At 72.9% G+C, this 57,231-nt stretch carries 52 protein-coding genes, 1 tRNA gene and 1 riboswitch (1 of these 54 only partly in view); of the genes, 22 read left to right on the plus strand and 31 right to left on the minus strand.

Going from position 1 to position 57,231, the window contains the following annotated elements; all coding sequences use genetic code 11:
• Positions 1–54: 54 nt before the first annotated feature.
• The 3 genes from ACFYZF_RS27955 to ACFYZF_RS27965 form a co-directional block, all read right to left on the minus strand.
• Positions 55–336: a hypothetical protein gene (locus tag ACFYZF_RS27955; protein WP_387025733.1), complete on the minus strand. Its 282-nt coding sequence runs from the start codon at positions 334–336 to the stop codon at positions 55–57.
• A gap of 970 nt (positions 337–1,306) precedes the next feature.
• A complete protein-coding gene (locus ACFYZF_RS27960; protein ID WP_387025735.1) occupies positions 1,307–2,704 on the minus strand; it encodes a hypothetical protein in 1,398 nt (465 codons plus the stop codon).
• Positions 2,705–3,304: 600 nt separating this feature from the next.
• Positions 3,305–3,892 (minus strand): PASTA domain-containing protein, encoded by a 588-nt coding sequence (locus ACFYZF_RS27965; protein ID WP_387025737.1) that lies wholly within the window; start codon positions 3,890–3,892, stop codon positions 3,305–3,307.
• 904 nt (positions 3,893–4,796) lie between these two features.
• Here ACFYZF_RS27965 and ACFYZF_RS27970 point away from each other — a divergent pair.
• Positions 4,797–5,357, plus strand: a complete 561-nt coding sequence (locus ACFYZF_RS27970; RefSeq protein ID WP_387025739.1) for a hypothetical protein — start codon at positions 4,797–4,799, stop codon at positions 5,355–5,357.
• A 456-nt stretch (positions 5,358–5,813) separates the two neighbouring features.
• Here the strand turns inward: ACFYZF_RS27970 and ACFYZF_RS27975 are convergent.
• From ACFYZF_RS27975 to ACFYZF_RS28005, 7 genes are all read right to left on the minus strand, one after another.
• Positions 5,814–5,885: transfer RNA gene (locus tag ACFYZF_RS27975), tRNA-Val, on the minus strand.
• An 82-nt stretch (positions 5,886–5,967) separates the two neighbouring features.
• On the minus strand, positions 5,968–6,435 hold the full coding sequence (locus tag ACFYZF_RS27980) for a peroxiredoxin (RefSeq protein WP_387025741.1): 468 nt from the start codon (positions 6,433–6,435) through the stop codon (positions 5,968–5,970).
• Positions 6,436–6,553: 118 nt separating this feature from the next.
• Positions 6,554–6,991: a DUF3052 domain-containing protein gene (locus ACFYZF_RS27985; RefSeq protein ID WP_387025743.1), complete on the minus strand. Its 438-nt coding sequence runs from the start codon at positions 6,989–6,991 to the stop codon at positions 6,554–6,556.
• Positions 6,992–7,103: 112 nt separating this feature from the next.
• Positions 7,104–9,608 carry a transketolase C-terminal domain-containing protein gene (locus ACFYZF_RS27990; RefSeq protein ID WP_387025821.1) on the minus strand — a complete coding sequence of 835 codons (2,505 nt, stop codon included), beginning with the start codon at positions 9,606–9,608 and terminating at the stop codon, positions 7,104–7,106.
• A 186-nt stretch (positions 9,609–9,794) separates the two neighbouring features.
• On the minus strand, positions 9,795–10,277 hold the full coding sequence (locus ACFYZF_RS27995; protein WP_387025745.1) for a MarR family winged helix-turn-helix transcriptional regulator: 483 nt from the start codon (positions 10,275–10,277) through the stop codon (positions 9,795–9,797).
• Between the two features lie 85 nt (positions 10,278–10,362).
• Positions 10,363–10,767: a secondary thiamine-phosphate synthase enzyme YjbQ gene (locus ACFYZF_RS28000; protein ID WP_387025746.1), complete on the minus strand. Its 405-nt coding sequence runs from the start codon at positions 10,765–10,767 to the stop codon at positions 10,363–10,365.
• A 55-nt stretch (positions 10,768–10,822) separates the two neighbouring features.
• Entirely contained in the window at positions 10,823–11,056 is a 234-nt protein-coding gene (locus ACFYZF_RS28005; protein ID WP_387025748.1) for a hypothetical protein, read from the minus strand.
• Between the two features lie 246 nt (positions 11,057–11,302).
• Here ACFYZF_RS28005 and aceE point away from each other — a divergent pair, with 246 nt between their 5' ends.
• On the plus strand, positions 11,303–14,041 hold the full coding sequence (gene aceE / locus ACFYZF_RS28010) for a pyruvate dehydrogenase (acetyl-transferring), homodimeric type (protein WP_387025749.1): 2,739 nt from the start codon (positions 11,303–11,305) through the stop codon (positions 14,039–14,041).
• 139 nt (positions 14,042–14,180) lie between these two features.
• Here aceE and ACFYZF_RS28015 read toward each other — a convergent pair whose 3' ends face one another.
• On the minus strand, positions 14,181–14,627 hold the full coding sequence (locus ACFYZF_RS28015; protein WP_387025751.1) for an SRPBCC family protein: 447 nt from the start codon (positions 14,625–14,627) through the stop codon (positions 14,181–14,183).
• A 255-nt stretch (positions 14,628–14,882) separates the two neighbouring features.
• Here ACFYZF_RS28015 and ACFYZF_RS28020 point away from each other — a divergent pair, with 255 nt between their 5' ends.
• The 3 genes from ACFYZF_RS28020 to gltX all read left to right on the plus strand — a co-directional run bounded on the left by ACFYZF_RS28020 (position 14,883) and on the right by gltX (position 18,999).
• Entirely contained in the window at positions 14,883–16,241 is a 1,359-nt protein-coding gene (locus ACFYZF_RS28020) for a GH1 family beta-glucosidase (RefSeq protein WP_387025752.1), read from the plus strand.
• A gap of 4 nt (positions 16,242–16,245) precedes the next feature.
• The gene (locus ACFYZF_RS28025) at positions 16,246–17,523 is read left to right on the plus strand and encodes an MFS transporter (RefSeq protein WP_387025754.1); all 1,278 of its coding nucleotides are present in this window, start codon (positions 16,246–16,248) and stop codon (positions 17,521–17,523) included.
• A 66-nt stretch (positions 17,524–17,589) separates the two neighbouring features.
• Positions 17,590–18,999, plus strand: coding sequence for a glutamate--tRNA ligase (gltX, locus tag ACFYZF_RS28030; RefSeq protein ID WP_387025756.1), 1,410 nt, complete (start codon positions 17,590–17,592; stop codon positions 18,997–18,999).
• 146 nt (positions 19,000–19,145) lie between these two features.
• On the opposite strand, the gene ACFYZF_RS28035 is transcribed toward gltX, so the two are convergent.
• Positions 19,146–19,709, minus strand: coding sequence for a copper resistance CopC family protein (locus tag ACFYZF_RS28035; protein ID WP_387025758.1), 564 nt, complete (start codon positions 19,707–19,709; stop codon positions 19,146–19,148).
• 277 nt (positions 19,710–19,986) lie between these two features.
• Between ACFYZF_RS28035 and ACFYZF_RS28040 the strand changes: the two genes are divergently transcribed.
• Positions 19,987–20,679: a hypothetical protein gene (locus ACFYZF_RS28040; RefSeq protein ID WP_387025760.1), complete on the plus strand. Its 693-nt coding sequence runs from the start codon at positions 19,987–19,989 to the stop codon at positions 20,677–20,679.
• A 56-nt stretch (positions 20,680–20,735) separates the two neighbouring features.
• Here ACFYZF_RS28040 and ACFYZF_RS28045 read toward each other — a convergent pair whose 3' ends face one another.
• The 3 genes from ACFYZF_RS28045 to ACFYZF_RS28055 form a co-directional block, all read right to left on the minus strand.
• The gene (locus tag ACFYZF_RS28045; RefSeq protein WP_387025761.1) at positions 20,736–21,662 is read right to left on the minus strand and encodes an NADP-dependent oxidoreductase; all 927 of its coding nucleotides are present in this window, start codon (positions 21,660–21,662) and stop codon (positions 20,736–20,738) included.
• Positions 21,663–21,756: 94 nt separating this feature from the next.
• Positions 21,757–22,086: a hypothetical protein gene (locus ACFYZF_RS28050; RefSeq protein WP_387025763.1), complete on the minus strand. Its 330-nt coding sequence runs from the start codon at positions 22,084–22,086 to the stop codon at positions 21,757–21,759.
• A gap of 103 nt (positions 22,087–22,189) precedes the next feature.
• Positions 22,190–22,729 carry a hypothetical protein gene (locus ACFYZF_RS28055; protein ID WP_387025764.1) on the minus strand — a complete coding sequence of 180 codons (540 nt, stop codon included), beginning with the start codon at positions 22,727–22,729 and terminating at the stop codon, positions 22,190–22,192.
• A 261-nt stretch (positions 22,730–22,990) separates the two neighbouring features.
• On the opposite strand from ACFYZF_RS28055, the gene ACFYZF_RS28060 reads away from it, so the two are divergent.
• The 7 genes from ACFYZF_RS28060 to fabF all read left to right on the plus strand — a co-directional run bounded on the left by ACFYZF_RS28060 (position 22,991) and on the right by fabF (position 30,024).
• Positions 22,991–24,175, plus strand: a complete 1,185-nt coding sequence (locus ACFYZF_RS28060) for a sensor histidine kinase (protein ID WP_387025766.1) — start codon at positions 22,991–22,993, stop codon at positions 24,173–24,175.
• Between the two features lie 128 nt (positions 24,176–24,303).
• Positions 24,304–24,963 carry a response regulator gene (locus ACFYZF_RS28065; protein ID WP_387025823.1) on the plus strand — a complete coding sequence of 220 codons (660 nt, stop codon included), beginning with the start codon at positions 24,304–24,306 and terminating at the stop codon, positions 24,961–24,963.
• Positions 24,964–25,021: 58 nt separating this feature from the next.
• Complete coding sequence (locus tag ACFYZF_RS28070; RefSeq protein WP_387025768.1) at positions 25,022–26,251, plus strand: PucR family transcriptional regulator; 1,230 nt, start codon at positions 25,022–25,024, stop codon at positions 26,249–26,251.
• Between the two features lie 107 nt (positions 26,252–26,358).
• Positions 26,359–27,528 (plus strand): acyltransferase domain-containing protein, encoded by a 1,170-nt coding sequence (locus ACFYZF_RS28075; protein WP_387025769.1) that lies wholly within the window; start codon positions 26,359–26,361, stop codon positions 27,526–27,528.
• Positions 27,528–28,472 (plus strand): beta-ketoacyl-ACP synthase III, encoded by a 945-nt coding sequence (locus ACFYZF_RS28080; protein WP_387025771.1) that lies wholly within the window; start codon positions 27,528–27,530, stop codon positions 28,470–28,472. The genes ACFYZF_RS28075 and ACFYZF_RS28080 overlap by 1 nt, the downstream gene beginning before the upstream one ends.
• A gap of 83 nt (positions 28,473–28,555) precedes the next feature.
• Entirely contained in the window at positions 28,556–28,795 is a 240-nt protein-coding gene (locus tag ACFYZF_RS28085) for an acyl carrier protein (protein ID WP_117673394.1), read from the plus strand.
• 2 nt (positions 28,796–28,797) lie between these two features.
• Entirely contained in the window at positions 28,798–30,024 is a 1,227-nt protein-coding gene (gene fabF, locus ACFYZF_RS28090; protein ID WP_387025774.1) for a beta-ketoacyl-ACP synthase II, read from the plus strand.
• Positions 30,025–30,285: 261 nt separating this feature from the next.
• Here the strand turns inward: fabF and ACFYZF_RS28095 are convergent, their stop codons facing one another.
• From ACFYZF_RS28095 to ACFYZF_RS28110, 4 genes are all read right to left on the minus strand, one after another.
• Complete coding sequence (locus ACFYZF_RS28095) at positions 30,286–30,504, minus strand: hypothetical protein (RefSeq protein WP_387025776.1); 219 nt, start codon at positions 30,502–30,504, stop codon at positions 30,286–30,288.
• A 265-nt stretch (positions 30,505–30,769) separates the two neighbouring features.
• Positions 30,770–31,210 carry a VOC family protein gene (locus ACFYZF_RS28100; protein WP_387025778.1) on the minus strand — a complete coding sequence of 147 codons (441 nt, stop codon included), beginning with the start codon at positions 31,208–31,210 and terminating at the stop codon, positions 30,770–30,772.
• A gap of 157 nt (positions 31,211–31,367) precedes the next feature.
• Positions 31,368–31,562, minus strand: coding sequence for a DUF397 domain-containing protein (locus tag ACFYZF_RS28105; protein ID WP_387025780.1), 195 nt, complete (start codon positions 31,560–31,562; stop codon positions 31,368–31,370).
• Positions 31,559–32,338: a helix-turn-helix transcriptional regulator gene (locus ACFYZF_RS28110; protein WP_387025781.1), complete on the minus strand. Its 780-nt coding sequence runs from the start codon at positions 32,336–32,338 to the stop codon at positions 31,559–31,561. The genes ACFYZF_RS28105 and ACFYZF_RS28110 overlap by 4 nt, the downstream gene beginning before the upstream one ends.
• Positions 32,339–33,051: 713 nt before the next feature.
• On the opposite strand from ACFYZF_RS28110, the gene ACFYZF_RS28115 reads away from it, so the two are divergent.
• Entirely contained in the window at positions 33,052–33,348 is a 297-nt protein-coding gene (locus tag ACFYZF_RS28115) for a hypothetical protein (protein WP_387025783.1), read from the plus strand.
• Between the two features lie 81 nt (positions 33,349–33,429).
• Here the strand turns inward: ACFYZF_RS28115 and ACFYZF_RS28120 are convergent, their stop codons facing one another.
• From ACFYZF_RS28120 to ACFYZF_RS28155, 8 genes are all read right to left on the minus strand, one after another.
• Positions 33,430–34,359, minus strand: a complete 930-nt coding sequence (locus tag ACFYZF_RS28120) for an ROK family protein (protein ID WP_328822608.1) — start codon at positions 34,357–34,359, stop codon at positions 33,430–33,432.
• Between the two features lie 37 nt (positions 34,360–34,396).
• On the minus strand, positions 34,397–35,854 hold the full coding sequence (locus tag ACFYZF_RS28125; protein ID WP_387025785.1) for an argininosuccinate lyase: 1,458 nt from the start codon (positions 35,852–35,854) through the stop codon (positions 34,397–34,399).
• Between the two features lie 65 nt (positions 35,855–35,919).
• Complete coding sequence (locus tag ACFYZF_RS28130; RefSeq protein WP_387025788.1) at positions 35,920–36,873, minus strand: amidohydrolase family protein; 954 nt, start codon at positions 36,871–36,873, stop codon at positions 35,920–35,922.
• Positions 36,870–37,934 (minus strand): creatininase family protein, encoded by a 1,065-nt coding sequence (locus ACFYZF_RS28135; RefSeq protein ID WP_387025790.1) that lies wholly within the window; start codon positions 37,932–37,934, stop codon positions 36,870–36,872. Before ACFYZF_RS28135 ends, ACFYZF_RS28130 begins: the two co-directional genes overlap by 4 nt.
• Entirely contained in the window at positions 37,931–39,724 is a 1,794-nt protein-coding gene (locus ACFYZF_RS28140) for an ABC transporter permease (RefSeq protein WP_387025792.1), read from the minus strand. The genes ACFYZF_RS28135 and ACFYZF_RS28140 overlap by 4 nt, the downstream gene beginning before the upstream one ends.
• Complete coding sequence (locus ACFYZF_RS28145; protein ID WP_387025794.1) at positions 39,721–40,794, minus strand: ABC transporter ATP-binding protein; 1,074 nt, start codon at positions 40,792–40,794, stop codon at positions 39,721–39,723. Before ACFYZF_RS28145 ends, ACFYZF_RS28140 begins: the two co-directional genes overlap by 4 nt.
• Before the next feature lie 180 nt (positions 40,795–40,974).
• Positions 40,975–42,036 carry an extracellular solute-binding protein gene (locus ACFYZF_RS28150; RefSeq protein WP_387025796.1) on the minus strand — a complete coding sequence of 354 codons (1,062 nt, stop codon included), beginning with the start codon at positions 42,034–42,036 and terminating at the stop codon, positions 40,975–40,977.
• Positions 42,037–42,073: 37 nt separating this feature from the next.
• On the minus strand, positions 42,074–43,237 hold the full coding sequence (locus tag ACFYZF_RS28155; protein ID WP_387025797.1) for an ROK family protein: 1,164 nt from the start codon (positions 43,235–43,237) through the stop codon (positions 42,074–42,076).
• 412 nt (positions 43,238–43,649) lie between these two features.
• On the opposite strand from ACFYZF_RS28155, the gene ACFYZF_RS28160 reads away from it, so the two are divergent.
• Positions 43,650–46,334 (plus strand): sugar-binding protein, encoded by a 2,685-nt coding sequence (locus tag ACFYZF_RS28160; protein ID WP_387025799.1) that lies wholly within the window; start codon positions 43,650–43,652, stop codon positions 46,332–46,334.
• 150 nt (positions 46,335–46,484) lie between these two features.
• Here ACFYZF_RS28160 and ACFYZF_RS28165 read toward each other — a convergent pair whose 3' ends face one another.
• Positions 46,485–48,221, minus strand: a complete 1,737-nt coding sequence (locus ACFYZF_RS28165; RefSeq protein ID WP_387025801.1) for a glycoside hydrolase family 3 protein — start codon at positions 48,219–48,221, stop codon at positions 46,485–46,487.
• Positions 48,222–48,325: 104 nt separating this feature from the next.
• A complete protein-coding gene (locus ACFYZF_RS28170) occupies positions 48,326–48,817 on the minus strand; it encodes a DUF3145 domain-containing protein (protein ID WP_387025803.1) in 492 nt (163 codons plus the stop codon).
• Positions 48,818–49,206: 389 nt separating this feature from the next.
• Here ACFYZF_RS28170 and ACFYZF_RS28175 point away from each other — a divergent pair, with 389 nt between their 5' ends.
• The 5 genes from ACFYZF_RS28175 to ACFYZF_RS28195 all read left to right on the plus strand — a co-directional run bounded on the left by ACFYZF_RS28175 (position 49,207) and on the right by ACFYZF_RS28195 (position 55,377).
• Positions 49,207–49,536, plus strand: coding sequence for a hypothetical protein (locus ACFYZF_RS28175; RefSeq protein ID WP_387025805.1), 330 nt, complete (start codon positions 49,207–49,209; stop codon positions 49,534–49,536).
• Between the two features lie 245 nt (positions 49,537–49,781).
• A complete protein-coding gene (locus ACFYZF_RS28180) occupies positions 49,782–50,705 on the plus strand; it encodes an alpha/beta fold hydrolase (RefSeq protein ID WP_387025807.1) in 924 nt (307 codons plus the stop codon).
• Positions 50,706–50,872: 167 nt separating this feature from the next.
• Positions 50,873–52,990, plus strand: coding sequence for a HelD family protein (locus ACFYZF_RS28185; RefSeq protein ID WP_387025809.1), 2,118 nt, complete (start codon positions 50,873–50,875; stop codon positions 52,988–52,990).
• A 105-nt stretch (positions 52,991–53,095) separates the two neighbouring features.
• A complete protein-coding gene (locus ACFYZF_RS28190) occupies positions 53,096–54,010 on the plus strand; it encodes a cation diffusion facilitator family transporter (protein ID WP_387025811.1) in 915 nt (304 codons plus the stop codon).
• Between the two features lie 153 nt (positions 54,011–54,163).
• A riboswitch (cyclic di-AMP (ydaO/yuaA leader) is annotated at positions 54,164–54,293 on the plus strand.
• A 4-nt stretch (positions 54,294–54,297) separates the two neighbouring features.
• On the plus strand, positions 54,298–55,377 hold the full coding sequence (locus tag ACFYZF_RS28195) for a coiled-coil domain-containing protein (protein WP_387025813.1): 1,080 nt from the start codon (positions 54,298–54,300) through the stop codon (positions 55,375–55,377).
• 78 nt (positions 55,378–55,455) lie between these two features.
• Here the strand turns inward: ACFYZF_RS28195 and ACFYZF_RS28200 are convergent, their stop codons facing one another.
• Complete coding sequence (locus ACFYZF_RS28200; protein ID WP_387025815.1) at positions 55,456–55,926, minus strand: SRPBCC family protein; 471 nt, start codon at positions 55,924–55,926, stop codon at positions 55,456–55,458.
• 121 nt (positions 55,927–56,047) lie between these two features.
• The gene (locus ACFYZF_RS28205) at positions 56,048–56,416 is read right to left on the minus strand and encodes an STAS domain-containing protein (protein WP_350889171.1); all 369 of its coding nucleotides are present in this window, start codon (positions 56,414–56,416) and stop codon (positions 56,048–56,050) included.
• A 350-nt stretch (positions 56,417–56,766) separates the two neighbouring features.
• Between ACFYZF_RS28205 and ACFYZF_RS28210 the strand changes: the two genes are divergently transcribed.
• Both ACFYZF_RS28210 and ACFYZF_RS28215 read left to right on the plus strand, forming a co-directional pair.
• The gene (locus ACFYZF_RS28210; protein ID WP_387025817.1) at positions 56,767–56,913 is read left to right on the plus strand and encodes a hypothetical protein; all 147 of its coding nucleotides are present in this window, start codon (positions 56,767–56,769) and stop codon (positions 56,911–56,913) included.
• Positions 56,914–57,116: 203 nt separating this feature from the next.
• Positions 57,117–57,231, plus strand: partial view of a hypothetical protein gene (locus ACFYZF_RS28215; RefSeq protein WP_387025819.1) — the 5' end (the start) only. It continues 293 nt past the right edge of the window; 115 of the gene's 408 nt are visible here — the first part of the coding sequence; it begins with the start codon at positions 57,117–57,119; the stop codon falls past the right edge of the window.

Raw genomic sequence — 57,231 nt, forward strand, 5'->3', positions numbered from 1 at the left:
CCGCTGCTGCCCTCGACGCGCCACCGCGATCGTCCAGGCCATCCTCGTCCTACATCACATCCACACCAGCCGAAACCCACGATGAAAAGGGCTCAGTGTGGGTGCTTCCAGCCGGCGGGTACCGGCGTAGCCGCCGATCTCGTTGACCAGCAGCCCGCCCTCCCCACTCTCCAGGTTGTGGGCGTGGACGGTGAAGCTGCCGCCGCCCTTGCGGTGGGTAATGCGGGCGGTAGTGGCCGTACCGCCGACCACGATCACGTCATCGCCGCGGCCGGATGCTTCCCGCTGGCCGCTTTGGTCGCCAACTGGGCGACGCTGCCAACGGTAAACGTCCATTCGCCGTTGGCTTCCACCTCAATCTCGATGGTCAGGGCCCTTTTCTTCCAGGTCTGCGGGGTCCACACGGTCGGCCACAGCTGGTCTCCTTGATATGCGCGCCATGTGCGGCGAGTTCGGCCACCCACTCGTCGGCGTACTCGATGACAGTTCCGACGGGCATGAGGGCGGCCGGGTGGGGCTTCGGCATGGTCACTGACCCTTCGGGTCGGCGACACCGCGAAAGTCACTGGCGGCACGGTCGGTGGTCGGCGGGGTTGGGGTGCGGGCAGCCGACGATGACGACCGTGTGGACGGGGCAGGTGGGGATTCCGGTCTCGCCGCAGGTGGGGCACTTCGATCCGGTGCTGGTTTTGCCGGATCCGGGGCAGTCGGGGCAGCCGAGCGCTTGAAATAGCTCGAAGTCCATGGTCAGCGCTCCCTGGGTGGACGGCTTCGGATCGGGTGTGGCGCCCTCGGCCGCATTCGATGCGGCACCCCTCACGGCGGTTTACGAGGGCTGGACGGTCAGTGGAACGGGGCTGCCGAGCAGGACCAGCGGGCGGTCGACGAACTGCGGAACGTGTTGGATGACGTGTCGGCCGCTGAGCTGCCAGGCAGGGGGAGGGATGGGCGCCGACCATCTGCTACGGGGCGAACGAGGACGTGCGGCGGGTTGAGGTGGGGCGGGTGTTGGAGGTGCGATGTGTGAGTTCTCAACGAAGGTGATCCGGGGCGGCCCGCCGACCAGCAACGGATCAAATTCGGTGAGAAGCGGCAGGGTGTCTTCTTCTCACTGAACCTGATCTTTTTTGTTGCCGGGGGAGGTCAAGCAGGCTCGCCGAGGCCGCGAGTGACCACGCTGCACTGCGGTTTGCCGTCCCGCCGGTCGCCCCGCGTAACTATGACGTGGGATTGTGATGTACCCAGTGGCGGCTGCTCGGATCGTGGCATGATCAACTTAGGCTACTGGCATTGAGCTAGGCGTGTCCTATTTGAGATACCGCTCCACTTCGGCGATCCACTCCGGCATGCCATTGTAGACCGTCCGGTATAAATCGAGAATCTCCTTCTTGGTCATGTGCTCCAATTCGTCCTTAGGGATCTTCCTAGCCAGCGCGGTAGAAATCGGCGAATGCTGACCTGCTGTCAGAATGATCGACGGGGCCTTTTGGACGTCGTGCCCAAGATGCTTGAGAACGGACTGTTCAATGATGTGGTGGGCCTGGTACGCGCCGCCGTGGCCTCTGGTGAATACCGAGAAAGACTCGAATGGCCCGATGATGCCGCGCTTGTTCATTTCGGCTGCGATGATCGGCATGCCCTTGTCGAATTTCTTCGCGAGGGACTCGGCCGCCTCGACGGACAATGTGCGGCTGACTCGCTGTCCGGATCGTATCGCCTGAATGAAACCCTTTCCTTCCGCGTTGGGCGAAATCGCTTTCCTGGCGACAGCCCTGGCGACGTTCTTCATTTTCAGTATGGCGCCTAGCGTCACCTTGCCGCCAGAGGCCGCTCCCTTCTTCAGTGCGCCTTTGACAAGCAGTTTCGCGCCGACGCCAGCGGCGCCCTTGCCGACGCCGGACGGTGTCGGAACGTAGTCCAGGGGACCGAGCCCTTCGGATTCGACGCCGACCGCAGCCCCGGCATCCACGACAAAATTTCCCTCGCGATCGACGAGTCGAGAGATTCCGTCGGCATGAAAAGTCCGGTACCCGATGATTTCTTTTGTTTCAGGGTCCAGCACAACGCCGCTGATGCGGCTACGATTCTCGGGCAGGTCTTCTTCGAAATCGCTGATGCCTTGCGGGCCGGACTCGTCGTCCACGGTGATGCCGCCGTCGCCGGCGCGCGCCGCCTCGCCCGGGAGTCGGACACTGGCGGGTGGCGCGATTATCGGATCCATCTCCAAATCCGTGTTCACGAGCGCGGCACTCGTGCCGACGTTCGGTCCCCACAGAAAGTTGACAATGTCCGCGATTTGATCCCGGGGAAGTGTCTCGACCCGCTTCTTCTCTCTGAGAAGAAATTCCAGATCCCGCTGCATCTTGGCGCGCACGGTCTGCATGGCGAGCACGAGCCTGGGTCCGCCGACCAACCCGCCGGCCTCCTCATCACTGAGAACCTTCTCTGTGAGCTTGGCCAATCGAGGCAACAGGTCGTACATCGGCAGACCCTGGACCTCCGCGAGCGGGGCGTTGTTCTCCTCCCTGCGCTGCACCACAAACCCGGTGCCCGGTGCCTTTATCGCGCCCGTCAGCAGAGCATCGACGGCACGATTCCCCGCGAGACGCTGCAGTCCGAGCAGGGTCGATGGCGCTGCGGCGGTTCGCTGAGGCAACGTATCCGCCGCGCGCGCTGTTTCGCGACGCTCGCGTGCGCTACCCATTGGAAGAGCAAACCCGTCGGGCGCAGTCGGGCGCAAGCGAACCGTGCGCATCCTGCAGGGCAGAGATCGTTGCCCTGCAGGGCTCATGTCCAGGGACCAAAGGTCCCAGACCTCCGGAACTTGGGTGAAGCCCGCGCGGCCGGGCGGACATCAACCACCACAGCCGAACCCGCAGCGCCACCAGACCGCCCAAACCCGCCCGCCTCCTCTGCCCGACGCAGGATCTCGTTCTCCTGCTCCAACACCTTGTTCCTGCGACGCAACTCCCGCAGCTCCACAGACTCGGAACTGGTGGCCCGGGACAGACGCCGTCGGCGACGTCGGCGAGCTTCAGGCTGGCTTCGTGGTGGGTGGCAGTGTCGGCGCGACGGTGGTGGGCTTGGCGCTTGCCGGCAGGGCGGTGATACTGGGGTGGGTTGACGCTGGCACCCGCGGCACGGCCTGCGGCAGGTTGCTGTCGCCGCCCACGCCGAGGACGTTGCCGCCGAGGAAGGCGAGCAGTCCGGCTGCGATCAGACCTGCGAGAGCGGTTACGCCGGGCTTCCCTGACGGCGGCGGCCCGGGGTCGGGCGGGTTGTTGGGTGGGTGGGTCCCGCGCCGTCAGCCCTCCTTGGTGCAGGTCACCACGATCAGATCGTCTGGCAACATCTTGCTGCCAGCCTTCGCCGACTGCTTCGTCACCGTCCAGTTGGCCAGCATCAACACCAGCGTGTCGTTCTCATCTTGGCTGCCGTACTGGATGTTCGTGAAGCCGAGCTTGCGGAGCTTGTCGTCGGCGACGGCGGCGTTCATGCCCTTCACGTTCGGCATGACCAGCTTCGCTGGTGCGGGCGGCGCGGCTGGTGCGGTCGGTGCGGGTGCCGTCGTCGTAGCCGGGGCCGGTGTGGTGGGCGCGGCTGTCGTCGGCTCCGGGGTCGGCTCCACAGGCGGCGGGACACGCTCGGCGACCGCCGCCGTAGCCGGGGAGGACTTCGCCTCCGGCTGGGTTTCATCGCCGAAGATCGCAGCGATCCCGGTGATGCCACAGCAGGCGAGGACGAGCGCCCCGGCGACGATGCCGATGATGGCGCCGGTGCCCAACTTCCGCCGGGGCGGTGCTGCGGGCGGCGGGGGGTAAGCGAACTGCTGTGTGGGTGGCGGCTGCCCTTGCCACGCGGTGTGGTCGTTTGGTGGTGGTTGGTAGGTCACCCGGTGGAGTGTGGTCGGTGGCGGCTACCGGCTGTAGTAGCCGATCGGCTTGGCGCGGTGTCAGGTAGGCGACTCCCGCTCGAACGGTTCTACCCCGGCCGCCCGGAGGATCTGCCGCACCATCGCCGACCCGTACCCGGTGAGTTTGGCTATCTCCACCGGCCTGCATCGGGCGTGCCCCGCCTCGACGATCGCGCCCCGCATGGATTCCCGTACCGCATCCAGGGCGGATGCTTCGGCTGCCCGCTTCTCGTCGGCCTTCTTCGCCGCCCGTTCGTCTGCTGCCGATTCGGGGGGTCGGAGCGGCGGTGCGGCCCGGTTCGGTGGTGCTGGCTGCGGTGGCGGTTGCGGTGGGCCGTTTCCGCGCTCCGAGGGCTTCTCGGGAAGGAGTCGGGAGGCGTTGTTTCGATGATCGGTGAACTATGTAAGCGAGTCCTGTCCGACCGATTAAGCTCTTTCGAGTTGCGACCCTCTGCCTGTGTTTCCGCAGGTGAAGGTGATTTTGTGGGCGCGGCAGGTTCGAACCTGCGACCCCTCGCTTGTAAGTTCTCAGAAGCCCCGTACGGCAAAGTCCGCCAGGGTCATGAGCAGCAACGCGCCGCCCGATCGGACCTGGCCGGCACTCCGCGAACGAGGCTGAACGAGACGACGACTGAGACGAGCCGGACGCAGGAGCCGACTGGAGCAGGCCGATCTGTTCGTTCCGAACGGATGATCAGGGTCCACCGCCCAGCCAGCATGCCTCGCTCCACCTCGGCATGAAGCCTCTCCAAGGTTCGGCAGCGTCCGTTGATGTACGTGGCGGTGGCCACCCAGCGAGCGGGACCACACAACTGCACACGTATTGTATGCTGTCGATGCGCACATCCGGCGCGGAACCGCGAACCTATCGGATCGGAGCATTATGAAGCCATACGTTTTACGTGCCGCGCTGACGACGCTGCTGGTGATGGCGGTAGGAGCCGCACCCGCCACTGTCGCGCAGGCCGCCACTGTCGCGAAGCCTGCCCCCACGCAGTCCAACCTCAGCGCAAAGCCTGACCTCGCACGGCCAGCCAGCATTGTCGAGGCTGCTGCCGCGGGCCTCTGGCACTGCAGTCCATTCAACGACATCCACACTTACGCTTGCACCACTATTAAGAACGCTCCCGCAGGGGGTGTTCAGGTACTCGATCGGAATAATAACACGATTTATAGACTCTACAATGGAGACAGCATCACGCTCAAAGTCTGGTTCACGGACACCATCGGACTCTGTGGCGTCAACGGAAACCCGTATGTATGGGCGATCGAATGGGCGAACAATGGCAGGCATGAAGCCTACATTGGGGATTACTACCTTAACACCGGCACGTACTCGAACTGGAGCACCTTTACCGACAGTTGGGGAACCCTCGGTTCACAGGGCGCCGGATCGGGGTCGGGTTACTGCAATACCTTTCCGGTCTGGGCCCGAGTTCGCTGACGATTACTGGACAGTTTTAGCGCGAGTTTCAGTTCGCAGAACGCAATAACGGCGTCGACCGACAATCGCGTACCTACGTAGATGAACCGTGAAGCCTCGGCCTGCCGGAAAATCTGACGGTTCGGGGCTTCACCGCATGCCACGCCGCACCAAGGATGCAACCCCGATTGCGGAGTAAGCAGGAATTCATCCCACGGGACGGCAGGCGACGACAATCGATGACACCAGGACGCTTCTTGCCTGCAAGGGACCACAGTTATTAGCAACAGATTCGTCGAGGGGCAGGGTGACTTACGAATTTTGGGCGAGTTACTTACACACGGAAGCACCTGGCCCCGGAAATCACCGCCGGCATCGCCGAGCAGGTCGCCGGGCTGCTCTGGAACAGGCCGAACTGAGACGACAGCGGGCCGCCGGATGACCGGCGGCCCGCTGTCGTGCTGGTCAGAGTGAGTGTGGGCGCGGCAGGTTTCGAACCTGCGACCCCTCGCTTGTAAGGCGAGTGCTCTCCCACTGAGCTACGCGCCCCGAACGCCCGCGTGGCGGGCCGGAGTCCGGCAAGCCTACCCTGCCGGCCCCGGCCCGACGCGCCGGTGTGCCTGGGGTGGGATCAGGCGGCGACGGCCTCGGCGAGGGCCTTGCGCCAGCCCTGCTGGTCACGCGCCTCGCCCGGCATGTTCATCTCGGCGAACCGGACGACGCCGGCCTTGTCGATCACGAAGGTGCCCCGGTTGGCGATCCCGGCGACGTCGTTGAACACGCCGTACGCCTGGGCCACCGCGCCGTGCGGCCAGAAGTCGGCCAGCAGCGGGAACTGGTAGCCCTCCTTGTCGGCCCAGATCTTGTGGCTGTAGACCGAGTCCACGCTGACGGTGAGCACCTGCACGTCGTCGTTGACGTACTCGTTGAGGTTGTCCCGCACCTCGCAGAGCTCGCCCTGGCAGATGCCGGTGAAGGCGAGCGGGTAGAAGACCAGCAGCACGGTGCGGCTGCCACGGAAGTCCGACAGCCGGACCTCCTGGTTGTTCTGGTCCTTGAGCACGAAGTCCGGCGCGTCTGCGCCAACCTCGATCGGCATGCAAGCTCCTCAGGTCGAGTCAGGGTCATACCAGCCTGCCACCACACCCGGCGGCCGGGGCCGCCGGGTGTGGTGGCGGAGGGCTGCTGCCCGGTCTTGCCCCGGGCGGGGCCCGCTGCTACTTCTTGGCCTTCGCACCACGGCGCAGCACCAGGCGTGCACCGCTCCAGTCCCGGCCGGCGTTGACCGTGGAGGTCTGCTGGAGGCCAGCGGTGGGCGCGGACTCCGCGACCTCGCTCGGCTCGACGTGACCCTCCCGTCCAGCCTTGGGCGTCAGCAGCCACACGACGCCGTTGTCGGCCAGCGGGCCGAGGGCGTCAACGAGGAGCTCGAAGAGATCACCGTCACTGTCGCGGTACCACACCAGCACCGCGTCGACCACCTCATCGGTGTCCTCGTCGACCAACTCTCCACAGCGGTCGGTCAGGGCGTCTCGGAGATCCTGGTCGACGTCTTCGTCGTACCCCATCTCCATGACGACCATCCCCGGCTCGATCCCGAACCGGTCCGCCAGGCTGCGTACCCCGTCGGCGGCCTGACCAGCGGTCGCGCTCACTGTCGCGTGCCTCCTCATCTCGTCCCTGCTCGCGGCATCGTTGCGATGCCGTCAGGCAGAGTCCACACACTCGTGGCTCCCCGCGCAAGTGGCGCACCGGGTGGATCGGAATTTACCGTGCCAGCAGCGTACGGGCACCCTGGGTGATGGCCTCCTCGGACACCAGTACCTGACGCGCTGCCGGACCTAATGGTACAAACGAGTCAATTGCCGCCACCCGCAGCGCCGCTCCGACGTACCCCCCGTCCACCAGCGCCGCGAGCACCCCCTCCCCGACCCCGCCGGACCGGCGCGTCTCGTCCACGACCAGCACCCGGCCGGTCGCGGAGGCCTCCCGGACGATGTCCGCGACCGGCAGCGGCGCGATCCAGCGCAGATCCACCACCCGGGTGCCGACCCCCTCGTCGGCGAGGGCGGCGGCCGCGCGCAACGACATCCGCACGCCGTTACCGAAGGTGATGATGGTGACGTCCTCGGCCGAGCCCACGCCGTAGACCCGGGCCCGCCCGACCGGGGCGTGTCCGGCCGCCCACGCCTCCGGCTCCGGATAGTCGGCCAGCCACTCGCCGTCGCCCTTGGCGTACAGGTCACGGGTGTGGTACAGCGCGATCGGCTCGACGAAGACGCACACGCTGCCGTCCACCGCCGCGCTCGCCAGGCAGGCGCGCAGCATCGGCGCGGCGTCGTCCGGGCGGGCCGGCACGGCGATCACCAGGCCCGGCACGTCGCGGAGCACGGCGAGGGAGTTGTCGTTGTGGAAGTGCCCGCCGAAGCCCTCCTGGTACGCCAGCCCGGCCACCCGGACCACCATCGGGTTACGGAACGCGCCCGAGGAGAAGAACCGCATGGTGGCCGCCTCGCCGCGGAGCTGGTCCTCGGCGTTGTGCAGGTACGCCAGGTACTGGATCTCCGGCACCGGCAGCAGCCCGGCCAGCCCGGCGCCCAGCCCGAGCCCGAGGATCGAGGTCTCGTCGAGCAGCGTGTCGAAGACCCGGGCCGCGCCGAACCGGTCGCGCAGCCCCTTGGTCACCCCGTACACCCCGCCCTTGGCGGCGATGTCCTCGCCGAAGACGACCATCCCGGGGTGGTCGAGCATGCCGTCGGCGAGGGCGGCGTTGATGCTCTGGGCCAGGGTGAGCGGGCCGGCCGACTCGGGCAGCCGACCGCTGAACGCCTCGGCCCGGGCGACCGCGCCGGGCCCGGCGGCCCGAATCGCCGCGTCGGCCACCGCGCGGGCCACCCGGGCTGGCCGCCGGGGCGCGATCTCGGCGACCACCTCGGCCGCGGAGGCGAGTTTCGGCTCGCCGAGCACCTCCTCGGCGATCCGGCGTACCTCCCAGCCGCGCTCGTCGTAGCGGGTCAGCAACTCGTCGGCGGTAGCCACGCCGGCGGAGACCAGCAGCCGCGCGGTGGCCAGCAGCGGGTCCCGCGCCAGGTCCGCGGCCAGGTCCCCGGGGCGGCGGTACGCGGCCTCCGCGTCGGCCCCGGCGTGTCCCATCAGCCGTACGGTGGACAGGTGCAGCACGGCCGGCCGCCGGTGCCGGCGCACCCAGCCGGCCGCCTCCACCGCCGCCTCGTACGCGTGCACCGGGTCGGTCCCGTCGGCGGCGAAGTAGCGGATGCCCGGCTTGGCCCGCAGCGTCGCCTCCACCCAGCCCCTGGGCGAGCGGACGCTGATGCCGAGGCCGTTGTCCTCGCAGACGAAGAGCACCGGGATGCGCAGCCCGGTGTGGTCGTACCAGCCCGCGGTGTTGAACGCGGCGGTGGCGCTGGCGTGGTTGACCGAGGCGTCGCCGAACGAGCAGACCACGATGGCGTCCGGCGGCCAGGGCGAGCGGGGTGGCTGCCCGACGTCGCCGACCGGGGCCGCCCCAACCGGCCGCCCGGCCGGGTCACGCCGGCGCAGCCGCTCCAGGGCCAGGCCCGCGCCGACCGCCCGGGGCAGGTGCGAGGCGATGGTGGAGGTGGTCGGGACGACGGCGAGGTCGGCCCGGCCGAAGACCTTGTGCCGGCCACCGGCGATCGGCTCCCGGGCGGAGGCGACCATGCCGCGCAGCACGTCCCGGGCCGCTTCGGCGTACGCGTCCTCCGGGTCGGTCCCCCCGGCCGGGCCGGCCCCCTCGGCGGCGTCACCCCACGTCACGGCGTCGGCCGGCGGGCCGGCCGGGCCGTTCGGGCTGGTCGGACCGGCCGGGCTGACCACGCCGGCGTCGGGGCCCCCGGCGTCGGCGTCTGCGTCGGCGTCTGCGGCATCCGTGTCGGCGGCGTCGGCGGCGGGGTCTGGGGCAGCGGCGTCGAGGCCTGGGTCGGTGTCTGGGCGGCGAGGGCCGGCGTGGTCGTCCGCGCCACCCTCGTCGGCGTCTCCGGCCGGGTCGGGGAAGGCCGGGTCGGGGAAGGCCGTCCGGCCGGCGGCCAGGGCGGCCCGGAGGCAGTAGAACGCGCCCGAACGGTAGTGCAGCAGAGCGGGGTCACCGGGACGCAGCGCGGCGGCGACCGCCGCGTTGCCCTCGTGGCCGGCCGAACCGATGGTGTAGAAACCCTCGCCGAAGCTGCGCAGCCACCGCCCGGCGAGGTCGAGTTGCCGGCTGGTGACCTGGGCCTCGAAGAGGTCCAGCAGTTGCGTCCCGGTCAGCGCCGTGCCGTCGCGGACGGGCTCGGCCGGGTCACGTCGCCGAGGCGCGGCAGCCAGCCCGGCGAGGGCCTCCCGGAACCGGTCGTCGAGATCTTGCGGGGTGGTCACGTCCGACAGCATTACCGACTCGACGCCCGCTCGCCCACTCAGACACGATTCGCCCGGCGCGGCTCAGTCCTCCGCGCACCGCTGCGGGCAGCCGCCGTCGGAGACCTTCCACACCAGCTCGCGCAGGGTGGCCAGCTCGGCGTCGGTGAGCCCGGAGAGCAGTCGGGAGTCTGACATCACCCGTCCGACGTGGCCGCGCATCCGCCGGCCCGCCTCGGTGACCGCCAGCGTCTTGAGCCGGCGGTCCGTCGGGTCGGCCCGGCGCTCCACGAGCCCCGCCTGCTCCAGCTTGTCGACCAGGGTGGTGACGTTCGACCGGTCGCAGCCGAGCTGCTCGGCCAGGTCTCGGGCCGGCTGCGGGCGGTCCGGGTCGAGCTGGTGCAGCGCGCGGGCAGCTGCCGGGGTGAGCCCCAGCTCGGCCAGCTCGGCGCCCTGATGGTGCCGCACGGCCGCCGCGACGTGCAGGAGCCGGCGCACGGTGTCCCCGGCGAGGCCGGAGCGGTCACCCACGTCGGGCCCGCTGCCGGGAGGAACGGGCTGCGGCATGGGCCTCATCGTACGTCCGGCCTGCCGAGGGGGGACCGTCCCGCCCGGTGTCGGTGCTGGTGGGCGGGCGGGGCCCGCCCGCGGGTCAGCCCGGCAGGAACGAGAGACGGACCTTGCGGGTGGGGTTGTCGCCGTTCGTGTCGACGAGGCAGACGGACTGCCAGGTGCCCAGCGCGAGCCGCCCGTCGACCACCGGCAGGGTCGCGTACGGCGGGACGAAAGCGGGCAGGACGTGGTCGCGCCCGTGCCCCGGCGAGCCGTGCCGGTGCCGCCAGCGGTCGTCGGTGGGCAGCAGGTCGTCCAGCGCCCGCAGCAGGTCGTCGTCGGAGCCCGAGCCGGTCTCGATCACGGCCAGGCCGGCGGTGGCGTGCGGCACGAAGACGTGCAGCAGGCCGTCGCCCTGGCCCGAGACGAACCGTTCCGCCTCGGCGGTGATGTCCCGGACGGTCGGCCGGGCCCCGGTCTGGACGGTGATCACCTCGGTGCGCATACGGCGCATTCTGCCCGAGGCACGGCGTGCCCGCCGGCAGCCGCCGCGACGGCGGTCACCAACTTCCGCCGCCCCCGCTCTCGCCGCCGCCCGGCCAGCCGCCGGAGTCCCCGCCGCGCCGGCGGCCCGCCCGCTCGAACAGCACCAGGCCCGCCGCCAGCAGGGCCAGGCCGAACACCCCGGGCCGGGCCGCGTCGAGTTCCCCACCGGCGAGCCCGATCAGCGCCAGCAGGAGGACGAGCCCACCGACCAGTACGACTGCGCCGGCCAACCCCCGCAGCATCGTCATGCCCCGACGGTAGGGGGCGCGGGCAACCCGCCCGCCGTGCCGGACGGAGCGGTCCGGGTAGGCGCGATCCGGGGCGCGGGCCTGGAGTGTTCCGCCGGCAGCTCGGGCGGAGCGCCCGACCCAAATGTTACCGACGGGTACCTGTGTCCAGCGTCGCGTCTGGGGGAGGCAGACGTGACGATCACCGCCGGGAGGAGGCAGGATGGCATCTAGAGACCTGTCCCACACACAACCGAGGGAACGCCTGTGGCCACGGAACGCAAGCGCCCGGTGATCACCGCCGGTCTGCCGAGCCAGCTTCCGGACATCGACCCCGAAGAGACCGGCGAATGGATCGAGTCGCTCGACGGAGTGATCGACGAGCGCGGAACCAAGCGCGCCCGGTACGTCATGCTGCGGCTGCTGGAGCGCGCGCGCGAGCGTCAGGTCGGGGTGCCGTCGCTGACCACCACCGACTACATCAACACCATCCCGCCGGAACACGAGCCGTGGTTCCCCGGTGACGAGCACATCGAACGGCGGATCCGGGCGTACATCCGGTGGAACGCGGCGATGCTGGTACACCGCGCGCAGCGCCCCGAGATCGGCGTCGGCGGGCACATCTCCACCTTCGCCAGCTCGGCGTCGCTCTACGAGGTGGGCTTCAACCACTTCTTCCGGGGCAAGGACCACCCGGGCGGTGGCGACCACATCTTCTACCAGGGCCATGCCTCCCCCGGCATGTACGCGCGCGCGTACCTGGAGGGGCGGCTGAGCGAGCACCAGCTCGACGGGTTCCGCCAGGAGCTGTCCCACCCGGGCGGCGGGCTGCCGTCGTACCCGCACCCGCGGCTGATGCCGGACTTCTGGGAGTTCCCGACGGTCTCCATGGGTCTCGGCCCGCTGAACGCGATCTACCAGGCCCGCTTCAACCGGTACCTGCACCACCGGGGCATCAAGGACACCTCGCAGCAGCACGTCTGGGCGTTCCTCGGCGACGGCGAGATGGACGAGGTGGAGTCGCTCGGCGCGATCGGCGTGGCCGCCCGCGAGGAGCTGGACAACCTCACCTTCGTGATCAACTGCAACCTCCAGCGGCTCGACGGGCCGGTCCGGGGCAACGGCAAGATCATGCAGGAGCTGGAGGCGTTCTTCCGGGGCGCCGGCTGGAACGTCATCAAGGTCGTCTGGGGCCGCGAGTGGGATCCGCTGCTCGCCGCCGACACCGACGGCGCGCTGGTCAACCTGATGAACACCACGCCCGACGGCGACTACCAGACCTACAAGGCGGAGTCCGGGGCGTACGTGCGGGAGCACTTCTTCGGCCGTGACCAGCGGACCCGCAAGATGGTCGAGGGGTTCACCGACGACGAGATCTGGAACCTCAAGCGGGGCGGTCACGACTATCGCAAGCTCTACGCGGCCTACAAGGCGGCGACGGAGCACACCGGCCAGCCGACGGTGATCCTGGCGAAGACGATCAAGGGCTGGACGCTCGGCTCGCACTTCGAGGGCCGCAACGCCACCCACCAGATGAAGAAGCTGACGCTGGATGACCTGAAGCTCTTCCGCGACCGGCTCTACCTGGACATCTCGGACAAGACGCTGGAGGAGAACCCCTACCTCCCGCCGTACTACCAGCCGGGCGAGAAGTCTGACGAGATCGCGTACCTGAAGGAACGGCGGCAGCAGCTCGGCGGTTACCTGCCGTCGCGGCGGACCGCCGGCAAGGCGCTGGCGATCCCGGGCAGCGAGCGGTTCGCCGACGTCAAGCGCGGCTCCGGCAAGCAGAAGGTGGCCACCACGATGGCCTTCGTCCGCCTGCTCAAGGACATCATGAAGGACAAGGAGTTCGGCAAGCGCTGGGTGCCGATCATCCCGGACGAGGCCCGCACCTTCGGCATGGACTCGCTCTTCCCGACGCAGAAGATCTACTCGCCGCACGGCCAGCGGTACACCTCGGTCGACCGGGAGCTGTTCCTGTCGTACAAGGAGTCGACGACCGGACAGATCCTGCACGAGGGGATCAACGAGGCCGGCTCGGTGGCCTCGTTCACCGCCGCCGGCACCGCCTACGCCACCCACGGCGAGCCGATGATCCCGCTGTACATCTTCTACTCGATGTTCGGCTTCCAGCGCACCGGCGACGGCTTCTGGGCGGCGGCCGACCAGATGGCGCGGGGCTTCGTGCTCGGCGCGACCGCCGGGCGGACCACGCTCAACGGCGAGGGCCTCCAGCACGAGGACGGCCACTCGCTGCTGCTCGCCGCCACCAACCCGGCGGTGGTCGCCTACGACGCGGCGTTCGCGTTCGAGCTGGCGCACATCATGGAGAACGGCCTGCACCGGATGTACGGGGAGCAGCCGGAGAACATCTTCTACTACCTGACCATCTACAACGAGCCGATCCACCAGCCGGCGGAGCCGGCGGACGTGGACGTGGAGGGCCTGCTCAAGGGCATCTACCGCTACTCCCCCGCCCCGCAGATCGACGGCCCCAAGGCCAATATCCTGGCCTCCGGCACGGGCATGCAGTGGGCGCTCAAGGCCCAGCAGTTGCTCGCCCAGGACTGGGGGGTGGCCGCCGACGTGTGGTCGGTGACCTCCTGGGCCGAGCTGCGCCGCGACGCGGTGCAGTGCGAGGAGCACAACCTGCTCAACCCGGGCGCCGAGCAGCGGGTGCCGTACATCCAGCAGAAGCTGGCCGACGCCGACGGGCCGAAGGTCGCGGTCAGCGACTGGATGCGCGCGGTGCCGGACCTGATCGCCCGCTGGGTACCGGGCGACTACACCTCGCTCGGCACGGACGGGTTCGGCATGTCCGACACCCGGCACGCGCTGCGCCGGCACTTCCACGTCGACGCCGAGTCGGTGGCGGTCGCGACGCTGCGGCAGCTCGCGCTGCGCGGCACGGTGCCGGCCACGGTTCCGGCCGAGGCTGCCAAGAAGTACGCGATCGGCGATGTCAACGCGGCGCCGGTCGGCGAGACCGGCGGCGACAGCTAGGCCGGCGAGCAGGGGGCCCGGCGCGGTGAACAACGCGCCGGGCCCTTCGTCTGCCCCATCCCTGGCAGGGTGATGGTCCGGCATCCCTGGCGGGGACGCCGGACCATCTCCATCGCGGGTGACGCCGGGACGGGCCCGGTCAGCCGACGGCGGCCAGATCGGTGAGCCGGGCCAGCGAGTCCTCCAGGTCGGCGCCGACCCGGCGCAACCCGAGCCGGAGCAGGGCGGCCTTGACCGGGCCGGCCGGCCAGCGTACGACGATGAGCCGCACGACGGTCCCGCCCTCCTCCTCGCCTGCGGTGAGCTGGACGTAGATCTCGGTCCGGGCCTCGGCCCGGGCCCCGGCGCCCTTGGCGCGCTCCCGCCAGCCGATCAGGTTCGGCTCCTGGTAGGCGATCACCTCGGCCTCGTGCGCCGACCCGCGCCCGGCCTGGACCAACTGCCGGCGACCGAAGCCCTCCCCCGAGAGCACCTCGGCCGCACGGACTCCCGCCAGCCAGGCCGGCAACTGCTCGGCCCGCTGGACGACTTCCCAGACCGCTTCCACCGGCGCCGCTACGTGCGCACTGCGTTCCACGAGGATCATTTTCGTTCTTTCCCCCACTGAGGACATCCGCGATATTCCGCACTCTATGCATGAAAACGGACTTACTAGGACTTCTTCGGAAAAGACACGCCGAAAACCCTTGCGCGCCGATCGCCGGCCACCTATGGCGCGATCGACGGTCGGGGGCCTAGAGTCCGAACACGTTTCGCGTTTCGCGGGCGTCCCGCGGGTCGCGCTCCCGGCGTCCCTGCGGACCCGCGAGCACCGTCGGTTCTCGACTCGTCTGGAGGGTGCATGACCACCGAGCCGCTGCCCGAGTTCCCGGCCGGATTCCGCTGGGGCGTCGCCACCGCCGCCTACCAGATCGAGGGGGCGACGACGGCCGCCGGACGCGGACCGTCCATCTGGGACACCTTCGCGCACACCCCGGGACTGGTCGCCGACGGCAGCACCGGCGACGTCGCCTGCGACCACTGGCACCGGACCGGCGAGGACGTCGCGCTGATGGCCGGGCTCGGCGTGTCGGCGTACCGGTTCTCGGTCGCCTGGCCCCGGGTCCAGCCCGGCGGCACCGGCCCGGCCAACGCCGCCGGCCTGGACTTCTACGACCGGCTCGTCGACGACCTGACCGCCGCCGGCATCGACCCGGTCGCCACCCTGTACCACTGGGACCTGCCGCAGCCGCTGGAGGACGCGGGCGGCTGGCTGAACCGGGACACCGCCGCCCGGTTCGCGGAGTACGCCGACCTGGTGGCCGCCCGGCTCGGCGACCGGGTCAAGCTGTGGATCACCCTCAACGAGCCGTTCGTGCAGATGAGCCTCGGCTACGGCACCGGCCAGCACGCCCCCGGCCGGACGCTGCTGTTCGACGCGTTCCCGGTGGCCCACCACCAGCTCCTCGGGCACGGCCTGGCCGTCGCCGCGCTGCGCGCCCACACCACGAGCCCGGTGGCCATCACCAACAACTACTCGCCCGTGCGGGTGGCCGGCGACACCGACGCCGACCGGGCCGCCGCCGACGCGTACGACGCGCTGCACAACCGGCTGTTCACCGACCCGCTGCTCGGCCTCGGCTACCCCGACGTCCCCGGGGCCGACACGGGGGCCGTCCGCGACGGCGACCTCGCGGCGATCGCCGCGCCGATCGACGTGCTCGGTGTCAACTACTACAACCCCACCGGGGTGCGGGCCCCCGACGCGGACTCGCCGCTGCCGTTCGAGCTGGTGGAGCTGGCCGGGTACCCGCGCACCGCGTTCGACTGGCCGGTCGTGCCCGACGGGCTGCGCGAGCTGCTCACCGGCCTGCGCGACCGGTACGGCGACCGGCTGCCGCCGGTCCAGGTCACCGAGAGCGGCTGCGCCTACGACGACGCGCCGGACGCCGACGGCCGGGTCCACGACCCGGAGCGGATCACCTACCTGGACGGGCACCTGCGCGCCGTCCGGGCGGCGATCGACGACGGCGTGGACGTGACCGGGTACTTCGTCTGGTCGCTGCTGGACAACTGGGAGTGGGCGGAGGGCTTCACCAAGCGGTTCGGCCTGGTGCACGTCGACTTCGCCACCGGCGCCCGCACGCCCAAGTCGTCGTACGCCTGGTTCCGCGACGCCGTCACCCGGCCGGCGGGCCCCGCGACACCGAGCGCGGAGTAGGGGCGTGACCACCGTCGACCCGCCACCGGCCGCGCTGCCGGCGGCGCTCGCCGAGCCGATCGCGCCGGTGCGGCGGGGCTGGATCGCGCTGATCTTCGCGGCGAACCTCGGGGTGTGGATGGCCTTCTTCACCCCCATCCAGGTGCTGCTGCCCCAGCAGATCGAGCGGATCGCGCCGGGCGACAAGGAGGCCATGTTCGCCGTGGTCACCGGCCTCGGCGCGCTCGCCGCCGTGCTGGCCAACCCGCTCGCCGGGGCGCTGTCGGACCGGACCTGCCTGCGGCTGGGCGGCCGGGAGCTGGGCCGGCGGCACGTCTGGACGGCCGGCGGCGCGGTCCTCGGTGCGCTCGCCCTGCTGCTGCTGGCCCGGCAGAACACGATCGCCGGGGTGGCGGTGGGCTGGGTGGCCGCCCAGGTCTGCTTCAACGCGATGCTGGCCAGCCTCACCGCCGGCATCCCGGACCGGGTGCCGGTGGCGCAGCGCGGTGGCGTCTCCGGCTGGATCGGCATCCCGCAGTCACTCGGCCTGGTGCTCGGCGCGGTGCTGGTGACCGCCCTGGTGACCGGCAACGCCGCCGGGTACGCCGCGGTCGCGCTGGCCGTGCTGCTGCTGTCGCTGCCGTTCGCGCTGCTCACCGCCGACGACCCGCTGCCCCGGGAGCACCGCCCGGTGCTGCGGCTGCGCACGCTGCTCGCCTCGATGTGGATCAGCCCGCGCCGGCACCCCGACTTCGCCTGGGCCTGGATCACCCGGTTCCTGGTCCAGCTCGGCAACGCGCTGGGCACCCTGTACCTGCTGTACTTCCTCACCGACGGGGTGCGCCACCCCGATCCCGAGGGCGGGCTGCTGATCCTGATCCTGCTCTACACCCTCGGGATGATCCTCACCGCCGTGGTCGCCGGCCGGCTGTCCGACCGGTCCGGGCGACGGAAGGTCTTCGTGATCGCCTCGGGCCTGGTGATGGCGGTGGCCGCGACGCTGCTGGCCGTCGCCCCGGTCTGGTCGATGGCCATGGTCGCCGCGCTGCTGCTCGGCGCGGGCTACGGCGTCTACCTGTCCGTCGACGCGGCGCTGATCACCGAGGTGCTGCCGACGGCCACCGACCGGGCCAAGGACCTCGGGGTGATCAACATCGCCAACTCCGCGCCGCAGGTGCTCGGCCCGGCGCTGTCCGCCCCGCTCGTGGTGCACCTGGGCGGCTACCCCACCCTGTACGCGGCCACCGCAGCGGTCACCCTGCTCGGCAGCGTCCTGGTGGTCAAGATCCGCTCGGTGGCCTGACCCGTCCGGAGGGGGTGGCCCGGCCCCCTCGCGGAAGGCGCAGCCGACGGCCGTAGGCTGGGGGACGTGACGGTCCGTGTACGCTTCGCCCCTTCCCCGACCGGTATGTTCCACGTCGGCGGTGCCCGCTCGGCCCTGCAGAACTGGATCTACGCCAAGCAGCAGGGCGGGGTGTTCGTGCTCCGCATCGAGGACACCGACGCGGCCCGCAACAAGCCGGAGTGGACCGAGGGCATCCTCTCGGCGCTGGACTGGATCGGCATCGCCCGGGGCAGCTACGAGGGCCCGCACTTCCAGTCGTCGTACGCCGGGGAGCACCGCGCCGCAGCCCAGCGCCTGTTCGAGGCCGGCCAGGCGTACTACTGCGACTGCACCCGCGACGCCGTGCAGGCCCGCACCGGCTCCCAGTACCAGGGCTACGACGGCTTCTGCCGCGACCGGGGGCTGGAACCGGGCGAGGGGCGGGCGCTGCGCTTCCGGACCCCCGACTCCGGCGAGACCGTGGTGGTCGACCTGATCCGCGGCGAGCCGACCTTCGAGAACAAGCTGATCGAGGACTTCGTCATCGCCCGGGGTGACGGCTCGCCGGTGTTCCTGCTGGCCAACGTCGTCGACGACATGACCATGGGGATCACCCACGTGATCCGGGCCGAGGAGCACCTGCCCAACACCCCGAAGCAGCAGCTTCTCTGGGACGCCCTCGGGGTCACCCCGCCGATCTGGGCGCACGTGCCGGTGGTGGTCAACGAGAAGCGGCAGAAGCTGTCCAAGCGGCGGGACAAGGTCGCCCTGGAGGCGTTCCGGGACGAGGGCTACCTCGCCGACGCGATGCGCAACTACCTGATGCTGCTGGGCTGGGCGCCGTCCGGCGACCGGGAGATCGTGCCCTGGTCGGTGATCGAGGAGGAGTTCCGGCTGGAGGAGGTCAACCCCTCCCCCGCGTTCTTCGACGAGAAGAAGCTGCGCGCGTTCAACGGCGACTACATCCGGGCGCTGCCGGTGGACGAGTTCGTCGCGGCCTGCCAGCCGTGGCTGACCGGCACCGACACCATCGCCCCGCCGCCGTGGCAGCCGGAGGAGTTCGACGCGGACGCGTTCGCCGCGGTCGCCCCCCTGGCCCAGACCCGGATCGCCGTGCTCAGCGAGATCGTGCCGAACGTCGACTTCCTCTTCCTGGCCTTACCGCTGATCGATGAGGCGGCCTGGGCCAAGGCGATGAAGGGGGGTGCGGCCGAACTGCTGGACGCGGCGGTGGTCGCGTTCGAGGCGCTGGAGTCGTGGAACGCCGACTCGCTGAAGGCCACGCTGGAGGCGGTCGGCGCGGAGCGTGGCCTCAAGCTCGGCAAGGCTCAGGCACCGGTCCGGGTCGCGGTCACCGGCCGCACCGTGGGCCTGCCGCTGTTCGAGTCGCTGGAGGTACTCGGCCGCGAGCGCTCCCTCACCCGACTGCGCGCCGCGCGTCTCCGCCTGCCCTGACCTGACAGGTGAAGGGGCCCGCCGGTGATCCGGCGGGCCCTTCGTCGTCAGTGCCCCGGGCCTGCCGGGACAAGGCCCCTTCGTCGTCAGTGCCCTGGGCGTGCCGGGACAAGGCCCCTTCGTCGTCAGCACCCGGGCGCGCCGGCTCAGGGACGGGACGAGCGGCGGCGCAGCAGGAGGCCGGCGGCGAGGGCCGCGAGGACGACGAGCCCGCCGAGCGCCCACAGCCAGCCCGCACCGCCGCCGTCGTCGTCCGGGCGTTCGGCGGCGGCCGGGGCAGCCGCCGGCGGGCTCGTCGTGGCAGGCGGCGACGACGGCGCGGCCGTCGGGGCGGCGCTCACTGTCGGGGGCGACGACGGGGGCTGGGCCGGGGTGCCGGTGGTGAGGGTGAACCGCACCTCGCCCTTGACCGGGTGGCCGTCGCCGGAGGCGACCTGGTACCCGACGACGTAGAGGCCGGCGGCGCCGGGCGCGAACGGGACGCTCACCCGGCTTCCGGAGAAGGTGGGCTCGCCCCCGAGCGCGGCCACATTGTCCGGACCGGTAACTGTGATCTTCGTCGTACCCGGGTCCGGCTTCGCCAGGAAGCGCAGCTCGATCCGGGCCGGCGCGGCGGCCACCCGCGCCCCGTTCTCCGGGTTGCTGCCGGTCAGCGAATTGTGCGCCGATGCCGGCGCCGCCGGGAGCGCCAGCGACACACCGAGCGCCACGCCGACAACCACTACCCAGGTACGCGCCACACGTGGGAACGTGCCCCCCATGAACCCCTCCGGAAAGGTACTATCCGCCCGCTAATCAACGGCTGATGATTAGTCGGCCCAGGATCGCAGATAGTTCCAATTCCCGATCCAGTAGCTGCAACTGATCGACGTTCCGCACAGTCTTAGAGGTGGGCACCCGCCCTGGGGGCAAGGTCACCGCCGTCGACCGACCAACGCGTGACCCGCAGTGAAGCCATCCAAATCGAAACGGGGCGAGGAGGCGGCGATGGTCCGACAGGTGAGGCGGCTGATCGCGTTGGCCGCAGGGGTGCTGCTGGCGGCGGTCCTCACGGGACCGGCCCACGCGGGCGGTCCGGCGCAGACCGCCGGCCCGGTGCGCGTCGCGGTGCCGGCCGCCCCGAAACCGCAGCCGGCCGGCGTGGACATCACCGGCGACCGGCTCCCCGAGCCGTTGCGGCTGCGGGCCGCCACCCACCCCGCCGAGGTGCTCGCAGTCATCGACCAGGTGAGCTGGCTGGGTCGCACCGGCTCGCCCTCCGGCCCGGCCGCGAAGGACCTCGGCCCGAAGTACACGGTCGTGGTGTTCGCCGGGGAGATCGCCACCCAGACGTACGACCTGTATCCGCTGGCCAAGGGCGGCCCCCGGGTGTACCGGCCGGCGAAGCAGCCGGGCCCGTCCACCAAGGCGAAGGCCGGCTGGTTCCTCGGCCGGCTGAACATGTCGGAGAGCCTGCGCACGGCCGGGGTGCCGCTGGAGCGGCAGCTCGACACGGTCGGCGGGGGCGGCGTCGGCGGCGGCGAGCGGGTGAACCCGGACGAGTCGCTGAATCCGGGCCGGGACCTCGACGAGACCCTCGGCGAGTTGCAGCGGCTGCTGCTGCTCAACGTCGGGGTGATGCTGGTGATCACCCTCGGGCTGGCCGGGATCGCGCTGCTGATCCGCCGCCGCACCCGCTGAGCCGCACCCGCCGACCCGCGCTGCCCGACCGCGCTGCCCGACCGCGCGGTCGCGGGTCAGACCTCCAGGACCACCTTGCCCCGGACGTGTCCCTGCTCGACCAGGCGCTGCGCCTCGGCGGCCTGGTCCAGCGGGAACGTCCGTGCCACGTGCACGGTGAGCCGGCCGGCGTCGACCAGCCCGGCCAGGACGCTCAGGTCCGCCGTGGACGGCCTGACGAACAGGTAACTCCCGCCGAGGCGGGTGACGTGTTCGGGGTCGGCGGTGGAGACCAGCCGGGCGGGGCGGGTCAGCAACTCGGCCGAGACGTCCAGCGCCGCCCCACCGAACAGGTCCAGGGCCACGTCCACCCCGTCGGGCGCGACCGCGCGGACCCGGTCGAGCAGCCCGTCGCCGTAACTGACCGGCTCCGCTCCGAGCGACCGGACGAAGTCGTGGTTGGCCTCGCCGGCCGTGCCGATCACCTTGCCGGCGCCGAGCGCCCGGGCGATCTGGACGGCGAGGTGCCCGACCCCGCCGGCCGCGCCGTGCACCAGCACGGTGTCCCCCGCCCCGGTACGGGTGAGCTGGAGCGCCTGGTACGCGGTGAGCCCGGCCAGCGGCAACCCGGCCGCCTCCGCCCAGGACGCGCGGACCGGCTTGTCCGCCACCGTCCGCTCCGGGGCTGGCACCAGCTCCGCGTACGTGCCGTGCTGGAGGTCGTCGCGGCGGACGTACCCGATCACCTCGTCGCCCACGGCGAACCCGGCCACCGCCGGGCCCACCGCGGCCACGACGCCGGCCGCATCCCAGCCGGGCACCAGCGGGAAGTGGGCGGGGATGGCCGCAGCGAGGTGCCCCTCGCGGATCTTCCCGTCGACCGGGTTGACGCCGGCCGCGCGCACCCGCACCAGCACCGTGTCCGGCCCGACCGGCGGGTCGGGCAACTCCCGCACGGCGAGCCGGTCGGCGGGGCCGTACGCGTCGATCGCGATCGCCTTCACCCTGTTCACGCTAGCCGCTGCGCGGTCACCGCGGGGCCGGCCCGGGTGGGCCCGCGCCACGGGGCGGGGCCGGCGGCGGGCCGTCAGGCCGCTGTCAGCACCAGCGGCGCGGTGGGCGCTCCCGGCGGACCGCCCGGTGCCGGGGGCGGACCGGGCCGTGCCGGTGCGCGCCGGCCCAGCCGGGCAGGTCGCTGCAGCAGGCCGCCGCGCGGCCCAGCTCGTCGGCGAGTGGCTCGGGGGTGCGCTGGCGGGGCACCGGCGCGTCGTCCTCGGCCCGCTCGGCGGCCCGGCCGGAGGTCGGCTCGACGGGGTGGACCGGGCCGGTGAGCCGGCGGTGGTGCTCGGCCGCCGGCTGGGGGTCGTGGTGGCCCGGCCGGCGGGTCTCCCCCTGGGCGCAGCCGTACTCGGCCTCCCCGTGCGCCATCCCCGGTCTCCTCATGCTCGCCGTCGCGCCTGGCCGGTCGTGGCCCGCGCGCCCTGTCACCGTACTGGGGCGGACCGACGCGTCGTGCGGCGCGTACCCCACCTCAGCGCTTGGGGCGACGCGGGAAGATCGTCTCCCAGACCGGGAAGGCGACCAGCCAGATCGCGATGGCGAGGGTGAGTTTCTGGATCCAGTTCCACAGCTCACGGGTGCGTTCGGCGTCGTCCACGTAGAGGATCGCGGCACCGAGCAGCGCGCAGGCGACGGCCCAGCCCAGCAGCCCCTTGCCCCATTCCCGCCACTCGTGCCGGGTGCGCGCCCAGCCGTGCCGGGGCGGCCGGACCGGGGGCGGGCCGCCGGCGAACCGGTGGGCGAAGCGCTGGTCGGCCCAGCGGACCATCGACCGCCCGAAGGCCACCGAGAAGCCCAGGTAGGCGGCGGCCAGGCCGTGCGTGACGTCCGCGGTGGCGCCGCGCCGCAGGTCCAGCGCGGTCGCCGCGAGCAGCACCAGGTCCACCAGGGGTACGCAGACCAGCAGCGCCGCGCCGAGGCCCGGTCTACGCAGCGGGTAGCGGGCCACCAGCCCCGCCGCGAGCACCACCCAGAACCCGATCTCGCACCCGATGATGACCGCGACCAGCACGTCGACCTCCCGTTCGTCGGAGTCCAGCGTGCCGCCCGCCGCAGGCCCCGGCGTCGGCGCGGACGGTGAGATCCGGGTCCGCCGAAGGATGGACCCGGTCGGGCGCGCAGGAGCCGCCAGGCGGCCAGGGCGACGCCCGGGCACCTGCGCCTGGCCGCCGTCATGACCCCGGTGTACGGCTGAGCCGTACCTCCTTCGGCGGACCGCGGCCTCGTGCCGTGGGCGGAGCCGGCGCGGCGGCGGGTGTGGTGGGATCGGGCCATGCGACCGCCACCCTGGCTCGGCTCCGGAACCCCCGGCCGGGACCTGGTGCTGGCCGGCGCCGCCCTGACGGGCGGGCTGGCGCTGCTCAGCCTCGGCTCGCACCTGGCGATCACCCCGCGCACCGACGTGCCGACGGCGGCCTTCCTGCCGTCGCTGCTGGCCGTGTCGGTGGCGGTCGGCCTGCGCCGGGTGGCCACCCGCACCGGCCTGGCCCTCGGCACGGCGGCACTGGTCGTCGACGTCGCCCTCGGCACCACCCTCGGCACCGCGCTGATCTACACCCAGGTGCTCTACGACTCCTGTCTGTACGGCCCGCCCCGGCTGTGGCGGTGGCTGTTGCGGGTCGCCGTGGCACTCAGCCTGCTCGCCGCCGGCGCCGGGCCGCTGCTGGCCGGTAACTGGCGTGGGGTGGCGCTCGTCGTGCCGGTGGTGCTGGTCGCGGTCCTGCCGGTGCTGTCGGGGATCAGCGTGCGGCAGTACCGGGACCAGGCCGCGGCCGAGCGGGCCCGGGCCGAGCAGACCGCCCGGCTCGCCGAGCTGGACCAGCGGGAGGCGGTCCGTGCCGAACGGTCCCGGATGGCCCGGGAGCTGCACGACGTGGTGGCCAACCACCTGAGCGCGGTGGCCATCCACGCCACCGCCGCGCTCTCCGTGCCAGGGCTGGACCGGGCGCAGGTGACCTCGGCGCTGCGGGTGATCCGGGAGAGCAGCGTGCAGGGCATGGCGGAGATGCGCCAGCTCGTCGGGCTGCTGCGGGAGCCGACGCCGGGGGCGGCGGACCCGGCCGAGGAGGCGACCCGGGTCCGCCTCGACGAGCTGGACCTGCTGGTGGACCGGATGCGGGCCGCCGGGCTGACGGTGCGGGCCGAGGTGGCCGGTGGGCCGCGTCCGCTGCCGGTGGGGGTGGACCTGGCGGCGTACCGGATCGTGCAGGAGTCGTTGACCAACGCGCTGAAGCACGGCGCGGGCGAGGTGGAGCTGATCGTGACGTACCGACCGGCGGAGGTGGTGGTGACCGTGGCGAACCCGGTCCGAGCAGGCGGCGGAGGGCCGGCCGGGGCGGGTGCCGGCCTGATCGGGATGCGCGAGCGCGCGGTGCTGCTGGGCGGCGAGTTCGCCGCCGGCCCGGCCGACGGGCGCTGGCGGGTGCGGGCGGCGCTGCCCACCGGGGAGCAGGCGTGAGCGGCCCGGACGCGACGGGCCCCGGCCGAGGGGGCGACGCCGTGGGCGGCCCGGACTACCGGGAGGCCGGCGTGAGCGGCGCGGGCGTCGCCGGCCCCGGCCGAGGGGGCGACGGCGCGGACGGTCCGGTGCGGGTGGTCCTCGCCGACGACCAGGCGGCGGTGCGGTCCGGGCTGGCGCTGATCCTGGCCGGCACGCCGGGGATCGCGGTGGTCGGCGAGGCCGCCGACGGGGAGGAGGCGGTGCGGCTCTGCGCCGAGCTACGCCCCGACGTCGCCGTGCTGGACGTGCGGATGCCCCGCCTGGACGGCATCTCCGCCACCCGGGAGATCGTCGCCGGCCGGCTCGCCGACGTGCTGGTGCTGACCACCTTCGACCTCGACGAATACGTGTTCGGCGCGCTGCGGGCCGGGGCGGCCGGCTTCCTGTTGAAGGACACCGACGCGGGCACTCTGGTCGCCGCCATCCGGACGGTGGCCCGGGGCGAGGGATTCATCGCCCCGGCGGTGACCCGGCGGCTGATCAGCGCGTTCGCGGCCACCGCTCCGGGGGCGTCGGCCGCCGTCCGGGAGGCGGTGGCCGGCCTGACCGCCCGGGAGCGGGACGTGCTGGCCTGCCTCGGGCTGGGCCTGTCCAACCAGCAGCTCGCCGACCGGCTGGCGATGGCGGAGAGCACCGCCAAGACCCACGTCAGCCGGATCCTGGCCAAGCTCGACCTGCGCAGCCGCGTCCAGGCCGCGATCCTGGCGCAGGAGCTGGCCCTGCCGGCCCCACCGCCGAGGGGATGAGCGCCCGCGCCACCGGTGCCGCTGACCGGGGCCCCCGGCCTTCTGGAAGGCTGGGGGGGTGAGCGAGCCGGGCGGGATCGAGCTGTCGGCCACGCTGCGCCGGATCGAGCGGGCGGCGGGGGCGCTGGCCACCGCCAGCGTGGCCCGGATGGACGAGACGCTGCCCTGGTTCCGGGCGCTCCCGGCCGACCAGCGCTCCTGGGTGATGCTGGTGGCCCAGGCTGGCGCCCGGTCGCTGGTGCAGTGGCTGCGTGAGGGCGGCGGCTCGGCCGACAGCACCCAGGAGGTCTCCGACGAGGTCTTCGCCACCGCGCCGCAGGCGCTGGCCCGCTCGATCAGCCTCCAGCAGACGGTGGCGCTGGTCAAGGTGACCATCGAGGTGGTGGAGGAGCAGGTCGGGGCCCTGGCCGCCGAGGGCGAGGAGCAGCGGCTGCGGGAGGCGGTGCTGCGGTTCTCCCGGGAGATCGCCTTCGCCGCCGCCCGGGCGTACGCGCGGGCCGCCGAGTCGCGCGGTTCCTGGGACGCGCGGTTGCAGGCCCTGCTGGTGGACGCCCTGCTGCGCGGGGACTCCCCGGACGTGCTGGCCAGCCGCGCCGCCGCGCTGGGCTGGTCGGACGCCCCGCCGGTCGCGGTCGCGGTGGGCCGCTCCCCCGGCGGCGAGGTGGCCGCCGTGCTGCACACCGCGTACCGGCTGGCCCGGCGGATCGGGGTGGAGATGATCGGCGGGGTGCACGGCGACCGGCTGGTGATCGTGTTCGGCGGGGCGGCCGACCCGCTTTCCGCCGCCGGGACGCTGCTGCCCGCGTTCGGTGCCGGCCCGGTGGTGGTGGGGCCGGCGGTGCCGAGCCTGGACGAGGCGACGGACTCGGCCCGCGCCGCGCTGGCCGGGTTCCGGGCGGCCCCGGCCTGGCCCACCGCGCCGCGTCCGGTGCCGGCGGCCGACCTGCTGCCCGAGCGGGCCCTGGCCGGCGACGCCGAGGCCCGCCGTCTGCTGCGCCACGACGTGTACGCGCTACTGGCCCGTGCCAGCGGCGAGCTGTTGGAGACCCTGGACGCGTTCTTCGCCGCCGGCGGGACGCTGGAGAGCGCCGCCCGGGCGCTGTTCGTGCACCCCAACACGGTGCGCTACCGGCTGCGGCGGATCGCCGAGGTGACCGGGTTCTCGCCGCTGGTCCCCCGGGACGCGTTCGCCCTCCAGGTGGCCCTGACCGTGGGCCGGCTCGACCCGGTGGTGCCCCTGCTCGCGAATCAGCCAGTAAGCGTCACCAGCCGGCAAAAGTCCACATAACGACCATCACGGTTACCGATCTTTGTAGGGTTCCTCCAAAGGTTCTAGTGCGGTTTGGTGTCGGTCGGTAGCACCGTGACCGGCGAGTATCCGGAAGAGTCATATCCGTGCTCGCCGTACTCTCACCCGGACAGGGTTCCCAGAAACCCGGCTTCCTGACACCCTGGCTCGACCTGACCGGCGCCGAGGCACGGCTGCGGTGGTGGTCGGCGCTGGCCGGCGTCGACCTGGTCCACCTCGGCACTGCGGCCGACGCCGACGAGATCAAGGACACCGCCCGCACCCAGCCGCTGCTGGTCGCCGCGGCGCTCCTCGCGGCCGAGCACCTGCCGATGCACGACGTCGCACTCACGGTCGGGCACAGCGTCGGCGAGCTGGGCGCGGCGGCGCTCGCCGGGGTCTTCCCCGCCGAGACCGCGATCACCCTCGCCGGGGTGCGCGGCCGGGAGATGGCAGCGGCCTGCGCGCTGGAGCCGACGGGCATGGCCGCGGTGCTGGGCGGGGACACCGAGGAGGTGCTCGCCGCCCTCGACAAGCACGGGCTGGAGCCGGCCAACCGCAACAGCGCCGGGCAGATCGTCGCCGCCGGCTCGCTCGACGGGCTGGACAAGCTCGCCGCCGAGCCGCCCGCGAAGGCCCGGGTCGTCCGGCTGAAGGTGGCCGGCGCGTTCCACACCCCGTACATGGCCCCGGCGGAGGCCGCTCTGGGCGCGGTGGCCGCCGGGATCACCCCGGCCGACCCGGCCCGGATCCTGCTGTCCGACCTCGACGGCGCGGCGGTCAACCACGGCCGGGAGATGGTGCAGCGGCTGGTCCGCCAGGTCACCTCGCCGGTGCGCTGGGACCTGTGCATGCGCACCATCGCCGACCTCGGCGTCACCGGGGTGATCGAGCTGCCGCCGGCCGGCACGCTCGCCGGCCTGGTCAAGCGGGAGCTCAAGGAGTCGGGCCTGCCCGAGATCGTCACCCTGAACACGCCGGACGACCTGCCGGCCGCGCGGGACCTGATCGCCCGGCACGGTACGGCCCCGGGCCGCAGGCCGACCAGGCAGTTCCGGGTCGTCGTGTCCTCCTCGGCGGGCACCTTCGAGCCCGCCGCAGGGCTGGCCGAGGGCCAGTCGCTGCACACCGGTCAGGTGATCGGGCACGTCGCCACCCGGCAGGGCCAGGTCGAGGTGACCGCGCACGACAGCGGCGCACTCACCGAGTGGCTCGCCCACCACGCCGACCCGGTCGCGCCGGGCCAACCGCTCGCCCGAATCGGGGGTCAACACTGATGACCGGCAGCCGGATTCTCGCGCTGGGGCACTACCAGCCGTCCCGGGTCGTCACCAACGACGACCTCGCCCAGTTCGTCGAGACCAACGACGAGTGGATCCGGGACCGGGTCGGCATCGCCAGCCGGCGGATCGCCGGCGACGAGACGGTGGCCGACATGGCGGCGGCAGCCGCCGACAAGGCCCTGGCGAACTCTGGGCTCACCGCCGCCGACATCGACCTCGTCGTGGTGGCCACCTGCACCTCGATCGACCGCAGCCCGAACGTGGCCTGCCGGGTCGCCGCGAAGCTCGGCATCACCGCGCCGGGCGCGTTCGACCTCAACACCGCGTGCTCGGGCTTCGCCTACGCGCTGGGCACCGTCGACCACGCCATCCGGGCCGGGGCGTCGCGGAACGCGATCGTCATCGGGGCGGAGAAGCTGTCCGACTTCACCGACTGGACCGACCGCTCCACCTGCATCATCTTCGCCGACGGAGCCGGCGCCGCGGTGGTCACCGCCACGGCCGAGGGCGAGCCGGCCGGGGTGGGCCCGGTGGTCTGGGGCTCGGTCCCGGACAAGGGCGACGCGGTACGCATCGAGGGCTGGCGGCCGTACGTCAAGCAGGAGGGCCAGACGGTGTTCCGCTGGGCCACCACCGAACTTGCCCCGCTGGCCCTGCGGGCCTGCGAGCGGGCCGGGGTCGCCCCGTCGGAGCTGGCCGCGTTCGTGCCGCACCAGGCCAACACCCGGATCATCGACGGCATCGCCAAGCGGCTCGGCATCCCCAACGCGATCATCGCGAAGGACCTCATCGAGTCGGGCAACACCTCGGCGGCGAGCGTGCCGCTGGCGCTGTCCAAGCTCGTCGAGCGCCGGGAGGTGCCTTCCGGCGCCCCGGTCCTGCTCTTCGGCTTCGGCGGCGGCCTGACCTACGCCGGTCAGGTCGTCCGCTGCCCCTGACGTCCGGTCCCTTCCGGGGCCGTTCGCACGCCGCCGGCACGCGCCGCGCAGCGAGTCCAACCATCGAGAGGAACGCACCAACCATGACCCGTGACGAGATCACCGCCGGCCTCGCCGAGATCCTCGAAGAGGTTGCCGGGGTGAACCCGGACGACGTGGCCGAGGGCAAGTCCTTCACCGACGACCTCGACGTCGACTCGCTCTCCATGGTGGAGGTCGTGGTCGCCGCCGAGGAGAAGTTCGGCGTCAAGATCCCCGACAACGAGGTGCAGAACCTGAAGACCGTAGGCGACGCCGTCAGCTTCATCGAGGCGCAGGCCTGATCATGGCTCGCTCCGACGTCGTCGTCACCGGGCTCGGCGCGACCACCCCGCTGGGCGGGGACGTCGCGTCGACCTGGGACGCCATGCTCGCCGGCCGCTCCGGGGTGGGTCCGCTCACCCAGGAGTGGGCCGCGCAACTTCCGGTCCGGATCGCCGCGCAGCTCGCCGTCGACCCGTCCGAGGTGCTGGACCGGGTCAAGCTGCGCCGGCTCGACCGCTCCGAGGCAATCGCGATCATCGCGGCCAGGCAGGCCTGGGCGGACGCGGGCCTGGCCGACTCCGGGTTGGACCCGGAGCGGCTGGCGGTCAGCGTCGGCTCGGGCATCGGCGGGGCCACCACCCTGCTCGCCCAGGACGACATCCTGGAGGCGTCCGGCCCTCGACGGGTGTCCCCGCACACCATCCCGATGCTGATGCCCAACGGTCCCGCCGCCTGGGTCGGGTTGGAGCTGGGCGCGAAGGCCGGGGTGCACACGGTGGCCAGCGCCTGCGCCACCGGCGCGGAGGCCATCTCGCTCGGTCTGGACATCATCCGCTCCGGCCGGGCCGACGTGGTGATGGCCGGCGGCACCGAGGCGGTCATCCACCCGCTGCCGATCGCCGGGTTCGCCTCGATGCGGGCGATGTCCACCCGCAACGACGAGCCCGAGCGGGCCTCCCGGCCGTGGGACACCGGGCGGGACGGCTTCGTCCTCGGCGAGGGCGCGGGCGTGCTGGTCCTGGAGCGGGCCGAGCACGCCGCCGCCCGGGGCGCCCGGGTGTACGCGCGGCTGGCCGGCTCCGGGATCACCTCCGACGCGTACGACATCGTGCAGCCGCACGCGGAGGGCGAGGGCGCGATCCGGGCGATCGCGAAGGCGGTCGCGGACGCCGGCGTCGCGAAGAGTGACATCGTGCATGTCAACGCGCACGCCACCTCGACGCCGGTCGGGGACATGCTGGAGATCGGGGCGCTGCGCGCGGCGCTCGGCGATCATCCGGTGCTCACCGCCACCAAGTCGATGACCGGCCACCTGCTCGGTGCGGCCGGCGCGTTGGAGTCGATCGCCACCATCCTGGCCATCCGCGACGGTGTCATCCCCCCGACGATCAACCTGGACGACCCGGACGCCGGCCTCGATCTGGACGTGGTCGCCCACAAGGCACGGCACATGGAGATCCCTGCCGCGCTGAACAACGCGTTCGGCTTCGGCGGGCACAACGTGGCTCTCGTCTTCACCCGGCCCTGAGACTCCAGGCCCTGAAGGCGGATCTGTCCGGACGACTCGGCCGGCATCGAGGGCGGGGCACGACCTGACGCGACGATGCCGGCCCCGGCCACCTGTCCCGGCCCCGGCCAGGAGCGGGACGGCGTGGTCTGTGACCGGTTGTGGGAAGGCCCCCTGTTGACGCGATCCGCGCAGCAGGGGGCCTTTCGACGTTCCGGGGCGCAGGCGTGTTCAGGCTCGATCGCCGTTCAGGCTCGGTTCCGGGTCAGGCTCGGTTCCGGGTCAGGGTCGGTTGCGGGGGTGTTGCCGCGCGGCGCGTTCGTTGCCCCGGCGGTAGTTGCCGGTCCACCGGGCCATCACCAGTTGCGGGTCGCCGTCGACCTCGGCGAGGAACTCCGCCGCCCGGCCGCCCCGCAGCGTGCCGGCCACCCGTCCGTGGTGCGTGATCACCACCGCCCCGTCCGCTCGCTGGGCGTACGCGAAACCCTGTGCTTCTCCCATGCCCGGCACGCTCCCACCCAGCGCCCACCCCCCGCACCCGATTTAGCCCGGACGCCGGACAGATCTTGGTAAAAAACGGCCCCTCCGGGGGCCGAAATCCTCCAAGATCTGTCGCGGCGCGGGCGGCGCGGGCGGCGCGGCGCGGGCGGCGCGGCGCGGCGCGGGCGGCGCGGGCGGCGCGGCGCGGGCGGCGCGGGCGGCGCGGGCGGCGCGGGCGGCGCGGGCGGCGCGGGCGGCGCGGGCGGCGCGGCGCGGCGCGGCGCGGCTAGTCGGGGCTTCTCTCGGCGAGGATTCCGGTGCCCTGGCCGAGCTCGATGAGGTAGCCGTCGGGGTCGCGCAGATAGCACCGGATCTCCACGCCGTGATCCTTCGGCTCGGTGAGGAACTGTCCGCCGCGCGAGCGCCACAGCTCGTAGACGGCGTGCACGTCGGTCACCCGGACGTTGAGCGCGCTGTGGAGCAGGTTCGGGTCCGTCGGCGCCTGAGCGAGGACGGTCGGCTTGTCGTCGGTCGGGCCGCCCTCGTCGTTGATCACGAGGTAGCTGTTGTGCAGCCGGAGGATGGCGGGCTGGCGCTCCCGTACCACCGTCGCGCCGAGCACCGTCCGGTAGAACTCACGCGAGCGTTCCACGTCCCGCACGATCAACAGGTGGGTGAGCACCATGCCGTGTTCCGGCTGGAAGTAGTCCGGGGCCTCGTTCGTCACTGCCGCCTCCCTCGGGATGGCCCGTCGGGTACCCGCATGCGGCCACGGCACACCTGCAACGCCTGGTCACGCCCGTCAACGGACAGCTTTGAGGAGCCTCGGCAGGCGGCCAGGACCCGCCGCCTGCCGGTCCAGGCGCCCTACCGGATCAGGCGCCCTACCGGGCCGGGGCGCGGAGACGGGTGACGAAGGTCCGCCAGGCCGAGGGGGCGAAGGTGAGGGTGCCGGCGTCGCGGGCCTTGGAGTCGCGGACCAGCACGACGCCGGGCAGGTTGTCGGCGACCTCGACGCACTCACCACCGTTGGTGTTGCTGCGGGTGGCGGTGCGCCAGCGGGGGTGGTGGGTACTCACAGCTCGTTCACCTGCTTCAGGATCAGGTCTCTGGACTGGTCGCGGGGCAGGGCGACCGCACGCACAGCTTCCCACGCCCGCTCCAGCGCGGAAACCTGCTTCGGGTCGGCGACCACCCGCCCCTCCAACTGGTCCTCCAGGAAGGCCAGGTGCTCGCCGCCGGCCGCCTCGGCGAGGGTGAACGCGCCGGACTGGCCGATGTAGGGGCCCGCGCCGTACGGCACGACGTGCACCAGCACCCGGGTCCGCAGGCCGACCTCGGCGAGGTGCAGGAGCTGCTCCTTCATCACGGTCGGGTCGCCCCGACGCAGCGCCGCCTCGTCGATCACGAACGTGGTCAGCGGCGGCTCGGCGCGGTCGAGCAGCGCCTGGCGTTCCAGCCGGAACGCGACGTGCTCGTCCACCCTGTCGGGCACGAGCAGGCCGCTGGCGAGGGCCGCGCGGGCGTACGCCTCGGTCTGCAACAGCCCCGGGATGATGACCGGCTGGAAGCAGCGCAGCGAGGTGGCCTCCCGCTCCACCTCCGCCCACGGCCGGAACCAGCGGGGCTGGGCGTCCCGGCGGGCCTCGGCGGCCATCCGGCCGATCAGCTCCCCGGTCTCCAGCAGTTCGTCGAGCCGGCGGGCGGTGTCCGGGTGCGGGATGCGCCGCCCCGTCTCGAACATCGCAATCAGCGAGCCGGAGACGTGCACCGCCTCACCGGTCTGGTCCTGGTCAGTTTCCGCTTGCCCCGCGCGTGCTTCATGACCAGGGCGAGATACGCGCTCACTCCTCACTCCTCCTCACCATCGGTGGGTCGACGGTCACGCTGAGCGCCGTGTCCCTGGTGATCCTCCTTTCTAAGAGCGGCCGAGTCCAGGGTGGAAGCACGCGATCCGGCCGGTGGAGGCGACGCCCGGCGACCGGATCCGCGCGGGGCCGCCCCGCTTCCCCCTTGCGGGGCGGCCCCTCCCCCGATTGGCGAGGAGGCGACAGACGTGGGACATCACCGACGCAGCAGGGGACGCGGCCGACCTGGGCGGCACTGCGCCTGCCGGGCCTGCAAACTCATCCGCGCAGACCGGAGCAGCCCCGCGCCAGCACGAGCGGGCCGGGGCGACACGGCCCCGCCGCGCACGGACCGGAGCGACACGGCCCCGCCGCACACGGGCCGGAGCGACGCGGCCCCGCCGCGCACGGACCGGAGCGACGCGGCCCCGCCGGGCACAGACCGGGGCGACACGGCCCCGCCACACACGGACCGGAGCGACACGGCCCCGCCGCACACGGGCCGGGGCGACACGGCCCCGCCGCACACGGACCGGAGCGACGCCGGCCCGCTCCGGACAGAGCGGGCACCCGGCGGCCCGGGGCACCCGGCGCGGGGGCTGGTCCCGGCCGCCGTCGTCCTGGGCTTCGACCCGCTCAGCGGCGGCGTCGCGGGGTGGGGCGGGCCGCCGGCACACCGCCGGGCCGCCGCCGGCCCGCCGACAGTTCCGGCCGTACGCCGATGACCGACACCCGGCCGCACCCGCCGCTGCGCCCGCTGTGGCTGTGCCGGGTGTGCCTGGCCCCGTGGCCCTGCCCACCGGCCCGGGACGCCCTGCTGGTCGCGTACGCCGGGGACCGGGTCGGCCTGTGCCTCTTCCTGGCCTGGCAGATGTTCGACGCCGACGCCGACCTGCGGGCGCTGCACCCGGCCGACCCGCCGCCGCCCACCGAGCTGTTCCGCCGGTTCCTGCGCTGGACACGCCGCCCGACCCCGGGGGCTTCCACCCAACCGGGCCGGGCGGACAGGCCGGGCTGAGCGGACCGGCGGTTCCGGGTGCGGTTGTTGCGGCCCTGGCCACAACAACCGCACCCGGAGGGCACCGCCCCGCGAGCGGGGTCAGCGGGGGGCCGGGACCGCCTCGCGGGCCAGGACGACCGCGCCGAGCAGCGCGGCGTCGTCGGCGAAGCCGGAGAGCACCACGTCCGGCCGGTACGGCAGCACGGCGGCCAGCCGCTCGACCAGCAGGCCGCGGATCAGCTCGCTGCCGGCCACCCCGCCCACCAGCACCACCCGCTGCGGGTCGAGCAGCAGGCAGCAGGTGACCAGGTGGCGGGCCAGCTCGTCGACCCGGGCGGTCAGCGCGTCCCGGGCCGGGCCGGGACGCTCGGCGGCGGCGGCCAGCCCGGCGGCCGTCCCCGGAACCCCGAGTTCGTCGGCGAGCCGGTCCAGCGCCCGGCCGGAGAAGTCGAGCTCCAGCATGGTGCCGGGCCACGGGCCGCCCGCCACGGCGTACCCGATCTCGCCGGCCGCGCCGTGGTGCCCGGCCAGCACCGACCCGCGCACGGTGAGCGCCGCCGCGACCCCGGTGCCGAGGCCGACGACCAGGCCGGGGTCGGCGTCGCGGAGCGCGCCGAAGCGCAGCTCGGCGAGGGCGGCGGCGTTCAGGTCGTTGTCGACCGCCACCGCCGGCACGCCGAACCGGTCGCGGACCGCGTCGGCCAGCCGGAGCCGGTCCCAGCCGGGCACGTTCGGGGCCAGATCTATGCCGTCGGGCCGGACCACCCCGGGCGAGGCGATCCCGGCCGCCGCGACCGGGCCGCCGACCTCCCCCACCAGCTTCGCGGCCAGGTCCAGCGCGCGGTCCAGGGCCTGCGGGGCACCCTGTTCGGCGTGCGTCGGCACGCGCTCGCAGGCCAGCAGCCGGCCCTCGCCGTCGGCCACCCCGACGGCCATCTTGGTGCCGCCGAAGTCGATGCCGAGCAACACGGGCGCGTCACCGGCCACCGGCGCGGGCTGGGCGACCCGCCCGGCCAGCCGCACGCTCACAGTTCAGTCCCCTCGATCGGGTCCGCGACGCCCGCGCTCATCGGGCCGCTCGCTCGGCGGCCACAGCGTCCAGCGCCTCGTCAGCCCGGTCCAGTCGGCCCCGCACGGCGGCCAGCCGGCCGGCCACGGTGTCGAAGGTGCCGCGCAGCACGGTCACCTGGGCCCGGACGGCGTACGCGCCGGGGCCGTCGACCTGGGCCCGGTCGAGCACCAGCTCGGGGCGGACGGCGGCGGCGATCAGGTCGCCGATCGCGTCGTCGTCGAGCCGGTCGGTGATCTGATCGGCCGCCGCCCGGACGCCCTCGGGCGTCCAGGTGTCCGGCGCGCCGCCCCGGACCAGCCGGCCGACCACCGAGTGGGCGGCCCGGAACGGCACCCCGTGCCGGGTCAGCGCGTCCGCGGCGGCCGTGGTGGTGGCCCCGGAGGCGACGATCTCCTCCCGCGACGGCGGCTCCAGCGGCTCGATCTCGGCGAGGAAGCCGCCGAGCAGGGCGAAGAACCGGTCGGTGCGGTCGTTGCTGTCCCACAGCCGCACCTGCACGTCGGTGGTGGCGTTGTTGGAGTCCTCCCACCAGGCCGCGCCCACGTTGTTGAGCACGCTCGCGGCGTCGGCGGCGGTGGCCCCGGCCATCGACACCAGGTGCTCCAGCACCACCGGGTTGCGCTTCTGCGGCATGATGCTGCTGCCCTGGGTGAAGTCGCCCGGGGTGGTCACCCAGCGCCAGGTCAGCCAGTCCATCAGGGTGCGGGCCAGCCGCGCCCCGGTGGCCAGGGCCTGCGCGTTGAGGGTGCCGACCCGGACCAGGTGGTCGGCGCCGGCCACCGCCTCGTACGAGTTGGTGACCAGGCCGCCGAAGCCGAGCAGCTCGGCCACCCGGGCGGGGGCGATGTCCAGGTCGGTGCCGGCGAACGCGCAGGAGCCCAGCGGCGAGGTGTTGATCTGGTCGATCAGGTCGGCGTACGCGACGGCCTCGCCGGCCAGGGCCTCGGCGTACCCGGCGAGGGCGTGACCGATGGTGGTCGGCTGGGCCGGGCGGCGGTGGGTGTAGCCGGTGATGACCACGTCGGCGTACCGGTCGGCGGAGTCCAGGGCGGTGGCCCCGGCGGCGAGCACCCGGTCGAGCACCCCGAGGAGCTGGTCGCGCAGCAGCATCCGGAACACCCCGGCGTCGAGGTCGTTGCGGCTGCGCGCCATCTGCACGTCCAGCTCGGACGTGGGGATGCCGCACGCCTCGGCGATCCGCTTCTCCATGAGGTAGTACGTGTCCTCGAAGCTGCCGTCGAAGGCGGGCGCGGGGCCCGTGTCGGCGCGCAACTCCGCCAGCCCGCGCAGCAGCCGGGCGCCCCGCGCGGCGGGGATCAGCCCCTGCTCGGTCAGCATGACCACGTGCGCCTGGCTGGCCCGCACCATCGCCGGGTAGAGGTACCCGACGTGGTGGTCGTATGTCGGCCGCAGGTGGTACCGCTGGTAGGTGGTCAGCGCGGGTGTGCTCATCAGGAGTCTCTGCTTCCTTCCAGGCCGGGTGCGACGCTGTTCGCCGCGCCCGGACGTCAGCCGGTCTACTCGTGCACGCCGAGCAGGCGCTCGGCGTTCCCGGCGAAGATCGCGCCCAGGTGGTCGTCGGGCAGGCCCAGTTCCCGGCAGATCCGGAGCTGGTCGTCGAGGTAGCGGGTGACGTACCCGCGCGGGAACCACGACGAGTCGCTGCCGTACACGATCCGGTGCGGGCCGATGGTCTCGTAGCAGCGCCGGAACAGCTCCTCCAGCGTGAGCTTGTACGGCATCCAGCGCACCCACTGGTTCGACCCGGACGTGTCGACGTGGATGTTCGGGCAGCCCCAGGCGGCGAAGAGCAGGTCCTGCACGTGCTGGACGCCGAAGTGCGGCACCACCACGGCCAGCTCGGGGAAACGGCGGGCCATCCGGGCCAGTTCGTCAGGGCCGCCGTACCGGCCGTGGGACAGGCCGCCGGCGCTGCCGTAATGCCCGATGTGGATCAGCACCGGCACGCCGAGCCGCTGGGCGGTGGACCAGAGCGGGTCCAGGTCGGCGTGGTCGAGGGGGCCGCGCAGCAGCGGGGCGAACAGTTTCAGCCCGCGCAGGCCCCGCTCGGTCACCGCACGGTCCAGCTCGCCGGCCGCGTCGGGGCCGTACGGGTCGTGGTGGGCGAAGCCGAGCAGCAGGTCCGGGTGCCGGTCGACGACGTCGGCGACGGTGTCGTTGCCGCCGCCGGTGACGAAGACGGCCCGGCGGACGTTCACCCGGCGCAGCTCCCCGGCCCACCGGTCCGCCTCGTCCTGCCAGCGCTCGGCCGGGGGCTCCGGGTCCGGGAAGGCCCAGGCCTGCCGCCACTGCCGGGCGTACGGGGCGGAGCCGGCGGCCCGGACGGCCCGCTCGTGCTCCCCGCCGGGGTGCATCCCGGCGGCGTGCTCACACGCCTGGATGGTCGAATCCGCGCCGATGCGGAAGTGCAGGTGGAAGTCGACGATGTCGAGTCCCCGGTCGACGGTCACGATGCCCCCTCGGTCGGTTCGTCCTCGGTCGGTTCGCGGGCCGGCGACGGCGCCGGGTCGGCGGCCGGGTCCGGCGCGGGGTCACCGGCCGGGTCCGGCAGCGGGTCGGCGGTGGGCGGGGCGGGCGGCGGGGCGGCCACCCAGGCGGCGACGATCTCGCGCAGCCGCGTCCCGGCCAGCTCCCGCACCCGCCGGCCGGCGGGCTCGTCGGCCAGCGAGATGTGCCCGGACCAGCCCTGCCACGGGTCGGGCCGGGACTCCACCAGCACGTACGGGTGGGTCACCGGCAGCTTCGGCTTCGGCGGCAGGTCGTCGACCGCGCCGAGCCGGACCGCGCCGGGGTCGAACCCGAGCACCCCGGAGGTCTCGTACGCCCCGCCGTGCCCGCGCGAGACCAGCGGGCCGTACAGCTCGGTGGTCTCGGCGGGGGTGACGAGTTGGAACCAGTTGACCAGCAGCAGGCTGGCGGTGCGCCGCCCGGAGACCCACTCCATCGCGGCCCGGACGGTGGACATGTTGGCGTCGTGCCCGTTGACGATGAGCAGCCGGGGGAAGCCGGCCGCGACGATGCCCTCGATCACGTCGGCCAGGTAGCCGACCGCGATCTCGGGCCGGATCGCCACGGTGCCGGGCCAGGGCCGGGTCTGGCCGGGACAGGCCGCGTACGGCACGGCGGGGAAGAGCACCCCGCGCGGGCCCACCGCCGGCCGGTCCTCGGCCGGGGTCGCGGCCTCGTCCGGGGTCCCGCCGCCGGACGAGGCCGCGTCGACTCCGGCCGGCGCGACGGGGTGGTCGCCGCCGGACGGGGTCGCCTGGGTGCCGCCCGGGCCCGCGGCGGAGCTGGTCGCGCTCTCGGCCGCGAAGCCCTCGGCGAGGATCAGGTCGGTGCCCAGCGGCAGGTGCGGGCCGTGCCACTCGACCGCGCCGACGGGCAGCACCGCGAAGTCCGCCGCCCCGGCGACCGCCGCCAGCTCCCCGCCGGGGACCCGGGCGACCGGGACCAGCCCGCCGTGGGCGAGCCAGGCGGCCACGTGGTCGCCGCTGGGGGTCACGTCCGTCACGCCGTCCACTTCGCCGCCTCCCGGCTGGACCGTCGGCCGCCTTCCAGCCGACCGGAGACCACCATCACCACGAAGATCAGGACCACCTGGAGCATGCCGTACGCGGCGGCGGTGCCGACCTCGAACGAGTACATCCGGTTGTTGATCTCCACCGAGATCGGCGCGGTGTCCGAGGTGTAGATCAGCACCGAGGCGACGAACTCGCCGACGCCGTGCACGAAGGCGAGCAGCGCGCCGGCCAGCACGCCCGGCAGCATCAGCCGCAGGGTGACCGTGCCGAACGCCCGCCACCAGGACGCGCCGAGGTTGCGGGCGGCCTCCTCCAGTGACGGGTCGAGCTGCGCCAGGGCGGCCGAGCTGGACCGGAACACCAGCGGCAGGAACCGCACGAAGTACGCCAGCGGCATGATCCAGAAGGTGCCGATCAGCACCTGGCCGAAGCTGAACGCGTTGCCGGTGCTGAACGCCGAGATCAGGTTGATCGCCACCACCGTGCCGGGCAGCGCCCAGGCCAGCATGACCGCCACGTCCAGCAGCCCCCGGCCACGGAAGTTCAGCCGGCGCACCGCGTACGCGATGAGCACGCCGACCACGACGCAAGCGACGGTCGCGATCAGGCTCATCTGGAGCGAGTTCAGGATCGGCTGGAACGCCCGGGGCTCGGAGAAGATCGTGACGAAGTTCTGCATGGTGTACTGCGCCGGGATCACCTCGGTGGTCCACGAGCCGTCCTCGGAGAACGCCACCAGGGCGATGGTCGCCACCGGGGCCAGCAGCACGGCCGTGGCCAGCAGCGACGCGGTCAGGGCGAGCCACTTGCCCAACGGGTTGGTGATCTCGCGCCGGTGCGCGGCGACCCCCTTGGACTGGGAGCGGTAGCTGCGCCGCCCCTCGTACCAGCGCATGCCGAGCAGGAACAGCACCGAGACGACGCCGAGCACGGAGGCGTACGTGGAGGCCATCGGCAGGTCGCCGTTGGTGCGGTTGATGTAGATCTGCATGGTCATCGTCTGGTCCACCCCGAACAGCAGCGGGGCGGTGTACGACGCCAGCGAGGTCATGAACACCAGCAGCGACGCGGAGACCAACGCCGGGGTGAGCATCGGCAGCAGCACCGTGCGCCAGACCCGGACCCGGCCGGCCCCCAGGTTGTACGCCGCCTCCTCCACCGACGGGTCCATCCCGCCGAGCGCCGCCGAGGCGGACAGGTAGAAGTACGGGTACATGGTGAACGTGTGCACCACCAGCACCCCGGCGATGCCGCTGAACGGCAGCACCGGGTTCTCCGCGCCGAAGAGCTGCTGGAGGCCGCGCGGCAGGATGCCGGTCTCGCTGTAGAGGAGCTGGAAGGAGATCGCCCCGATCAGCGGCGGCAGGGCCGCCGGCACCAGGATGATCGCCTCGATCAGCTTGCGCCCGGGGAACGAGAAGCGCTTGAGCAGGAACGCCATCGCCACGCCGACGACCCCGCAGAGCAGCACGCTGGCCGCGGAGATGATCAGTGAGGTGACCAGGGAGGACCGGGCCACCCCGTCGCTGGTGAGGAAGCTGCCGTAGTTCTCCACCCCGTCCACGCCGACGCTCTCGGCGAAGGTGGCGAACATCGGCTGCACCACGTACCCGAACAGGACCAGCGCGAGCGGGAAGACCAGCACGTACGGGAACCAGCGGGAGCCGGTGCCACCGGCGAACCGGGCGGCGAGCCGGCGGCGCGGGCCCGGCGGCGGTGTCGGGTCCTTCGTCACCGGCGCGACGGTGGCCGGGGTGGGGGTCGCGGGGATGGTGCTCACGGGCGCACCACCCACATCCGCTCGCGGTTGAGCAGCAGCCCGACCTGGTCGCCGACGGCGATCCCGGTGGGCACCTCGACGGCCGCCACCTGCACCTGCTCACCGGCGGTGTCGACGACCAGGTTGGTGGCCATGCCGGTGAACTCCAGGTCGACGATCCGGCCGGGCAGCGCCCCCGGGTCGGTGGTCGAGGTGAGGCCGATGTGCTCGGGGCGCACGGACACCAGGGCGGTCTCCCCCTGGCTCAGGCCGTGGTCGGCCGGCGCGGGGACGACGATCTCCCCGCCGCCGGGCAGCCCCACCGTGAGGGTCTCCGCCGTGGCGCCGAGCACCGGCAGGGTGAGCACGTTGCTGCGGCCGATGAACCGGGCCACGAAGCTGGTGGCCGGGCGGTGGTAGATCTCCTGCGGGGCGCCGATCTGCTGCACCCGGCCGGACTGCATGACCGCGATCCGGTCCGACATGGCCATCGCCTCGGCCTGGTCGTGGGTGACGTAGATGCCGGTGGTGCCGGCTTCCTTCTGGATCCGGCGGATCTCCGTCCGGGTCTCCTCGCGCAGCTTGGCGTCGAGGTTGGACAGCGGCTCGTCCAACAGCAGGGTCTTCGGCCGGATGACCAGGGCGCGGGCCAGCGCCACCCGCTGCTGCTGGCCGCCGGACAGCTCGTCGATGCGCCGGTCGCCGTACCCGGCGAGGTGCACCTGGCCGAGCGCCTCCTCGACCCGCCGCCTCGACTCGGCCCGGTTGACCTTGCGGATCTTCAGCCCGTACGCGACGTTCTGCGCGACGCTCATGTGCGGGAAGAGCGCGTAGTTCTGGAACACCATGCCGGTGTCGCGCTTGTTCGGCGGGCGCCGGGTGACATCCTCCGTGCCGAACCGGATCCGGCCCGAGGTGGGGAAGTAGAACCCGGCCACCATGCGCAGGGTGGTGGTCTTGCCGCAGCCACTCGGGCCGAGCAGGGTGAAGAACTCCCCGGCGGCGATGGTGATGTCGACGTCGTCCACGGCTGCGGTGTCGCCGCCGCGCGCGAAGCGCTTGCTCACCGACTCCAGCGTGACATCGATCATGATGCCTTTCTCCTTCTGCGGTACCGGACCGGGGTCGGTCGTGTGACGGTTGGGCGTGGACCGGAGGACGGGCACCTGACGCCTCCGGCGGGAAGGGCTCCCCCCTCCGCACACCGTCCGGGCGCCCCGTGAGCGGGCGACGCCGGGGGCGGGAACCTCCCCGCCCCCGGCGTCTGCTGGTCAGCCCTTGTTCTTGATCTGGCTGTTCCAGTGGTTGATCCACTCGGTCTCGTTCTTGCCGATCACGTCCCAGTTGACGTCCAGCGGCTTGAGGTTGAGCTGGGCCAGCCACTCCGGCTTCTCGGCGATGTCCACGGCCGGGATCTGGAAGTAGTCCTTGGCCAGGTCGGCGCGGAGCTTGTCGTCGAAGAGGAACTCCATGAACTTCTGCGCGCCGGTGGTGTTGCCGCCCTTGACCGTGGCGATGCCGTCGACCAGCACCGGGGCCCCGGAGGCCGGCATCACGAAGCCGAACGGCATGTTCGACTGGTTGGCCTGGAGCAAAACGTCCTGGAGGTTCCAGGCGCTGAGCACGCCCTGCTGGCGGGAGAGCTTGAGGTACAGGTCGGCCGGGTTGGCCGCGTACGAGCCGGTGTTGGCGTCGAGCTTCTTCAGCCAGTCGTAGCCGGGCTGCGGGTTGCTGCCGTCCGGGGACTGCCGCATGATCATCGCGGAGTAGATCGACCGCATGGTGCCGGACGCGGCCACGTCCCGAATGATGATCTTGTCTTTCCACTCCGGCTTCAGCAGGTCGTCCCAGTCCTTCGGGGCCTGCTCCGGGGTGAGCGCCTTGTTGTTGTACATGATGACCTCGGGCAGCAGGATCTCCCCGAACCAGCGGCCCTCGGCGTCCTTGTACTTGGCGTCCATCTTGCTGGCGAACGCCGGCTGCCAGCCGCTCAGCAGGTCCTCGGACGCGCCGGCGGAGAGGCCCTGCTGGGTGCCGCCCCACCAGACGTCGGCCTGCGGGTTGGCCTTCTCCGCCCGGACCCGCTCCAGGATCTCCTGTGCGCCCAGGTTGAGGATCTCGACCTTGCCCTTGTACTCGGGGTACTTCGCGGTGAACTGGTCCACCACGAAGGTCGAGACCTTCTTGTCGCGGGCCGTGTAGATGGTGAGCTTCTCGGCGCTCGCGCCGCCGGACGCGCCACCGGCCGCGTCGTCGTCGCCGCCACCACCACAGGCGGTGCCGGCGGCGAGGACGGTGGCGAGCGCACCGGCGAGCAGAAGACGACGTCTCATGGGGTACCTCCGAGGGGAATAAGGGGAAACTCGTGGGTCAGGGGCTGGAGAGCAGGATCGGCAGGCCGGCCGCGGCGGCGGAGAGCGCGTAGCTGACCGCGCCGTGCAGCACGGCCCGGTCACCGAGCACCGCGCGGCGGACCTCGGTGACGCTCGGCGCGGCGGCGTCGACCAGCGACTGGAGCCGGTCGACGGCCTGGTCGTCGAGCTGGGCGGCGGCCCCGCTGAGCAGCACCCGACCGGGGTCGATGACGCAGACACAGGAGACGATCAACCGGGACCAGGCGGTCAGCACCTCGTCCAGGTACGCGGCGGCCCGCTCGTCGGCGCCGGCCAGCGCGACCAGGGCGGCCACCGGCGCGTCCGGCCGACGCCCGGGGGCCAGGGCCACCACCCGTTCGGCGATGGCGTTCTCCGACCAGCGGGCCTCGAACGGGCCGATACCGTCGTGGCCCCGGTCGGCCGGGTCCAGCGGCAGAAAGCCGACCTCGCCGGCGGCCCCGCCCGCGCCCCGGCGGACCTGGCCGTCGAGCACCAGGCCGGCGCCGATGCCGTCGGCGACGTGCAACAGCAGCAGGTCGGCGACGTCGCTGCCGGCACCGGCCGCGTGCTCGCCGGCCGCCATCAGGTTGACGTCGTTGTCCACCACCACCGGCACCCCGAGGTGCCGCTGCACCGACTCCCCTATCGGCCGGCCCTCGACGAGGCCGACCGAGGGGGCCAGCCGGACCGCCCCGCCGGAGGAGACGCCGGGCGCGGCGATGGCCACCCCGCGCAGCGCCGGCAGGCCGTCGCCGGCCAGCTCGGGGACCGAGCGGCAGATGGTGTCGATGATGTCGCCGGCGAGCCGGACGGCCCGGTGCGCGACGACGGTGCCGTCGCTGTCGGCGATCTCGCAACTGATCCGGGACGGCTCCAGCGAGACGGCGGCGACCAGCTCGGCGCGCGGGTTGAACTCCAGCATCGCCCGGGGGCGGCCGGAGCGGGACGCCCCGGGGCCCCGCTCGATGAGGTAGCCCTCGGCGATCAGCTCGCGCACGAGCGGGGTGAGCGTGGCGGGACTCAAGCCGGTGAGCTCGGTCAGCTCGGCGCGCGAGAGCAGCCGAACCTGGCGGGCGGTGGAGATCACGGACAACCGCTTGATCTCCTTCGACCGCTCCCGGCTCACCGGGCTCGTTGGTGGCGTCACCACGTCAGTCACACTTCCTTCCTACGGCGAACGAACTATGGAGTCAAGTAACGAAACCGTCTCGGGTTTCGGCGAACACCTCCGCGAGCAGGGGAAACGTCCCCCTTTGGCACCGCAGTCGGGTTGGGCGCATGCGGCCACGCAGGCACTGATGGGGGCAGTTCGGGCGCACTTTATTTCTTTCGCAAAAAAAGAAAGACCTTGCAAAGCATTGACTGGCCGCCGCGCCGGTCCTTAGCGTCACCGGGCGAAGGCCTTCCAGTGTGTACGGACCACCGTGCCGCTGCTGTACCCGGTGACCCTGCGCCCGTCGGCGCCCACCGTCCCGTCCTCCACTCGCCGTCCGATCACGACACCCGCGTCGACGCCCCGCGTCCGACGACGGTGGTCGCTGCCCGGACCTCGTAGTTCCGGAAGGATCTGCATGCGAATCAAGGCGTTCCTGCTACCCACGGCGCTCGCCCTGGCCCTGTCCGGGGTGCCCACCGCCGCTCTCGCCTCCCCCGCCGCCGCCGACGCCGTCGACCTGGACGTTCTCTTCGTCAGCGCCCACCCCGACGACGAGGCGGGCAGCCTCGCCACCCTCGGCCAGTGGAAGGAGCGCTACGGCGCCAAGGCCGGCGTCGTCACCATCACCCGGGGCGAGGGCGGCGGCAACGCCGTCGGCCTCGAGGAGGGCCCGCCGCTCGGCATCATCCGGGAGCGCGAGGAGCGCACCGCGATCGGCAAGGCCGGCGTGAAGAACCTCTACAACCTCGACCGCGTCGACTTCTGGTACACCGCCTCCGCCCCGCTGTCCGAGCAGATCTGGGGGCACGACGACACCCTGGCGCAGATCGTCCGGGTGATCCGGCAGACCCGGCCCGAGATCATCATGACGATGAACCCGTCGCCGACCCCGGGCAACCACGGCAACCACCAGCAGGCCGCCCGGTTCGCCGCCGAGGCGTTCCAGGCCGCCGCCGACCCGGCCGCGTTCCCCGAGCAGATCAGCAAGGAGAAGCTGAAGCCGTTCCGGGCCGCGAAGTTCCTGCGCTCCGGAGGCACCGGCACCTCGGCCGCCGGGCCGCAGTGCGCCACCAGCTTCGTGCCCACCGTGCCGACCGACCAGGTCTTCGGCGTCTGGGAGGGCACCCAGAGCAGCACCGGCAAGACCTGGGCCGCGATCGAGGTCGACGCCCGCCGGGAGTACGTCACCCAGGGCTGGGCCAACAGCGCCGACGCCGCCACCGACCCGACCAAGATCCGCTGCGACTTCTACACCCTGATCGACAGTCGCGTCCCGTACGACCCGGCGGACACCTCCCCCGAGGCGATCCTGCGCGGCTCCGTGCTGCCGAACGCGGCCGGCGGCCTGCCCAAGGGCTCCGAGCTGTACCTCACCACCGACCGGTTCGACCTCGCCCCCGGCGAGACCGTCAAGGTCACCGCGCACGTGCGAGCGCCCCGGGACCGGGCACTGGCCGCGCCGCGGATCGACCTGCGGCTGCCGCAGGGCTGGACCGCCAAGGGCTCCGGGACGCTGAACAGCGCCGTACCGGCCGGCAAGGAGCGGACCAGGACGTTCACCGTCACCGTGCCGGCGAACGCCGACACCAGCCAGCAGCAGCTCATCGGCGCGACCCTGACCACCCGCCAGGGCGTCGGCCGCACCGACCGGGCCGTCCGGGTCGTCGCCGACGTGCGCGGCACCCTGGAGCCGCTGGAGGAGGTCGGGGTGTTCCGGCAGTGGGCCAGCGAGGGCGGATACCCGCAGCTCGACACCCTGATCAAGCCGGTGCTCACCGTCGGCTCCGGCAAGAGCCGGCCGGTCCGGATCGACCTGCGCAACCACGGCGAGGCCGCCCAGAGCGGCACCGTCACCCTCGGCCTGCCCGCCGGCTTCACCGCCGACGCCACGACGAAGAGCTACACCGACCTGGCCCCCGGCGCGACCGGGGCGGTCACCTTCACCGTCACCGCCGACGCCAGCCTGCCGACCGCCAACGAGGGCGGCACGGGCGGCGACTACGGCATCACCATCACCACCACCAGCAATGCCGGCAGTGCCGTGGAGACCGGCGCCCTGGAGGTCATGCCGACCACCACGGTGCCGCAGGCCGGCCATGACCACGCCGTCGACGGCGTGGCCTCCCCCGGCGAGTACCCCGGCGAGGAGCTGGACTTCTCCCGCATCTGGGAGGGGCAGGCCACCACCCCGCAGGACGCCTCGGCAAAGGGCCGCATCGCCTGGACCGCCGACGCGCTGAAGGTGTACGTGCAGGTCACCGACGACGTGCTCGGCACGAAGGTCGTCCCGGAGGACTGCAAGCGGCAGCGCCGCACCGACAGCGTGGAGATCATCGTCGACCCGAAGGGGAACTCGGCGGACACCTCCACCGTGTTCAAGGCCGGCATCTTCCCGATCACCGACGACCCGGCCAACGGCAACCCGCCGTGCTGGCAGCGCGACGCCGACAACCGGCAGGGACCGGGCGCCACCACCGCGCCGGGGATGACCGTGGTCAGCAAGGTCACCAGCCCGTACGCGGGCTACACCATCGAGACGAGCATCCCGTTCGCGGTGCTGCCCGACGCGGTGGACCCGGCCCGGATGGGCTTCAACGTGCTGGTCTACGACTCGGACACCCAGGACCTCAGCTCCCAGTCCCGGCTGGGCTGGTCCACCTTCACCGGCGTCCGGGCCGACCCGTACCGCTACGGCCTGGCCACCCTGCCCGGCTACACGCCGGCGCAGCAGCAGCCCAGCGCCCCGGTGTTCCCGGACACCTCCGCCCGCAGCGTGCACAGCCCGCAGACCATCGCCCAGTCGGCGGTGGACGGGGTGGCCCCGGCCTCCGTGGCCAAGCTGCCCGAGAAGGCGCTGCGGCTGACCGACCAGCGCCGGGTGGCCGGCGGGGTGCTGGTCACCCTGCGGGCCGACCGGACCGGTACGGCGTACCTGTACGCCTGGAACGGCACCACCGCACTCGGTGACAAGAAGGTCGAACTGACCGCCGGCCGCGCGGTGACCGTCGTGGTCCCGGTCGCCTCGGGCCGGCCCAGCGCCCTGCTGGCCGCGTTCGAGTCGAACGGCTCGGCCCTGGCCAGCAAGCTCCCCCTGAGCTGACGTACCAACCGGGGCCTGTCGGCGACGCATCCGCGTCGCCGACAGGCCCCGCGCCTTGCGCCAGGTTCTCGACCAGGGTGCGCCGCCGGCGGCGTAGCGCCCGGAACACCAGCGTGCCGGGCAGCAGCAGCACCGCCGGCAGCAGGTACGTCAGTTGCCGCAGGCCGTGGCAGGCAGACCGGAGACCGGCACCGGGGATCGCCCGGCCGGGCGGGCCTTGCCGGCGAGCACGTTCGCCAGCGCGGTCATCGACGCCCGGCCGGAGGAGTACGTGGCCAGCAGCGTCGGCGACTTCGCCTTCGCCAGCAGGTACGGGGTGTCCATCGCCACGGTCACCGCGGCGTCGGCGCTGAGGTCGGCCGAGCCGTCGCCGTACCCGACGAGGTGCACCCTCGTGCCGCCGCTCGGGACCACCTTCGCCCCGGCGGCGGTGAGCGCCTCGGTCAGCAGGGCCCGGGTCTTCTCCCGCCCCCCGGAGGAGGTGACGGTGACCGGGCCGCGCACCCCGGTCGCGCAGGAGCCGCGCAGCACGGTCACCGCGCCGGCCGCCAGCGCGTCCGCGGCCTGCCGGTGCGCGGGGCTGTTCAGCGTGGACATCGCCGGGGCGGGCGTGTCGGCCAGGGTGAACTTCATGGTCAGCACCCGGGTGACCGCCTCGACCAGCCGGTCCCGGGGCAGCGAGCCGTCGCGCAGCGCGGCGAGCAGCCCGTCGTACGCCTGGGTGACGTTCGGGGGCATCAGGATCAGGTCGTTGCCGGCCTTGAGCGCCCGCACCGCCGCCTCCCCCGGCGCCCAGCGCTTGGCCGGCGGCATGTTCATCCCGTCGGTGACCACGACGCCCTTGAACCCGAGCTGGCCGCGCAGCACGTCGGTGAGGACCTTGCGCGAGAAGGTGGCCGGGGTGCCCGGGTCGATGGCGGTGACGTCGAGGTGGGCGGACATCACCGCGAGTGCGCCGGCGTCGATCCCGGCGGTGAACGGTGGGAACGCGGTGCCGTCGAGCACCTTGCGGCTCTGCGGGATCACCGGGACGTCCTTGTGCGAGTCGGTGGCGCTCAGGCCGTGCCCGGGGAAGTGCTTGACGCTGGCCGCCACCCCGGCGCTCTGCAACCCCCTGACCGCGCCGGCCACCTGCGCCGAGGCCCGCTTCGGGTCTGCGCCGAAGGACCGGGAGCCGATCACCGTGCTGCGGGTGACCAGCACGTCGGCGACCGGGGCGAAGTCCATGTTGATCCCCATCGCGGCCAGCTCGGCGCCGGCGGCCCGCCACGCCGCCTCGGTCAGCGCCGGGTCGCCGGCCGCCCCGGCGGCCATCGGGCTGGGCAGCAGGGTGACGCCGTCGGTGATCCGGGTGACGATGCCGTGCTCCTGGTCGGTGCCGACCAGGAAGGGCGCGGCGGCGGTGGGGAGCTTCCCGGCTGCCTCGCGCAGGCCGGTGGTCAGCTCGTGGACCTGCTTCGGGCTGTCGACGTTGGTGGTGGCCTGGTTGCCGGCGGTCGGGTCGTCGGCGCTGAAGCCGACCAGGATCAGCCCGCCCAGCCGGTACTTCGCGATCATCTCCGCCGGGGTGGACACCCCCGCGAGGGACCGGTTGCCGGCGGCCGAGCCGTCCGAGACCTTCGTCGCCGAACTGCCGTACGCGTACGGCATCAGCACCTGGCCGACCAGATCCTCGTCGGCGAGGGCACCGACCAGGGCGGCGGCCCGGGCGGCCGGGTCGGCGGCGGCGGGCGGGCCACCGGACGCGGTCGGTTCCGCCGCGGCCGTGCTGGTCGACGGCGTGGGACGGGGCCGGTCCGGCTCCCCCGAGCATCCGGTAACGAGCACAGCGGTCAGGGCGGCGAGCGCGACGCCGGCACGTCGCGGGGTAATCGACACGCGGACCATCCCACCAGTTCCCCCCTTATCAGGGCAACTTGACCCGGTCGAACATCACCCCGCCGGGCGCGTGCGGGCAGCGCCACCCCCACTGGACGCGCGGCGGGCGCGGCTCAGCCGACCCGGGTGAGCAGGGTCACCGGCGCGCCGTCGCCGGCGTACCGGTAGGGCTCAAGCTCGGCGTCCCACGCGGTGCCGAGCGCCTTGTCGAGGGCGTGCGCCAGGGCCTCCGGGGCACGGGCTGCGGCCATGATGGCGCGCAGCCGGTCCTCGCCCAGCTGGATGTCGCCGGCCGCGCCGACGGCGGCCCGGAACAGCCCCCGGCCCGGGACGTACATGAAGCGCTCACCGTCGACGCCCGCGCTCGGTTCCTCGGTCACCTCGAAACGGATCATGGGCCACTGCCGGAGGGCAGCAGCCAGCTCGGCGCCCGTCCCCGGGCGACCGGTCCACCCGCACTCGGCGCGACGGGCGCCGTGGTCGACGGGCTGAGCCGTCCACTGCAGGTTGACCGGCGCGACAAGGACGCGCGCGATCGCCCACTCGACGTGCGAGCACACGGCGAGCGGGGTCGAATGGACGTATACGACGCCACGCGTTGGCACGGTGACCTCCCGGAGAGCGAGGTGCGTCTTCCCCTACGACCTCGACCACCCGAGTGGCTGTTGCAACACATGATGACTGGTGTGGCGGATGGTGCGCCAGTGAATCGGGGAATTCGCCGGAACCGGCGCTCGGATCCACCCCGGTTCGGGCGACCGGAGCGGCCGTCCCGGTCTGCCGGCGAGCGGTCCGACCCGGCGGAATGCCGGGCCGGCGTCCGTGGTTGTGCCCTTCGGACAGGCACGGTGACCAGCCAGGCATCGCGGTCGTGTAAAGTTCTCTCGGCGGCTTGTGCCGCGCACAACTTCGGCGGACCGAGGCTCATTCCGAGCGTCACCCGTCACAGCCCCCGGACGTTACCGTCCTCCCGTACGTCTCAAGGAGTACCTCCGTGGCGAGCAACACCTCTAAGACCGCGCGCGCGTCAGTCCGGGCCGGCCAGGCAGGCCAGGGTGGCGCCCTCAGCGTGCTGGGCGAGTTCAAGTACGTCATCCCGCTCAACGGCGGCAAGCACGCCTACGTGCGGAACCTGACCAACGGCAAGACCGCGCACCTGCGCACCGACTCCGAGGCATTCGTCGAGGAGATCCGGGTGCTGGCCGCCGCCGGCCACGCCGCCAAGATCCGGGCCGAGCTGAACAACCTCGCGGCCACCCACCCGGACCACGGCTGGGACGCCACCGAGAAGCGCCTCGCCGAGGCCGGCGTCTTCGGCGGCTGACCCCGCCCACCGCGACACCAGGAACCGCCCGTCGGGTCTACCCGGCGGGCGTTTCGTCGTCTCCGCCTCCGCTCACGGGAGGCGTCGCCTCCCGCCCACGGCAGGCGTCACCCCCACCCCCACCGCAGCCGGCCGGCTGACCTCCTTCCCCTCACAGGGTTGGCGTGGTGTCATGACGGGTAGCCGGTGTTACCGCCGGGTCACCCGATGGTGAAATTCTCGCGGCGGCCCGAGGGGAGGCGGCGATGCCACAGCAGACCGAGGTACGGCTCGCCGACGACGTGCGGCTGCACGTCGAGGTGTCCGGGCCCGCGGACGCCGAGATCACCGCGCTCCTGCTGCACGGCTGGACGCTGGACGGGCGGAGCTGGCACCGGCAACTCGCCGAGATCCGCGAGCGGTTCGGCGGCCGGGTCCGGGTGGTGACCTACGACGCCCGGGGACACGGCCGGTCGAGCTGCATGGCGCTGCGCACCGCCACCCTCGCCCAGCTCGGCGACGACCTGGTCGCCGTGCTCGACGCGGTAGCCCCGACCGGGCCGGTGGTGCTGGTCGGGCACTCGATGGGCGGCATGACGGTCATGGAGTACGCACACCGCCACCCCCGGCACTTCGCAGCCCGCACGGCCGGGCTGGTCTTCGTCTCGACCACGGCCGAGGGGCACACCCACACCGCCTACGGCCTCTCCCCGCGCATCGCCCGGCTGATCCGGCTGGCCGAGACCGCCGGAGCCGGGGTGCTGGCCCGCTGCGGCGCATGGCGCCCGCCCCGGGCGCTGCTGCGGGCCCTGCGGCCCAGCATCCGCTGGATGCTCTTCGGCGACCGCTGCGATCCCACCGACATCCGGCTGGTCACCTCGGCGGTGGCCCGCGCCTCGCTGCGCTCGATCGGCGGCTTCCGGGCCTCGATCGGGACGCAGCACCGGCTGGACACCCTCGCCTCGCTGGCCCACCTCCCGGCGGCGGCGCTGGTCGGTGACCGGGACCGGCTCACCCCGCCTCCGTGCGCCGAGTCGATCGCGGCGGCGCTACCGGCGACCGAGCTGACCGTCTGCCCGGGTGCCGGTCACATGTTGATGATGGAGCGGCCGGGCCAGGTGAACGCCGCCGTGGCCGGCGTGCTGCACCGGGTCCTGGCGGGCGCGCCGCACCCGGCTTCCCCCGCCTGACCGGAGCCGCGTCACAGGGGTGAGCGGCGGTCCGGGACGTGGGCTGGATCGCGGCGGCGGCATGGCCCCGCGTCCCGGTCGGCCGGTGGCCGTACCCTCTCCGGTTAGCCCGAGGCGCGGCCCGCGCCCCGGCGCGGCCGTCCGCCGCCGTCTGCGAGGAGCTGCGCGTGACCGACCGGACCACCCTGGAGCAGGAGATCGCCGTCGAGCAACGGCATCTCGACCGGGTGTACGCCCGCCTCAGCGAACTGCGCCGCTCGGCCGCTCAGGCCGAGAAGGACGGCTACCAGCTGGCCCGGGTGGGCAACTTCGGCGCGCTGGTCGAGCGGGACGCGATGGTCTTCCACGCCGCCCAGCGCCGGCACCGGCTCGACGCCGAACACGAGGGGCTGGTCTTCGGCCGGCTGGACCTGCGCGACCGGCAGGTGCTGCACGTCGGACGGCTCGGGGTGCGCGGCGAGGACGCCGAGACCCTGGTGGTGGACTGGCGGGCCCCGGCCGCCGCCGCGTTCTACCAGGCCACCCCGGCACAGCCGCTGGGCGTGGTGCGGCGGCGCACCATCGGTTCCTCGGCCGAGCGGGTGACCCGGATCGAGGACGACCTGCTGGACCCGGCGGCTGCCCCGCCGGACATGGCGGTGGTGGGCGACGGCGCGCTGCTGGCCACCCTGTCCCGGGCCACCGGCCGGGGCATGCGGGACATCATCGCCACCATCCAGCGGGAGCAGGACGAGGCGATCCGCTCCCCCGGCTCCGGGGTGACGATCGTCTCCGGCGGCCCGGGGACGGGCAAGACGGCGGTCGCCCTGCACCGGGCGGCGTACCTGCTGTACTCCGATCGCAGCCGGTACGCCGGCGGCGGCATCCTGGTGGTCGGCCCGTCGGCGGTGTTCGTGGAGTACATCGCCTCGGTGCTGCCGTCGCTGGGCGAGGAGACCGCGACGCTGCACTCGCTCGGCTCGCTGTTCCCGGGGATGGACGCGACGCGCACCGACCCGCCCGAGGTCGCGGCGGTGAAGGGATCGCTGCGGATGCGGCGGGTGCTTGAGCAGGCTGCGCGGGACGCGGTGCCGGGCGGGCCGGGCGAGCTGCGGCTGCTCTACCGGGGCGCGCTGCTCCGGCTGGACCGCCGGGAGTTGGACGGCATCCGGGACCGGGCGCTGTCCCGGGGTGCCCGCCGCAACGAGGCGCGTCGGGCCGGCTTCGACGGGGTGTTCGCCGCGCTGTGGGCCCAGGCCCGGCGGCTGAGCATCCGCCAGCTGCCCGAGCAGCCCGCGTTCGAGGCCGAGATCGCCGAGCGGCCCGATTTCCGCGAGTTCCTGAAGGCGTGGTGGCCCCGGCTGCACCCTCGGCACGTGCTGGGCTGGCTGGCCCGCCCGGACCGGCTGCGCCGGTACGCCGGGGGGATCCTGTCCCGGGCGGAGATCGGACTGCTCGCCGAGGCGTACCGGACGTTGGACGACGAGGGACTCACGATCGCCGACATCGCGCTGCTGGACGAGTTGGACGCGCTGCTGGGCAAGCCGATGCAGCCGAAGCGGGCCAAGCGGGACCCGTTCCAGCTCGCCGGGGGCGTGCGGGAGCTGAGCACGCAGGCCGACCGGCAGCGGGCGGCCCGCGAGGCGGCCCGAGAACGCCCGGAGGACTACCGCGACTACGCGCACGTGGTGGTCGACGAGGCGCAGGACGTCTCCCCGATGCAGTGGCGGATGGTCGGCCGGCGCGGCCGGCTGGCGTCCTGGACGGTGGTGGGCGACCCGGCGCAGACCGCGTGGACGGGCGCGGAGGAGGAGCTGACCCGGGCCCGGGACCAGGCGCTGGGCCGGCGGCGTCGGCACCAGTTCGAGCTGACCACCAACTACCGCAACTCGGCGGAGATCTTCGCGGTGGCGGCGGCGGAGATCCGCCGGCTCTACCCGGACCTCAGGCTGCCCAGCGCGGTGCGGTCCACCGGCGTGGAGCCGGTAGCGCTGACCGTGCCGCCGGCCGAGCTGGAACGGGCCACCGTCGCGGCGGTCGCCACGCTGCTCGGCGAGGTGGAGGGGACGGTCGGGGTGGTCACGCCGGTGCCGCGCCGGGACGAGGTCGCCGGCTGGCTCGCCGGCCTGGCCGCGCCGCGCCTCCAGGTGGTGACCAGTCTCCAGGCCAAGGGCATGGAGTACGACGGGGTGGCGCTGGTCGCCCCGGCCGAGATCCGGGCCGATCCGGGCTCCGGCGTGCGGACGCTGTACGTGGCGCTGTCCCGGGCCACCCAGCGGCTGACCACGATCGATCCGACCGGCTGACCGGCCGGGGCCCCCGTCCCCGGTCGGACGCCCGATTTCACTTGCATACATAGCGATGTGAGCATAAATTAAACCGGGTCCGGATCGGGGACGGAGGGTGTTGGCGTGGGCGCAGGTCATGACCACCACGGCGCGGTGGCGAACGCCGCAGACCGCCACTCAGGGCGACTCTGGGCGGCCTTCGGGCTGCTCACCGCCCTGATGATCGTCGAGGCGGTGGCCGCGTTCGGCACCGGCTCGCTGGCACTGCTCTCCGACGCCGGGCACATGTTCACCGACGTGCTCGGCATCGGCATGGCGCTGGCCGCGATCACCGCCACCCGGCGGGCCACCGCCGACCCCCAGCGCACCTTCGGGCTCTACCGGCTGGAGGTGCTCGCCGCGCTCGGCAACGCCGTCCTGCTCAGCGGCGTCGCGGTCTACGTCCTCGTCGAGGCGGTCCGCCGGTTCGGCGATCCACCCGAGGTGACCGCCGGCCCGATGCTCGTGGTGGCGACGCTGGGCCTGCTCGCCAACGTTGCCGCGTTCGCCCTGCTGCGCAGCGGGGCGAAGGAGAGCATCAACATGCGCGGGGCGTACCTAGAGGTGCTGGGCGACCTGCTCGGATCGGTCGGGGTGATCGGTGCCGCGGCGCTGATCGCCGTCACCGACTGGTGGTGGGCGGACCCACTGGTGGCCGTCGCGATCGGCGTGTTCATCCTGCCCCGCACCTGGCGGCTCGGGCGGGCCGCGGTGCGCATCCTGGTGCAGGCCGCGCCGGAACACCTCCAGGTGACCGCGGTGCACGACCGGCTGGTGGCGGTGCCCGGCGTGGTCGAGGTGCACGACCTGCACGTCTGGACGCTGACCTCCGGCATGGAGGTCGCCTCGGCCCACCTGACCATGGCGCCGGACGCCGAGGTGGGCGCGGTGCTGACCGCGGCCCGCACCGCCCTGCACGAGGACTTCCACATCGAGCACGCCACGTTGCAGGTGGAGCCCGGGGCGTCGGCGGGCCCCTGCGGGCCGACCGGCTGGTGATACCCACGCCCATCAATTAAGTGGTGTAATGTGCCCTCATGCCGGTTATGACAGCATTGACCCACGCACCGTCCGTCACGGAAGCAGCGGGGGTCTCATCCGCACCGGTAAGCTCTCATCCGGCCTCCGCCGGGCGGCGCCCTCCGGCGCCTGCGGTGGCCGCCGCCTAATCGCCTCCTGGCGAGCCGGGGAACCATGTTCGTGGGGTGCATCCGCCTGAGTGGTAGGGATCTTCCGTCCCGAACCCGTCAGCTAACCCGGTCGGCGACTGACGGAAGGACATACGTATGCCAGTAGTGGCACCTGTACGAAGGACCGCCGCCCGGATGGCGGCGATGCTGGTGCTGACGCTCGCCGTCGGCCTCGGGTTCGGGCCGGTGTCCCCGGCCGGCGCGGCCCCACCCACCGGCCTGCGCGCCCCCACGCCCGGCCAGGACGAGGAGGGCGGCACCCCCGCCCTGCGCGCCCAACTCGAAGCGGCCAGCAAGGGCTACCTGGACGCCAAGAGAGCCCTGGCCAGCTCGGTCAAGCGGCAGCAGCAGCTCGGCAGCCAGCTCAAGACCGTCGAGGCGGAGCTGACCGTACGCGGCGCCAAGGTCGACGAGATCGCCGGCGTGGCGTACAAGTCGGGCCGGCTCAGCCCGGTGTCCGCGCTGCTCAACAGCACCAACCCCGCAGGCTTCCTGGACCGGATCGCCGCGCTGGACGCGGTCGCCACCAACGAGGACCGGGCGCTGCGCGACCTGCTGGAGACCCGGGACCAGGCCGCCAAGACCCGGCTGGCCCTCGACGGGGAGATCCGCGAGCAGCGCAAGCAGGTCACCGTGATGGCCAAGCGCAAGGATCAGGCCGAGCAGGCCCTGACCGTGGCCAACGAGAAGGCCAGCGCCAGCGCCAGCGGCGGCGGCGGGGCCAACCGGGGCACCTCCAGCGCGAACGCCACCCCGGCGAAGCGCAACTCCGACGGGTCATGGCCGTCGGAGTCGTGCAGCGTGAACGACCCGACCCCGGCCAACGGCTGCATCACCCCACGGACGCTGCACGCGCTCCAGCAGGCCAAGTCGGCCGGCTTCACCCGGTACGTCTCCTGCCACCGGCCCAGCGGCTCCGGCGAGCATCCCAAGGGACGGGCGTGCGACTTCGCCGCCCAGAAGGGCGGCTTCGGCGGGGTGGCCTCCGGCGGGGACCGCACCTACGGCAACAACCTGGCGGCGTACTACATCCGCAACGCCGACAACCTCGCCGTGCTGTACGTGATCTGGTTCAGGCAGATCTGGCTGCCCAGCAGCGGCTGGAAGTCGTACAGCGGGGGCAACGGGGACCCGTCCAGCGACCACACCAACCACGTGCACCTGTCGGTGTACTGACCGCGCGGCGTGTGGCCCCCGCCATCCGGGGGCCACACGCACAAGCCGTGGGGCCAGGCGGCGGCCCGGCCGCGCCGCTCAGGCGGGCTGAGCCGGGCCGTCCCCGGCGCGGTCCAGCACCTCTCCCAGCCTCCGGGCCAGCCCGAGGTGCGCCGACCGGGCCTGCCGGAAGGCGTACCGGAACAGCGGCGCCGGGGCGGCAAGGGTGATCTCCACGTCGATCCGGACCACCCCACCCGGCTCGTCACGCAGCCGGGTGCGGTTGCGCACGGTGGTGGCCGGCCGCTGCCGGGCCACCGTGACGATCTCGTCGTCGGTGACGACCAGCACATCCGCCTGGTACGTCACCGGGAAGCGCAGCGGCCCGGCGGCGAGCCGGTCGGTGATGGCGTAACTGGCCCGGGCGCCCGGCCGGGGCGGCAGCCGGCGCACCCGCGTGATCAGCGGATGCAGCTCGTCCTGCCGGGCCGGGTCGCCGAGCAGAGCCACCGCCTCGGCCCGCGGGCAGCGGGCCTGAACCGAATACTGGAAGGTGTCTCGCCGAAGCACGTCCCGATCGTCCCCCACCCGGCCCCCGGAGGGAACACCCGCCCCGGCCACGGTGAACCGACCCGTAGTGACCGGCCCACGGTGAACCGACCCGGGGGGGGGTGCCCGGGGCGGGCGGCCGTCAGGCGCCCGGCAGCACCTCGGGGGTGGCGGCGCCGGCACCCGCGTAGTAGGGCTCCGGAGCGCCGAACAGGCCGAGCAGCCCGGTCACCCAGAGCTGTCGGTGCACGAACCGGCTCGGCTCGGTGACGACCAGCTTCACGCTGCTGACCTCGGCGGTCTGGAAACCGGCCACCATCGCGCTGATACCGACGGAGTCGATGAAGGTGACGAGACGCATGTTGAGCTCGATGCGGGCGGGACGCCCCTTGGCGAGCACCTCTGCGATGGCTTCGCGCACCTCGTACGCGGTGTCGACGTCGATTTCGCCGCGCGGGACGATCTCGATGACACCACCCGACAGTACCGACTTCACGATCGACAGGCTCACGCGAGCACCTCCACTCGCCCGTTCACGGGCGCCTCATCAGTACGCGGGCCGCGACCGAGAGTATTCCTCCGACGGCCTCGGTCGCCACCCCTCGGGATGAGCAATTCATGGATCAGGGCACCGCGGGCCGGCCCTTATCCGGACTTTTCACGTCCTGCTCAGCGGACGATCGACCTGGGCCGACGTCGCCGACCCAGGGTAACGGTGACCTCCGACCTTCGCGCGCACATTGTGCGCCGGGCGCGCCCCGCCCCGCCCACAGCGGACCGGGTGAGAGTGGTCACCGCTGCGGTTGCCCGCCCCGCCTACGCTCGGTGGCGTCCGTCACCCGTACCACGGAAGGACCACTCATGATCCGGAGACTGGCCGGCCTCGCCGGCGTCGGCGCACTGCTCGCTCTCGTGCTGGCCTGCGGCTTCGGCGGCGCGGGTGACGACGACGATGACGACGACGGCGACGACTTCGCCCGTGGCGCTGCCGTGGTTTCCGTCCGCTGACCGCCGCCGGACGGGGCCGCCGCCGGGCGGGCCGGGTTTGCGGCCGGATCCCGCGGGGCACTGCCCGAGTGGGCGGACGGGCGGACCGCCGGACCATGCCGGTGGGCGGGGCGCCCGAGCCCTGCCCTAGCCGAGCCCGAGCCCTGCCCTAGCCGAAAAGCCGAAGTGGCCGCAAGCTTCGGCACCCCGAGGAGGTAAGAACGATGTTCGGAACCGATCTGCTGGAACGCCGCAGCAAGCCCGAGCGAATCGCGGACCAGGCGTGGCAGCACCTGGTCTCCGCCGTCAGCTCCGCCGGGGACAACGTCCGGGACACCG

The sequence above is a fragment of the Micromonospora sp. NPDC001898 genome (assembly GCF_042891255.1).
GTDB lineage: Bacteria > Actinomycetota > Actinomycetes > Mycobacteriales > Micromonosporaceae > Micromonospora.

Bases quoted from the DNA above. Each gene is read 5' to 3' on its own strand.
- ACFYZF_RS27955 (WP_387025733.1), bottom strand. From the start codon at position 336: ATGGACGTTTACCGTTGGCAGCGTCGCCCAGTTGGCGACCAAAGCGGC.
- ACFYZF_RS27960 (WP_387025735.1), bottom strand. From the start codon at position 2,704: ATGGGTAGCGCACGCGAGCGTCGCGAAACAGCGCGCGCGGCGGATACG.
- ACFYZF_RS27970 (WP_387025739.1), top strand. From the start codon at position 4,797: ATGAAGCCATACGTTTTACGTGCCGCGCTGACGACGCTGCTGGTGATG.
- ACFYZF_RS27980 (WP_387025741.1), bottom strand. From the start codon at position 6,435: ATGCCGATCGAGGTTGGCGCAGACGCGCCGGACTTCGTGCTCAAGGAC.
- ACFYZF_RS27995 (WP_387025745.1), bottom strand. From the start codon at position 10,277: ATGCCGCAGCCCGTTCCTCCCGGCAGCGGGCCCGACGTGGGTGACCGC.
- ACFYZF_RS28000 (WP_387025746.1), bottom strand. From the start codon at position 10,767: ATGCGCACCGAGGTGATCACCGTCCAGACCGGGGCCCGGCCGACCGTC.
- ACFYZF_RS28005 (WP_387025748.1), bottom strand. From the start codon at position 11,056: ATGACGATGCTGCGGGGGTTGGCCGGCGCAGTCGTACTGGTCGGTGGG.
- ACFYZF_RS28015 (WP_387025751.1), bottom strand. From the start codon at position 14,627: ATGATCCTCGTGGAACGCAGTGCGCACGTAGCGGCGCCGGTGGAAGCG.
- ACFYZF_RS28020 (WP_387025752.1), top strand. From the start codon at position 14,883: ATGACCACCGAGCCGCTGCCCGAGTTCCCGGCCGGATTCCGCTGGGGC.
- ACFYZF_RS28040 (WP_387025760.1), top strand. From the start codon at position 19,987: ATGGTCCGACAGGTGAGGCGGCTGATCGCGTTGGCCGCAGGGGTGCTG.
- ACFYZF_RS28050 (WP_387025763.1), bottom strand. From the start codon at position 22,086: ATGGCGCACGGGGAGGCCGAGTACGGCTGCGCCCAGGGGGAGACCCGC.
- ACFYZF_RS28060 (WP_387025766.1), top strand. From the start codon at position 22,991: ATGCGACCGCCACCCTGGCTCGGCTCCGGAACCCCCGGCCGGGACCTG.
- ACFYZF_RS28080 (WP_387025771.1), top strand. From the start codon at position 27,528: ATGACCGGCAGCCGGATTCTCGCGCTGGGGCACTACCAGCCGTCCCGG.
- ACFYZF_RS28085 (WP_117673394.1), top strand. From the start codon at position 28,556: ATGACCCGTGACGAGATCACCGCCGGCCTCGCCGAGATCCTCGAAGAG.
- fabF (WP_387025774.1), top strand. From the start codon at position 28,798: ATGGCTCGCTCCGACGTCGTCGTCACCGGGCTCGGCGCGACCACCCCG.
- ACFYZF_RS28095 (WP_387025776.1), bottom strand. From the start codon at position 30,504: ATGGGAGAAGCACAGGGTTTCGCGTACGCCCAGCGAGCGGACGGGGCG.
- ACFYZF_RS28115 (WP_387025783.1), top strand. From the start codon at position 33,052: ATGACCGACACCCGGCCGCACCCGCCGCTGCGCCCGCTGTGGCTGTGC.
- ACFYZF_RS28125 (WP_387025785.1), bottom strand. From the start codon at position 35,854: ATGAGCACACCCGCGCTGACCACCTACCAGCGGTACCACCTGCGGCCG.
- ACFYZF_RS28145 (WP_387025794.1), bottom strand. From the start codon at position 40,794: ATGATCGATGTCACGCTGGAGTCGGTGAGCAAGCGCTTCGCGCGCGGC.
- ACFYZF_RS28150 (WP_387025796.1), bottom strand. From the start codon at position 42,036: ATGAGACGTCGTCTTCTGCTCGCCGGTGCGCTCGCCACCGTCCTCGCC.
- ACFYZF_RS28160 (WP_387025799.1), top strand. From the start codon at position 43,650: ATGCGAATCAAGGCGTTCCTGCTACCCACGGCGCTCGCCCTGGCCCTG.
- ACFYZF_RS28165 (WP_387025801.1), bottom strand. From the start codon at position 48,221: ATGGTCCGCGTGTCGATTACCCCGCGACGTGCCGGCGTCGCGCTCGCC.
- ACFYZF_RS28180 (WP_387025807.1), top strand. From the start codon at position 49,782: ATGCCACAGCAGACCGAGGTACGGCTCGCCGACGACGTGCGGCTGCAC.
- ACFYZF_RS28195 (WP_387025813.1), top strand. From the start codon at position 54,298: ATGCCAGTAGTGGCACCTGTACGAAGGACCGCCGCCCGGATGGCGGCG.
- ACFYZF_RS28210 (WP_387025817.1), top strand. From the start codon at position 56,767: ATGATCCGGAGACTGGCCGGCCTCGCCGGCGTCGGCGCACTGCTCGCT.